General features: G+C 39.2%; 48 protein-coding genes (2 of these 48 cut by a window edge). 40 read left to right on the top strand and 8 right to left on the bottom strand.

Annotated elements, in window-relative coordinates; translation table 11 throughout:
• From ACIQZI_RS19005 to spoIID, 14 genes are all read left to right on the top strand, one after another.
• On the top strand, nucleotides 1-208 hold the final stretch of the coding sequence (locus ACIQZI_RS19005) for a S8 family serine peptidase (RefSeq protein ID WP_403075990.1). It extends 2012 nt beyond the left edge of the window; the window shows 208 of its 2220 coding nt (coding positions 2013-2220); its start codon lies beyond the left edge, outside the window; its stop codon occupies nucleotides 206-208.
• A gap of 468 nt (nucleotides 209-676) precedes the next feature.
• On the top strand, nucleotides 677-1045 hold the full coding sequence (locus ACIQZI_RS19000) for an ATP synthase subunit I (RefSeq protein WP_062185410.1): 369 nt from the start codon (nucleotides 677-679) through the stop codon (nucleotides 1043-1045).
• Between the two features lie 21 nt (nucleotides 1046-1066).
• Complete coding sequence (gene atpB / locus ACIQZI_RS18995; RefSeq protein ID WP_062185412.1) at nucleotides 1067-1762, top strand: F0F1 ATP synthase subunit A; 696 nt, start codon at nucleotides 1067-1069, stop codon at nucleotides 1760-1762.
• Between the two features lie 57 nt (nucleotides 1763-1819).
• On the top strand, nucleotides 1820-2044 hold the full coding sequence (gene atpE, locus ACIQZI_RS18990) for a F0F1 ATP synthase subunit C (protein WP_028393442.1): 225 nt from the start codon (nucleotides 1820-1822) through the stop codon (nucleotides 2042-2044).
• Nucleotides 2045-2243: 199 nt separating this feature from the next.
• Nucleotides 2244-2765: a F0F1 ATP synthase subunit B gene (gene atpF / locus ACIQZI_RS18985; RefSeq protein ID WP_062185414.1), complete on the top strand. Its 522-nt coding sequence runs from the start codon at nucleotides 2244-2246 to the stop codon at nucleotides 2763-2765.
• Entirely contained in the window at nucleotides 2762-3298 is a 537-nt protein-coding gene (locus ACIQZI_RS18980; protein WP_062185416.1) for a F0F1 ATP synthase subunit delta, read from the top strand. Before atpF ends, ACIQZI_RS18980 begins: the two co-directional genes overlap by 4 nt.
• A 24-nt stretch (nucleotides 3299-3322) precedes the next feature.
• A complete protein-coding gene (gene atpA / locus ACIQZI_RS18975) occupies nucleotides 3323-4831 on the top strand; it encodes a F0F1 ATP synthase subunit alpha (protein WP_062185418.1) in 1509 nt (502 codons plus the stop codon).
• A 37-nt stretch (nucleotides 4832-4868) separates the two neighbouring features.
• Nucleotides 4869-5726: a F0F1 ATP synthase subunit gamma gene (locus ACIQZI_RS18970; RefSeq protein ID WP_062185420.1), complete on the top strand. Its 858-nt coding sequence runs from the start codon at nucleotides 4869-4871 to the stop codon at nucleotides 5724-5726.
• Between the two features lie 102 nt (nucleotides 5727-5828).
• Nucleotides 5829-7226, top strand: coding sequence for a F0F1 ATP synthase subunit beta (gene atpD, locus ACIQZI_RS18965; protein WP_403075984.1), 1398 nt, complete (start codon nucleotides 5829-5831; stop codon nucleotides 7224-7226).
• Nucleotides 7227-7250: 24 nt separating this feature from the next.
• Nucleotides 7251-7652 (top strand): F0F1 ATP synthase subunit epsilon, encoded by a 402-nt coding sequence (locus tag ACIQZI_RS18960; RefSeq protein ID WP_403075981.1) that lies wholly within the window; start codon nucleotides 7251-7253, stop codon nucleotides 7650-7652.
• A 404-nt stretch (nucleotides 7653-8056) separates the two neighbouring features.
• Nucleotides 8057-8296 (top strand): DUF1146 family protein, encoded by a 240-nt coding sequence (locus ACIQZI_RS18955; RefSeq protein WP_062185426.1) that lies wholly within the window; start codon nucleotides 8057-8059, stop codon nucleotides 8294-8296.
• A 97-nt stretch (nucleotides 8297-8393) separates the two neighbouring features.
• A complete protein-coding gene (locus ACIQZI_RS18950) occupies nucleotides 8394-9131 on the top strand; it encodes a YwmB family TATA-box binding protein (RefSeq protein WP_403075978.1) in 738 nt (245 codons plus the stop codon).
• A gap of 32 nt (nucleotides 9132-9163) precedes the next feature.
• Nucleotides 9164-10468: a UDP-N-acetylglucosamine 1-carboxyvinyltransferase gene (murA, locus tag ACIQZI_RS18945; protein ID WP_062185430.1), complete on the top strand. Its 1305-nt coding sequence runs from the start codon at nucleotides 9164-9166 to the stop codon at nucleotides 10466-10468.
• A gap of 549 nt (nucleotides 10469-11017) precedes the next feature.
• Nucleotides 11018-12040: a stage II sporulation protein D gene (gene spoIID, locus ACIQZI_RS18940; RefSeq protein ID WP_403075974.1), complete on the top strand. Its 1023-nt coding sequence runs from the start codon at nucleotides 11018-11020 to the stop codon at nucleotides 12038-12040.
• A 249-nt stretch (nucleotides 12041-12289) separates the two neighbouring features.
• On the opposite strand, the gene ACIQZI_RS18935 is transcribed toward spoIID, so the two are convergent.
• Nucleotides 12290-12721 (bottom strand): VanZ family protein, encoded by a 432-nt coding sequence (locus tag ACIQZI_RS18935; RefSeq protein WP_403075971.1) that lies wholly within the window; start codon nucleotides 12719-12721, stop codon nucleotides 12290-12292.
• A gap of 419 nt (nucleotides 12722-13140) precedes the next feature.
• Between ACIQZI_RS18935 and spoIIQ the strand changes: the two genes are divergently transcribed.
• From spoIIQ to ACIQZI_RS18890, 9 genes are all read left to right on the top strand, one after another.
• On the top strand, nucleotides 13141-13998 hold the full coding sequence (gene spoIIQ / locus ACIQZI_RS18930; RefSeq protein ID WP_403075968.1) for a stage II sporulation protein SpoIIQ: 858 nt from the start codon (nucleotides 13141-13143) through the stop codon (nucleotides 13996-13998).
• A 525-nt stretch (nucleotides 13999-14523) separates the two neighbouring features.
• Nucleotides 14524-14799: a sporulation transcriptional regulator SpoIIID gene (spoIIID, locus tag ACIQZI_RS18925; protein ID WP_028393454.1), complete on the top strand. Its 276-nt coding sequence runs from the start codon at nucleotides 14524-14526 to the stop codon at nucleotides 14797-14799.
• A gap of 320 nt (nucleotides 14800-15119) precedes the next feature.
• On the top strand, nucleotides 15120-16121 hold the full coding sequence (mreB, locus tag ACIQZI_RS18920) for a rod shape-determining protein (RefSeq protein ID WP_403075966.1): 1002 nt from the start codon (nucleotides 15120-15122) through the stop codon (nucleotides 16119-16121).
• Between the two features lie 488 nt (nucleotides 16122-16609).
• The gene (locus ACIQZI_RS18915; RefSeq protein WP_403076226.1) at nucleotides 16610-17443 is read left to right on the top strand and encodes a flagellar hook-basal body protein; all 834 of its coding nucleotides are present in this window, start codon (nucleotides 16610-16612) and stop codon (nucleotides 17441-17443) included.
• A 28-nt stretch (nucleotides 17444-17471) separates the two neighbouring features.
• Nucleotides 17472-18311, top strand: coding sequence for a flagellar hook-basal body protein (locus tag ACIQZI_RS18910; RefSeq protein WP_403076223.1), 840 nt, complete (start codon nucleotides 17472-17474; stop codon nucleotides 18309-18311).
• A gap of 94 nt (nucleotides 18312-18405) precedes the next feature.
• Complete coding sequence (locus ACIQZI_RS18905; protein WP_062185445.1) at nucleotides 18406-18657, top strand: DNA-directed RNA polymerase subunit beta; 252 nt, start codon at nucleotides 18406-18408, stop codon at nucleotides 18655-18657.
• A gap of 53 nt (nucleotides 18658-18710) precedes the next feature.
• Complete coding sequence (gene fabZ / locus ACIQZI_RS18900; RefSeq protein WP_062185447.1) at nucleotides 18711-19142, top strand: 3-hydroxyacyl-ACP dehydratase FabZ; 432 nt, start codon at nucleotides 18711-18713, stop codon at nucleotides 19140-19142.
• A gap of 168 nt (nucleotides 19143-19310) precedes the next feature.
• Nucleotides 19311-19586: a hypothetical protein gene (locus ACIQZI_RS18895; RefSeq protein WP_403075963.1), complete on the top strand. Its 276-nt coding sequence runs from the start codon at nucleotides 19311-19313 to the stop codon at nucleotides 19584-19586.
• A 109-nt stretch (nucleotides 19587-19695) separates the two neighbouring features.
• Nucleotides 19696-20139, top strand: a complete 444-nt coding sequence (locus ACIQZI_RS18890; RefSeq protein ID WP_403075960.1) for a hypothetical protein — start codon at nucleotides 19696-19698, stop codon at nucleotides 20137-20139.
• Between the two features lie 264 nt (nucleotides 20140-20403).
• Here ACIQZI_RS18890 and ACIQZI_RS18885 read toward each other — a convergent pair whose 3' ends face one another.
• Entirely contained in the window at nucleotides 20404-20844 is a 441-nt protein-coding gene (locus tag ACIQZI_RS18885) for a YwpF family protein (RefSeq protein ID WP_062185451.1), read from the bottom strand.
• Between the two features lie 288 nt (nucleotides 20845-21132).
• Here ACIQZI_RS18885 and ACIQZI_RS18880 point away from each other — a divergent pair, with 288 nt between their 5' ends.
• The 7 genes from ACIQZI_RS18880 to nikC all read left to right on the top strand — a co-directional run bounded on the left by ACIQZI_RS18880 (nucleotide 21133) and on the right by nikC (nucleotide 27890).
• The gene (locus ACIQZI_RS18880) at nucleotides 21133-21495 is read left to right on the top strand and encodes a single-stranded DNA-binding protein (protein ID WP_062185453.1); all 363 of its coding nucleotides are present in this window, start codon (nucleotides 21133-21135) and stop codon (nucleotides 21493-21495) included.
• 18 nt (nucleotides 21496-21513) lie between these two features.
• Nucleotides 21514-21804 (top strand): hypothetical protein, encoded by a 291-nt coding sequence (locus ACIQZI_RS18875; protein WP_403075955.1) that lies wholly within the window; start codon nucleotides 21514-21516, stop codon nucleotides 21802-21804.
• A gap of 309 nt (nucleotides 21805-22113) precedes the next feature.
• The gene (locus tag ACIQZI_RS18870; protein ID WP_403075950.1) at nucleotides 22114-23124 is read left to right on the top strand and encodes an ABC transporter ATP-binding protein; all 1011 of its coding nucleotides are present in this window, start codon (nucleotides 22114-22116) and stop codon (nucleotides 23122-23124) included.
• Entirely contained in the window at nucleotides 23099-24067 is a 969-nt protein-coding gene (locus tag ACIQZI_RS18865) for an ABC transporter ATP-binding protein (protein WP_403075947.1), read from the top strand. Before ACIQZI_RS18870 ends, ACIQZI_RS18865 begins: the two co-directional genes overlap by 26 nt.
• Nucleotides 24068-24116: 49 nt before the next feature.
• A complete protein-coding gene (locus ACIQZI_RS18860; protein WP_403075944.1) occupies nucleotides 24117-25724 on the top strand; it encodes an ABC transporter substrate-binding protein in 1608 nt (535 codons plus the stop codon).
• A gap of 249 nt (nucleotides 25725-25973) precedes the next feature.
• Nucleotides 25974-26978 (top strand): ABC transporter permease, encoded by a 1005-nt coding sequence (locus ACIQZI_RS18855; RefSeq protein WP_403076220.1) that lies wholly within the window; start codon nucleotides 25974-25976, stop codon nucleotides 26976-26978.
• A 12-nt stretch (nucleotides 26979-26990) separates the two neighbouring features.
• A complete protein-coding gene (gene nikC, locus ACIQZI_RS18850) occupies nucleotides 26991-27890 on the top strand; it encodes a nickel transporter permease (protein ID WP_062185465.1) in 900 nt (299 codons plus the stop codon).
• Between the two features lie 704 nt (nucleotides 27891-28594).
• On the opposite strand, the gene ACIQZI_RS18845 is transcribed toward nikC, so the two are convergent.
• Nucleotides 28595-29653 carry a HupE/UreJ family protein gene (locus tag ACIQZI_RS18845; RefSeq protein WP_253722722.1) on the bottom strand — a complete coding sequence of 353 codons (1059 nt, stop codon included), beginning with the start codon at nucleotides 29651-29653 and terminating at the stop codon, nucleotides 28595-28597.
• Between the two features lie 384 nt (nucleotides 29654-30037).
• Here ACIQZI_RS18845 and ACIQZI_RS18840 point away from each other — a divergent pair, with 384 nt between their 5' ends.
• Nucleotides 30038-36490 carry an S-layer homology domain-containing protein gene (locus ACIQZI_RS18840; protein ID WP_403075941.1) on the top strand — a complete coding sequence of 2151 codons (6453 nt, stop codon included), beginning with the start codon at nucleotides 30038-30040 and terminating at the stop codon, nucleotides 36488-36490.
• Nucleotides 36491-36575: 85 nt separating this feature from the next.
• Here the strand turns inward: ACIQZI_RS18840 and ACIQZI_RS18835 are convergent, their stop codons facing one another.
• Both ACIQZI_RS18835 and ACIQZI_RS18830 read right to left on the bottom strand, forming a co-directional pair.
• Nucleotides 36576-39560, bottom strand: coding sequence for a DEAD/DEAH box helicase (locus ACIQZI_RS18835; RefSeq protein ID WP_403075938.1), 2985 nt, complete (start codon nucleotides 39558-39560; stop codon nucleotides 36576-36578).
• On the bottom strand, nucleotides 39553-41163 hold the full coding sequence (locus tag ACIQZI_RS18830; RefSeq protein ID WP_403075936.1) for a hypothetical protein: 1611 nt from the start codon (nucleotides 41161-41163) through the stop codon (nucleotides 39553-39555). Before ACIQZI_RS18830 ends, ACIQZI_RS18835 begins: the two co-directional genes overlap by 8 nt.
• Nucleotides 41164-41329: 166 nt before the next feature.
• On the opposite strand from ACIQZI_RS18830, the gene ACIQZI_RS18825 reads away from it, so the two are divergent.
• A complete protein-coding gene (locus ACIQZI_RS18825; RefSeq protein ID WP_403075933.1) occupies nucleotides 41330-41890 on the top strand; it encodes a transposase in 561 nt (186 codons plus the stop codon).
• 188 nt (nucleotides 41891-42078) lie between these two features.
• On the opposite strand, the gene ACIQZI_RS18820 is transcribed toward ACIQZI_RS18825, so the two are convergent.
• Entirely contained in the window at nucleotides 42079-42960 is an 882-nt protein-coding gene (locus ACIQZI_RS18820; RefSeq protein ID WP_403075929.1) for a helix-turn-helix domain-containing protein, read from the bottom strand.
• Between the two features lie 198 nt (nucleotides 42961-43158).
• On the opposite strand from ACIQZI_RS18820, the gene ACIQZI_RS18815 reads away from it, so the two are divergent.
• On the top strand, nucleotides 43159-43284 hold the full coding sequence (locus ACIQZI_RS18815) for a hypothetical protein (RefSeq protein WP_403075926.1): 126 nt from the start codon (nucleotides 43159-43161) through the stop codon (nucleotides 43282-43284).
• Nucleotides 43285-43634: 350 nt separating this feature from the next.
• Here ACIQZI_RS18815 and ACIQZI_RS18810 read toward each other — a convergent pair whose 3' ends face one another.
• Entirely contained in the window at nucleotides 43635-43832 is a 198-nt protein-coding gene (locus ACIQZI_RS18810; RefSeq protein ID WP_403075924.1) for a hypothetical protein, read from the bottom strand.
• Nucleotides 43833-43931: 99 nt separating this feature from the next.
• Between ACIQZI_RS18810 and ACIQZI_RS18805 the strand changes: the two genes are divergently transcribed.
• The 7 genes from ACIQZI_RS18805 (at nucleotide 43932) to ACIQZI_RS18775 (ending at nucleotide 56327) form a co-directional block, all read left to right on the top strand.
• Nucleotides 43932-45374 (top strand): hypothetical protein, encoded by a 1443-nt coding sequence (locus tag ACIQZI_RS18805; RefSeq protein ID WP_403075921.1) that lies wholly within the window; start codon nucleotides 43932-43934, stop codon nucleotides 45372-45374.
• Nucleotides 45375-45506: 132 nt separating this feature from the next.
• On the top strand, nucleotides 45507-47516 hold the full coding sequence (locus ACIQZI_RS18800) for a penicillin-binding transpeptidase domain-containing protein (protein ID WP_403075918.1): 2010 nt from the start codon (nucleotides 45507-45509) through the stop codon (nucleotides 47514-47516).
• A gap of 217 nt (nucleotides 47517-47733) precedes the next feature.
• A complete protein-coding gene (locus ACIQZI_RS18795) occupies nucleotides 47734-48996 on the top strand; it encodes a C40 family peptidase (protein WP_403075915.1) in 1263 nt (420 codons plus the stop codon).
• A gap of 355 nt (nucleotides 48997-49351) precedes the next feature.
• On the top strand, nucleotides 49352-50776 hold the full coding sequence (locus ACIQZI_RS18790) for an N-acetylmuramoyl-L-alanine amidase (RefSeq protein ID WP_403075912.1): 1425 nt from the start codon (nucleotides 49352-49354) through the stop codon (nucleotides 50774-50776).
• A gap of 55 nt (nucleotides 50777-50831) precedes the next feature.
• Nucleotides 50832-52763, top strand: coding sequence for a S8 family serine peptidase (locus ACIQZI_RS18785; protein ID WP_403075909.1), 1932 nt, complete (start codon nucleotides 50832-50834; stop codon nucleotides 52761-52763).
• 205 nt (nucleotides 52764-52968) lie between these two features.
• Nucleotides 52969-53967, top strand: a complete 999-nt coding sequence (locus ACIQZI_RS18780; protein WP_403075906.1) for a C40 family peptidase — start codon at nucleotides 52969-52971, stop codon at nucleotides 53965-53967.
• 299 nt (nucleotides 53968-54266) lie between these two features.
• The gene (locus tag ACIQZI_RS18775) at nucleotides 54267-56327 is read left to right on the top strand and encodes an S-layer homology domain-containing protein (protein ID WP_403075900.1); all 2061 of its coding nucleotides are present in this window, start codon (nucleotides 54267-54269) and stop codon (nucleotides 56325-56327) included.
• Between the two features lie 279 nt (nucleotides 56328-56606).
• Here the strand turns inward: ACIQZI_RS18775 and murJ are convergent, their stop codons facing one another.
• Nucleotides 56607-57671, bottom strand: partial view of a murein biosynthesis integral membrane protein MurJ gene (gene murJ / locus ACIQZI_RS18770; RefSeq protein ID WP_403075893.1) — the 3' portion only. Its footprint extends 459 nt past the window's final position; only the last 1065 of its 1524 coding nucleotides appear in the window; its start codon lies beyond the right edge, outside the window — the gene reads right to left on this strand; it ends in the stop codon at nucleotides 56607-56609.

The following is a 57671-nucleotide window of genomic DNA, read 5'->3' as shown; positions in this document are numbered from 1 at the left end:
CGCTGATGAAGTGGGGATTGCACTTTATGATCCAGATAATTTTCGTTTTGTAGGCTATTTGGATTGGGCGAAAGACGCACCGCAAGGTTTATTTAAGAAGGAATTAGCTAAAGACAAGCTTCCGGTGGCGGGATTGTATACAGCAATAATTTTTGCAAGGAAATTTGGGAAGGAAGATCAGATTGAAACGACCATCATAATTGAATGAAAAAGGTGTTTTTGAAAAAGTCAACAAAAAGGCAAAATACAAATGTGAACAATTGGTTAACTATTACCGTTCTGTGACAAAATTCACGAACCACACATTGACATAACCTATTAGGCTATTGTATGCTAACTAAGGGTGTAAATGGTAGGGGTTTCAGAGTCTCAAGACGGTTTTTTTGTCTTTTTCTTTCGGAATATTATTCACATCCTCCACAAATTTCGACCGCAAGGATGCACAATATGCGTCAAATATCGCAGCCTGTATACGGCAATGGCATAAATGTCAGCGATTCTTTCACAATTTGTCGGTTCATTGTATATGAGCATTTTTAATAAGAAGATGCCAAACCGAACGCCTGACACCAAGCCGTAATTTATCACAATCGGTTCTTCTCACTGGACATGCAATACATACTTTTGCGATGCTCCAAAACAGCAAGGAAAATTTTCTCGGGAGATTAACAAAAAGATGCCAGAAATAAACATCGTTTTTAAAAGGCAGAGTAAATACATGGTCTATCTTTTGGCGGCTTTTGTATTAGGCTGGGGATTTACAAATTACCAAACTGTGTTTGGGGGGCTTTTGCTAGGAACTAGCCTAAGTTTGTACAATTTATGGCTAGTCAATCAAAAGATGAAAAAGTTTGATCAAGCAATAACCGAAGGGAGAAAGGTTAAATCTCTCGGAACAATGACCAGATTTGCTTCAGCTGGTTTGGCTGTTATTATTGCACTTGAATACCCAGAACATTTTCATTTAATTAGTGTAGTATTGGGATTGATGACAGCTTATCTTGTCATTATTATAGATTTTTTTATCCACTTAAAACGTCGGTAGTGGGAAGAGAGGTGAATATAGTTGAATCATGGGGCACCAACGCAAGATTTTTTAGGTTTAACCTTTAACTTAAGTAATGTTTTAATGATAACTGTAGCAAGCGTTATTGTTTTCATTATTGCTACACTTGGCTCTCGTAAACTTGCAATGAAACCAACTGGTATGCAAAATTTTATGGAGTGGGTCATGGACTTTATTAAGAACATGATTAATAGTTCAATGGACTGGAAAACGGGTGGCCGTTTCCAACTACTTGGAATGACGTTGATAATGTATTTATTCGTATCGAATATGCTTGGTCTTCCATTTGCGATCACGTATGATCACGTACTTTGGTGGAAATCACCGACAGCAGATCCTGTTGTAACTCTGACTTTAGCAGTCTTAGTTCTAAGTTTAGCACACTATTATGGAATACAAATGAAAGGCTTCAAAGGATACTTGAAAGCATACAAAAACCCAATGACATTAATCGAAGAGTTTTCAAATACTCTGACACTCGGTTTACGTTTGTATGGTAATATCTTTGCTGGTGAAGTATTGCTTGGCTTATTAGCAGGAACACTTGCTATGAGTGGTATTTGGGGCGCCCTTGGAGCCGTCATTCCTACATTGGTATGGCAAGGATATAGTATTTTCGTAGGTGCAATTCAATCGTTTATTTTCGTTACGTTAACAATGGTTTATCTGTCTCATAAAGTCAGTTCAGACCATTAATTATAAGTTCATAAGAACTAATTTGCAAAATTATATATCTCGAGGAGGAAATTAATAATGGTAGGTTCAGTAGGTCTTCTTGCAGCAGCAATCGCAATCGGTTTAGCAGCACTAGGTGCAGGTATTGGTAATGGTTTAATCGTTTCAAGAACAGTAGAAGGTATCGCTCGTCAACCAGAAGCTCGTGGAATGCTACAAACTACAATGTTTATCGGTGTAGGTCTAGTAGAGGCAATGCCAATTATCGCTGTAGTTATCGCGTTCATGGTATTAGGTCAATAATAGAACCATTAAAAAGTTCAAAAATGGCGAAGTTCGTTTCATGTGAACCTTCGCCTTTCCTTTATGTCCATATTCAGTATTCATCATATTGCTGAAGAAAATACTATAAAAAAAATAAACGAGGCTGTCTCAAGTTAAAGTCAGACTCTTTTGAGACAACCTCATTATAAGTGAAACTCGTGAAGGGAGTGAACCAAGCGTGTTAACAAGCGGTTTAGTATTGGGATTATCTATAAGCAAGTTTAACGGTGGAGATGCCTTGTTCCAACTGGCAATGTTTATCATCTTGTTATTCTTGCTTAAAAAATATGCATTTGGTCCTCTAATGGGCATCATGACTCAACGTGAAGAACATGTTGCATCTGAAATCAATGCTGCAGAAGCAAGCAGACTAGAAGCAAGCAAATATTTAGAAGAGCAACGTGAACTATTGAAACAATCTCGCGTAGAAGCTACTCAGCTTATTGAAAACGCGAAACAACAAGGTGAGACTCAGCGTGAAGATATTATCATTCAAGCACGTACAGAAGCTGAACGCCTGAAAGAATCAGCAAAACGCGAAATCGTACAAGAAAAGGAAAAGGCTGTCGTTGCATTGCGCGAACAAGTCGCATCCTTGTCTGTTTTAATTGCTTCTAAAGTTATTGAAAAAGAACTATCTGAAGCAGATCAAGAGAAACTAATTAATCATTATATTCAAGAGGCAGGAGAAGAGAGATGAGCGATGTTGCAGTAGCAAAGCGTTATTCGAGAGCTCTTTTCCAAATTGCACAAGAGCAAAACCTTCTTGATCAATTAGAAGAAGAGCTCCGAGCAGTCAAAGAGGTTTTCAGCTCTGATAAGGAACTTTTAGCCTTCCTTACGCAGCCTAAAATCTCAATTAAAGCAAAGAAAAATGTAATTACACAAGCTTTTTCAAGCGTCTCTCCCAGTATTCAAAATACGCTTCTCATTATGATTGAACGTCATCGTACGGATTCAATCGCAGAAATGGCGCGTGAATTTATTGAACTGGCTAATGAAGCAAAATCAGTAGCAGAAGCGACAGTATATACAGTTCGTCCACTGACTGATAGCGAGAGTGAGGCTGTGTCTTCCGTATTCGCAGCCAAAGTGGGAAAACGTACATTGAAAATTACTAATATTGCTGACAGCAGCATTCTTGGCGGGATCAAACTTCGTATCGGCAACCGTATTTTTGACGGAAGTGTTAACGGAAAGCTTGAACGCCTTAGCAGACAACTATTAAGCTAATATTCACAGTTAGGGGTGAAATTCATGAGCATTAAAGCTGAAGAAATCAGTGCGCTGATAAAGGCGCAAATTGAAAACTACCAGTCTGAAATTAAAGTAAGCGACGTTGGGACTGTCATCTCTGTTGGGGACGGAATTGCACGCGTTCACGGTTTAGATAATGTAATGGCAGGAGAGCTCGTAGAATTCGCAAATGGTTCAATGGGGCTATCTCAAAACCTTGAAGAGAACAATGTTGGTATCGTTATTCTTGGACCTTTTAGAGATATTCAAGAAGGCAGTGAAGTTCGTCGTACAGGACGGATTATGGAAGTACCAGTAGGTGAAGAATTAATCGGCCGTGTCGTGAATCCATTAGGACAACCAGTTGATGGACTAGGTCCGATCAATACGACTCACACCCGTCCAATCGAAAGCCCAGCTACAGGTGTTATGGACCGTAAATCTGTTCATGAACCATTACAAACAGGTATTAAAGCGATTGACGCTCTAGTTCCGATTGGTCGAGGACAACGTGAGTTAATTATCGGGGATCGCCAAACAGGTAAAACATCTGTTGCGATTGATACGATTTTGAACCAATCTGACCAAGATATGATTTGTATCTACGTAGCAATCGGACAAAAAGAATCGACTGTACGTAATACAGTTGAAACATTCCGTAAGCATGGCGCGTTGGATTACACAATCGTTGTAACGGCGTCTGCTTCTCAACCGGCTCCACTATTATACTTGGCTCCTTATGCGGGTGTATCAATGGGTGAGCATTTCATGTTCCAAGGCAAGCATGTGTTAATTGTCTATGATGATCTTTCAAAACAAGCATCTGCATACCGTGAACTGTCCTTGCTACTTCGTCGTCCACCAGGTCGTGAAGCATTCCCAGGAGACGTATTCTACTTGCACTCACGTTTACTCGAGCGTGCGGCTAAATTAAACGATACATTAGGTGCTGGTTCAATTACTGCACTTCCATTTGTTGAAACTCAAGCAGGCGATATTTCTGCTTATATCCCAACAAACGTAATCTCTATTACGGATGGACAAATTTTCTTGCAGTCTGATTTATTCTTCTCTGGTGTACGCCCGGCGATTAACGCAGGACTTTCTGTATCCCGTGTTGGTGGATCAGCTCAAATTAAAGCGATGAAGAAGGTTGCTGGAACACTACGTCTTGACCTTGCCTCTTACCGTGAGTTGGAAGCATTCTCTCAATTCGGTTCTGACCTTGATAAATCAACGCAAGCGAAACTAAATCGTGGTGCACGTACAGTTGAGGTGCTTAAACAAGATCTTAACAAGCCAATCAAAGTTGAAAAGCAAGTTATGATTCTGTTTGCTCTAACTCGTGGACATTTAGACGATATTCCTGTAAAGGACATTCTTCGTTTTGAAGAAGGATACTATTCATTCCTAGATCGTTCTCACTCTGATTTATTAGACCACATCCGTACGACAGGTAACCTTCCTGAAGAGGATGCAATTGTAGCTGCTATCAACGAATTCAAAAAGAACTTTGTAGCATCTGAATAATCGGCCTAATTAAATTTTACAAGGGTGGTGAGAATGAATGGCCTCTTTACGCGATATAAAGTCTCGTATTAACTCGACTAAAAAGACTAGTCAAATTACCAAAGCGATGCAAATGGTTTCTGCTTCAAAATGGAACCGTGCTGAATCCAATGCGAAAAGGTATGCTCCTTATATGGAGAAGATTCAGGAAGTCGTAACGAGTATTGCTAGCGGAAGTACCGACGCATCACATCCGATGCTTAAGACTCGACCAGTTAAGAAAACTGGTTATGTTGTCATTACAGCGGATAAAGGTTTGGCCGGTGCTTACAACAGCAGTGTGCTTCGTCACGTCTTTAAAACGATTCAACAACGCCACAAATCAGCCGATGAATATGTCATTATTGCCATCGGAAGAGTTGGCCGTGATTTCTTTGTCAGTCGGAAAATGCATGTGGAGCTTGAAGTAATTGGAGTGCCTGACCAACCATCGTTTTCAGACATTAGTGATATAGCAAAATCGACAGTGAATTTATTTCAAAATGAATTGTGTGACGAGTTATATATGTACTACAATCACTATGTCAGTGCCATCTCTCAAGAGGTAACGGAAAAGAAAATTCTGCCGCTGACAGATATCGAACTTTCAGGGTCGTTAACTTCTTATGAATATGAACCGGATGCTGAAGCAATTCTTGAGGTTTTGTTACCTCAGTATGCAGAGAGCTTAATTTACGGAGCCTTACTAGATGGAAAAGCGAGTGAGCACTCGGCACGTATGACTGCGATGAAAAGCGCGACAGATAATGCGAAAGAGATTATCGACTCCTTATCATTGCAATATAACCGTGCGCGTCAAGCAGCAATCACGCAAGAAATTACTGAAATTGTCGGCGGTGCCGCAGCATTAGAATAAACTAAAGTGTCTTAAAAATATATGGACCAGGTAAGCCTAGACGATTGCTTCCTGTTCTACAATCATAGATAGTCGTCAAACATAATGACAGGAGGGAAAACGATGAATATTGGACGCGTTACTCAAGTTATGGGTCCGGTAGTTGACGTGAAGTTTGATAACGGACAGCTACCTAAGATCTATAATGCGTTAAGAATTGAAAATACATCATCTGGTACTGGCTTAACTCTTGAAGTTGCCTTGCATTTAGGTGATGATTCAGTTCGTACAATTGCGATGTCTTCCACAGATGGATTGACACGTGGAGCAGAAGCTGTTGATACAGGGGCTCCGATTTCCGTACCTGTAGGAGATGTGACATTGGGACGTGTTTTCAACGTATTAGGAGAAAACATTGATCTTGATGCACCTATTCCTGTAGAAGTACGTAGAGATCCAATCCATAGACAAGCACCTACATTTGACCAACTTTCTACTGAGGTAGAAATTTTGGAGACAGGTATTAAAGTAGTAGATCTTCTTGCACCTTATGTTAAGGGTGGGAAAATTGGTCTATTCGGTGGTGCCGGTGTAGGTAAAACGGTATTAATTCAAGAACTTATTAACAACATTGCCCAAGAACATGGTGGTATTTCTGTATTCGCAGGCGTTGGTGAGCGTACTCGTGAAGGAAATGACCTTTACTTCGAAATGAGTGACTCTGGTGTTATTAAGAAAACAGCTATGGTATTCGGACAAATGAATGAGCCACCTGGTGCACGTATGCGTGTTGCCTTAACTGGTTTGACAATGGCTGAATACTTCCGTGATGAGCAAGGACAAAACGTATTGTTATTCATCGATAACATTTTCCGTTTCACACAAGCAGGTTCTGAGGTTTCTGCCCTTCTTGGCCGTATGCCTTCAGCGGTTGGTTATCAACCAACACTTGCAACTGAAATGGGGCAATTACAAGAACGAATTACTTCAACAAACGTAGGATCTGTTACATCGATTCAAGCAATCTATGTACCGGCAGATGACTATACGGATCCAGCTCCAGCAACAACTTTTGCTCACTTAGATTCAACAACGAATCTTGAGCGTAAATTGTCTGAAATGGGGATTTATCCAGCAGTTGATCCATTGGCTTCTTCTTCTCGTGCACTTAGCCCTGAAATCGTAGGTGCTGAGCATTATGCAATAGCACGTCAAGTTCAAACCACACTGCAAAAATATAAAGAACTACAAGATATCATTGCCATCTTGGGTATGGATGAGTTAAACGACGATGAGAAGTTAGTTGTTGCCCGTGCTCGTAGAATTCAAAACTTCTTGTCACAAAACTTCCATGTGGCAGAGCAATTCACTGGACAAAAAGGTTCTTACGTACCGGTTAAAGAAACGGTCAAAGGCTTCAAGGAAATCCTTGAAGGTAAGTATGATGATCTTCCAGAAGATGCGTTCCGTTTAGTAGGAAGAATTGAAGAAGTTATTGAAAAAGCAAAGCAAATGGCGTAATAAAGGGACCGAGGAGGGTATGAAATGAAGACGATAAAAGTCAGTGTTGTTACTCCCGATGGCCCAGTATATGATGCAGAAGTAGAAATGGTAAGCGCAAAGGCAAAGAGCGGGGAACTAGGAATCATGGCCGGCCATGTTCCTATGGTAGCTCCTCTTGATATAGCTGCTGTCCGTCTTAAAAAAGAAGGCCGTACAGACTATATTGCCATTAATGGAGGCTTCTTGGAAGTTCGTCCAGATGTGGTTACGATTCTTGCTCAATCTGCAGAAAGAGCTGAAACTATCGACCTTGTCCGGGCACAATCGGCTAAAGAGCGTGCAGAGAAGAGATTGCAGGGAAACCCTGATTCAATCGATATAAAGCGAGCTGAAATAGCGTTAAAACGTGCAGTCAACCGGATTAGTATTGCAGAAAATAAATAATACTTAATAAGTGGTTATCCCAAGAGGGTTTGACCTCACACTCTAAATTCCGTTTATAGTTTCATTTTCCGTCTCATAAACGATATTTAGTAGATGTGGGGTCTGATTCTTTCGCTATGGGATAGCCCTTATTTTTTGAACATCATCATATGTTTGTTTGGTGCTTTATCCTACTCTTAACGGGCAGTAAGACCCCCGCCTCAAGACTTAGAGGAATCGAAGGAGCGTAGGATAAAGAAACCTCTCACTAATTGAAGTTTTACTTTAGTTACAAAAGATCGCAAAATTTCTCTTTTTCTATGAATTTTTTAAAAAATTTTTGGTCATATTTCCTTTTAAATTCCAAGTTCCAAACAGTTATGTGCTATAATAGGGACTGGGTGTTTTTTTAAGGAGGATTATGTATGTTTTCAGCATTTAGCCAACAGGCGCTGATTGGAATTGTTTCACACCTGTTTTTTATTGCCGTAACGTGGTGGGCTCTCCAAGCTTTAAATTTCGAGAAGCTGTTAAAAGCAAACTCCGTATTGAAGGCAAGAGTTCTTTACACACTTTTGACAGTTGCAATTGGATCAGCTGTAAGCAATTTCTTCTTAGATTACCTCTTTTATTCGCAGCAACTTCCATATATGTTTAATCAGTAACACTGATGTTTTAAGATTTTGTCAATTACTGACGATACATTTTAAGTATGTCTTACCTCCCTACCGGAAAAGATGGTACCAAAGGGAGGGATTCAAAGTGAAAAAAACGTTAACATACATCGTGTTTCTTGGTTTTATACTGATTTTCCTTGGGAATAGTACAAGTGTAGCTAAGAATAAGTCAGATATAGAAAAAATAATCGAACAGCTAGAAGCGAACATAAATATAGAAATAGGCGATTGGTCTGTATATGCACGTGAAAAAACTTTGATGATTGAAACAAGGAAAGACTTCAATAAAGAAGTGAAGAAACTTCAAAGAATATTTCCCGACTTCACCTGGACAATTACAGCTGAAGAGGAGAAATGGACAGCCACTGCGACATATGTGGATCCACAAACAAATTTAACAGAATCGCTTCATTTAATGTCTACTCAAGAAAAATCTGATATTGTAAGCTATATGATTTATGAGGCTAAAGGTCATAGCTGGAATGCAGATTATTCCTCCTTTATTGAAGGGGATTTCCAAGACAGGAAAAAAGTCATATTTCGAGGGAAACCGGCAACTTTCACTTGTGTTAAAGGGACATTCAATGATAATATTGATACGGTTTTAACCTCGGAATCTATAAAGCTATTAGGTTTATTTCAGGCAGAGGAAATGGAAAGCATAAAGGAGCCTCATTTTATCTCGGTGTCTGCAAAATCTAACATGTTTACCGAAACATTGACACATGAATCTATGAACTTGCAACTTGCGTTAAGAACAGATGGATTGGGCGAAAAAACAACCTTTGTAGTTGGCACACCCATCATTACGTTTGAATATTAATATAGAGAAATTGGACGCGGAGGGGAATACTCTTGGAAAAAATCATCGTCCGCGGCGGTAGAAGGCTTAGCGGAATTGTTAAAGTAGAGGGAGCAAAAAATGCCGTTTTGCCGGTTATCGCCGCAACACTATTGGCTAGTGATGGAAAAAGCATTATTAAGGACGTTCCAACGCTCTCCGATGTATATACAATTAATGAAGTATTGCGCAACTTGAATGCTGAGGTTGCCTTTGATAATAATGAAGTTACTGTAGATGCATCTAGAGGGCTATTAGATGAAGCGCCGTTCGAATATGTTCGAAAAATGCGTGCTTCTGTATTGGTTATGGGTTCTTTACTAGCAAGAAATGGGCGTGCTCGTGTAGCATTACCTGGTGGATGCGCAATCGGTTCGCGTCCTATTGACCAGCACTTAAAAGGCTTTGAAGCAATGGGTGCGAAAGTGAAAGTTGGAAATGGCTTTATTGAAGCTGAAGTGAATGGCCGACTCAAGGGGGCAAGAGTATATCTTGATTTCCCAAGTGTAGGGGCAACAGAAAATATTATGATGGCTGCAACACTTGCAAAGGGTATAACTGTGCTCGAAAACGTTGCCAAGGAACCAGAAATTGTGGATCTTGCTAACTTCCTGAATAAAATGGGAGCAAAGGTTAAAGGTGCAGGAACAGGTACATTGAAAATTGAAGGTGTAGAAAAGTTATACGGTGCTGAACATTCAATCATTCCAGACCGCGTTGAAGCTGGTACATTCATGGTAGCTGCTGCAATTACGGGTGGTAATGTCCTTGTCAAAGGAGCAGTTCCAGAACATCTCACTTCTTTAATTGCAAAAATGGAAGAAATGGGTGTCGAAATTCACGAAGAATATGAAGGGTTACGTGTAATTGGTCCAGACTCTTTAAAGGCTATCGATATTAAAACGATGCCTCACCCAGGATTTCCAACTGACATGCAGTCACAAATGATGGCATTGTTGTTGCAAGCTAAGGGAACAAGCATGATTACAGAAACAGTATTCGAAAACCGCTTCATGCATGTTGAAGAATTCCGTCGTATGAATGCAAATGTTAAAATTGAAGGCAGATCGGTCATCATAAATGGACCATCCAATCTTCAAGGAGCAGAAGTAGCAGCTACCGATCTACGTGCTGCAGCGGCTCTTGTTTTAACAGGCTTAGTAGCTGAAGGGGTAACACGTGTAACGGAATTAAAGCATCTTGACCGCGGCTATGTGGACTTCCATGGTAAATTAGCAGCTCTAGGGGCAGATGTTGAACGTGTAAACGACGAACATACAATTGAAATTAAAAATATTGCAGCAGATTTGAATGCATAATTGATAATAGTGGCTGGACTTTGAATGTGAAGTCCAGCTTCTTTTTTTTGTTGTCCAATGCTTGCAAATGAGTTTGGCTTAATCTATCCACGGCTGTAACACTCCACAGATGAAAGTTCCTCTTCCACTAACTTTATGACATCCCTGCTAAGCTAAGCGATGATTCCCTAGGTTTACTTTACTCCCCAACTTGATCAAAATACCCACCAGAATGGAACAAAACGAAAGCCTTATGAAAGGAAAACATTTTTTCGTATTGGTATAAGTAAACTTCTAGAAAAATAGTGCATAGTTACGGCTAATAAGCTATGAACATACTAAGGTAGTTTCAAAATAAAGGTCATAATTGCTTGTCCCAACCCATATATTTGTCATGAGAGAAGGGGAGGTGTGGGAACGTAGGACTCTCCCATTCGAAAGATAAAGTGAAACTTCTATCAGCGGGATGCAAGTCCCCACTGATAGTTAGTTGAACCGGGATAAAATGATAGAGGACTCGTTTCTGCCACAATTCCACCTTCAATGCATACAAAGGGAGGCCCAGGAATATTGAGAGCATTTAAGCCGATCATCACACTATTTTTAACTGTAGCATTTGTTACACTTATGATCCCCGCATTACTTGTGCTTCCATTTTCAAAAGATAAAGAGGGTGGTAAATTATCCGAAGCTGTGGAGCAACCCATAGAAAATGTTGACACAACAGAGGTGTCAGGTGTAGATGTCGCTGTGTATCGATCTGCCGAAGAAGAGATTCAAACGATTCCGTTAGAATCATACGTTGTCGGTGTGGTGGCAACAGAAATGTATGCAGATTTTGAATTAGAAGCATTAAAAGCTCAGTCTCTGGCAGCGAGGACGTATATTGTGGATTTGTTGCTGACAGATAATGTTGTTGGAGTACCAAAAGGAGCCGATGTGACAGATACGGAATTGCACCAGGTGTATCGAAATGATGCGGAGCTGAAGAAATCGTGGGGTTCCGATTATACATGGAAAATCAAGAAGATTAAAGATGCGGTAAATGCGACAAAAGGGCAAATTTTAACGTATGATGGCAAACCGATCACAGCGTCCTTCTTCTCAACTAGCAATGGGTATACCGAGAATTCAGAAGATATTTGGACAAGTGCTTATCCTTATCTAAAAAGTGTGGCAAGTCCTTGGGATAAATCATCACCGAAGTTTTATAATAATGAAACGATATCCGTAGCTGATTTTCAAAAAAGATTAGGTGTTAAACTGCCAGCAGGAAATGAAATCGGTACTGTAAAGGCTCGTACAAAAGGAAATCGAGTAAGTAAGGTGGTTATAGCAGGCAAAGAACTAACTGGAGTGGAAGTTCGTGATAGCTTGGGCCTGAAATCAACAGACTTTACTTGGGAGCGAAAAGGCAAGAACATTATCATTACGACAAGGGGTTTCGGTCATGGAGTTGGAATGAGCCAGTACGGTGCAAATGGAATGGCTATAGAAGGGAAAAAATCTGATGAAATTGTAAAATATTATTATCAAGGTGTTACGATTCAGCCTTCGAACGCAATATTGAATACCATCACAGCAAAAAAGTAAGGCTAGGCTAAACAATATGATTGGTAATTAGATCTTTGGCCGCACAAGCTTTTCAGTCAGAGCTAAAGGGGCCAAAGATCAACATCGTCAGAGAAAGTGAGATCTCCCTCACTGACGGTTAGTTGAACCAACCAATCGGATCTTTACGTGCAGTTGTTCCCCCACTTATCTCCTTTGTTCCTCATAAGCGTGAGATAAAATAGCAATGAAATAAAAAAAAGGCTGTCTCAAAAGCCAAGGATCAAATCCTTATGAGACAGCCTTTTTCGTCATTTTTTCAATGATTGTAAGAAAACCACGATGATGCTTGAAATAGTGATAGCGTACATGGAAATAAGTAGCTAACACGCCAATTACATCTTTGACAACATCAATAAGGCTTGCTGAGCGGGCAGGTATGAAGGATTGGTGTATTTCATCACAAACGCCATACAAACACGCTAAAATGGCAGCTAGGATACTCCAGGAGCTGGTTAATTTACTATGAGCAGCAAGAGCAGCAGCGAACAGCATATAAAGAATCGCAAATTCAACCAAATGAAGAGCTTCCTTGATGAAATGATCGACAGAAGAGGATGGAAGATCGAGAATTAAATCATCAGGCTGACTAGACATATACCAAATAGCTCCCATATAAACAAACGGCAGAACCGTCAAGAATAGCTTCAAGAATTTTCTCATGAATGAATACTTCCTTTAGTAAGTGATTGTTGCCATTGTATCAAGAATTTTCTTATAGGGAAAGAACAAAGCGTAAGCGACTTGAAAAAGGCGGAATGGCGAAATTCCATAAAAAAACATATTTTTCATCTTACGAAACGGGACCATTACCACACGTATCACACTAAACTCGCCTAATCACAATGGCAGCGGTGCGAAGCTGAATTTAGAAGTACTTTCTATAATAAAATCAGTTAGTTGCTAATTAGACTAGAGATATTTAGAAAGTAGCGAAGCCCGACTCCCATACCCTTAAAGGAATGAAATAATTACCATGCATAAAAAATTCAAGTTAAACAAAAAATAAATCTAAAAAAATTTTATGGCAGATGTATATAATTGCAGCAATCTGTTCAGAATGATTGCTGAGGTGATTAATTATGAGAGAGGAAGAAAACAAACCAACTTCCAAAAAGTCCATTCTCCGACGTATTCAGAATAAACGTTGGGCATTACCAGCAATTTATATCGCAAGTGCCGCATTGATTTTGGCCGGTGCCATTTGGGCACAGAACAGTTTTAACGATTCAGCTGACAACTCAACAGATAAAGAAGAGGCAACTGGATTAGGCAATAACATGGAAGAGCCTGCGATTGAAGTAAACAGCCATCTTGAAAAAATTAACATGCCGATAGCGGATTCCCAACTCGCGGTCATTAAGAAAGAGTTTTATGATAAAGAGGCTGACAAAGAAAAACGTGCTGCTGCATTAGTCTTTTATAATAATCGTGTTATGCAAAACAAAGGACTGGATATCGCAGCTAAAGACGGTGGTGCATTCGATGTTGTAGCTTCTTTAAGCGGGAAAGTAAATAAAGTTAAAGAAGATTCTTTGCTTGGAAATGAAGTAGAAATTGAACATGAAAATGGTGTGACTACTCGTTATCAATCTATTACAGACATTAAAGTAGCGGTTGGCGACAAAGTGAAACAAGGTGCTGTGATTGCCAAAGCAGGTAGGAGTCTCTTGAATGAAGAGGCTGGAACACATGTCCACTTTGAAATTCGCCAAGATGATGTTGCTTTAAATCCAAATGCTATTTTCGGAAGTCAGTTGGCATCCCTTGAAACAAAGGACGAAGCTGCTGATAAAAACCCAAGTGGTGTAAGTGAAGAAGAAGATCCAGCGAATTCGGATTCTGAAGCAATTGAAGACCCATCTGACGCAAAATCTAGTGACGATCATAAAAAAGAAGATCCTTCTGATTCTGAAATGGGTAACACTGAAGAAGGCTGATAAAGTGAAACTTCTATCAGTAGGGTTGTTCTGCATCTCCCACTGGTAGTTAGTTAAAATTTCCATCAATGGAGTTTGTTCACTCCATACATGAGTTCGTTAAACTAAACTAAATGAATCAAAACAAAATGGTACGACCGTAAACAACAACTGAAAATTTGGTGAGATCCCTATCATAAAGATGGGGATTTTTTATATGGCTATCTTAACCCTTTCTTCTTTTACAAAATCCCTTTATTTCTGACAAATTTCTCGGGAAATAATTTGAAAGCACGCATTAACTTTTGGAAAATTACGATAAATATTTCCGGAAGTTGTTCTAAAGTGTGCATATATCTTCATCCGTACTAATAAACTGATACAAACCATACAAAGAGAGTGTTTGAGGTGAGTAGTCGTTTAAATCTAATGATAAATCCAGTTGAAGATATATGAATCGATAATTTCCGGGGCAACGGTCGTTTTTAAGCCAAAAGCGAATCTCATTTCACACTTCTCACATCCAATTTAGGGAGGTCGAGTGGTGTGCACGATTACATCAAAGAAAGAACTATCAAGATAGGAAAGTATATCGTGGAAACAAGAAAAACTGTTCGTGTGATTGCGAAGGAGTTTGGTGTATCCAAAAGTACAGTCCATAAAGATTTAACCGAGCGATTACCTGAAATTAATCCTGAATTGGCCAATGAGGTGAAGGATATTTTGGATTATCATAAATCTATCCGGCATCTTCGAGGTGGAGAAGCAACAAAGTTGAAATATAAGCGGTCAGAGCGCGAAGAGGAAATATTGAAAAGATAGCTTTTCCCTCATTAACGGGACTAACAATCAGTGGGGATGAAGAACCCCCCCACTGATTGAAGTTTCACTTTATGTAAAAATAAAACCGGTATTTGCTACCCTGATTCAGTTTCGGTGGTTTAAAAGGGAAATACTTAGTAAAAAGTGTTACCTTTTAAGAACCACGGGAAGCGGGGTATGACAACAAAAACCGGTTTTTGTGATGCGTAAAAAAAATTCCCATTTCAAGGATATAGACCTACCTTCCACCTTTTCAATATGTTAAAATAAACAATTAGGAGTAAGTAGGCTTTTATGAGGATTCAAGGAGGATTTAAATCATGTTTGCTAGGGATATTGGAATAGATCTCGGAACAGCTAATGTGCTGATCCATGTCAAAGGTAAAGGAATTGTGTTAAATGAGCCATCCGTATTAGCCATCGATAAAAATACGAACCGTGTATTAGCGGTCGGTGAAGAAGCTAGAAAGATGGTTGGTCGTACACCAGGAAACATCGTTGCGATTCGCCCGTTAAAGGATGGAGTCATTGCTGATTTTGATGTAACTGAATCGATGCTTAAGCATTTTATAAATAAGTTAAATGTTAAAGGATTTTTATCGAAACCAAGAATTCTAATTTGCTGTCCAACTAATATCACGAGTGTTGAGCAGAAGGCCATTAAAGAGGCAGCTGAAAAAAGCGGAGGTAAGAAAATTTACCTAGAAGAAGAGCCGAAAGTGGCGGCAATAGGAGCGGGGATGGATATTTTCCAGCCAAGCGGAAATATGGTCGTTGACATTGGCGGAGGTACAACAGACATCGCAGTCCTATCTATGGGGGACATTGTAACCTCATCGTCCATAAACATGGCGGGCGATAAATTTGATAATGAAATTTTGAATTACATCAAACGTAAATATAAACTGCTCATTGGTGAAAGAACGTCAGAAGATATCAAGATAAAGATCGCAACTGTTTTTCCTGGATCGCGGAAGGAAGAAATTGATATTCGTGGACGTGATATGGTTTCTGGATTGCCTAGGACAATTACCGTTCATTCTGAGGAAATTGAAGAGGCACTGCGTGAACAAGTTTCTATTATTGTCCAAGGTGCTAAGAGCGTTCTAGAACGCACACCACCTGAATTATCAGCAGATATTATTGACCGCGGCGTTATTCTTACAGGTGGCGGAGCCCTTCTGCACGGAATTGACTTATTGCTAGCAGAAGAATTGAAAGTCCCAGTACTAGTCGCAGAGAATCCTATGGACTGTGTAGCGATTGGAACGGGAATTATGCTGGATAATATGGATAAATTACCACGCCATAAATTTGGTTGATTCAATAGAAGCGCACACTTTTTGTACCTTCATTTTGACGGGACTGAGGATTCTCGGTTCCTGTTTCTTATTCGAAATCGAGTTATAAAACCTACGAAGTTTTTTAACCAATTCCTTTACAATTGACGATTTTAATGCCTCAAGCAGTCCTACTATAATTAGTATTAAGTTACCCTAGAAACCTTCCGATATAGTAAATAGACGTATGGAACAACAACCATAAGACTGTTTAGAAAAAAATATTCCAGATAGCTGAAGATTACAGCTTTTTGTATGAAGGACATGGGGATGGGTCTTCGTGACTTATACATATAGCTAACCTGCTTAGCAGGTATACTTATAGTATCGAGAAAGCATCCGAAATTCAGGCTTCGCACCGCTATCATTGTGATAAGGTGAGTGTAGCGTGTTTCATGGTCTATCCTTCATAGTAACTAGTGGCGTTTGAACGCCATTTTAGATTTTGTATATATCAGAGGTGATCAATGATGTTCAGAGGATTTTACACAGCGGCTTCCGGAATGCTTACTCAACAAAGGCATGCGGAAATGTTGACGAATAATTTATCAAATGCGAACACGCCTGGATTTAAAACAGACCAAGCAAGCGTGAGGTCGTTCCCTGAAATGCTTATGCAACGAATAGGTCAAAAAGCGACAACACCAAACGGGAAAATCAGTTTACCAATTTATTCACAGGTGGGCTCTCTCAGTACAGGTGTCTATATGCAAGAGGCGACGCCCTTGTATACGCAAGGTGACATCCGAGAAACCCAATTAGCGACCGATTTGGCGATTGTTAATGGGAACCTTCCATTGAATCAGGAAAATGGCAAACCAGGCACGCTTCTCTTTGTTGTTGAAAATAGTGTGGGTGAAGCGCGTTACACGAGAAATGGGAACTTTACATTGGATGGCGCTGGATACTTGACCACAGCTAGTGGAAATTATGTGCAGGATGTCAATAATAACCGAATTCGCGTGAATAGCGAGAACTTCTCCGTCAGTGAAGAAGGCATGATTATAGAAAATAACCAACCAGTAGCCCGCATTGGAGTTGCATTCGCAAGGGATCCTTACCAACTCATTAAAGAGGGAGACGGATTATTCCGTGCAGAAGGAGCAAGGCTTGCTAACGCCTATAATACTGCAGGTGTATCGTTTAATTTAAAGCAGGGCTATTTGGAAGGGTCTAACGTCGATCAGGCGCAAACAATGACTGACATGCTTACTACTTATCGTACGTTTGAAGCGAATCAGAAAATATTACAAGCATACGATAAAAGTATGGACAAGGCTGTCAATGAAATTGGTAGGCTCTAAAGAATAAGGGGGAAATATAGTGAATCGCATGATGATTACATCAACTAATACACTCTCTCAGCTTCAGCTAAAATTGGATACGATTAGCAATAATATAGCAAACGTGGATACAACAGGCTATAAACGGAAAGAAGCAAATTTTACGGATTTGCTTGTACAGCAATTCAATAATCAAACAACTGCGTCTCAGGAAATCGGCCGTTTGACGCCAAATGGAATACGCCAAGGAACAGGGGCCAAACTTGGTCAATCACAACTTATCCTGACACAAGGTTCATTAAAAACGACGAATCGTAGCCTAGATGCCGCCTTTACAAAGCCCGATTTGTTTTTTAGTGTACGTGTTTCAGATGAGAGTGGAGAAAACATACGCTATACACGTGATGGAGCCTTTTTTATGACACCTGTAGATGGAAATGATCATCAGGTTATGCTTGTTACGGGTGATGGGAATTCTGTTCTTGATGAATTCAACCGCCCAATTGTTGTAAACGGGAATGTAACAGATATTAGCATGTCCGAAAATGGACAGATTAAGATAGAGACGAGTGATCGAGGAACACAAACCTTTGAGTTAGGCATTGTGTCTGTTAAGAAGCCGCAATTTATGGAGCAGCTAGGCGGTAATGTATTAGCACTCCCCTCAAATTTTAACCAATTGAATATGAATGCAGAAGATATTTTGACATCATTAACAGGCGGCTTGCGCGGCGAGATTTCTATGACACAAGGAGCGTTGGAAGGCTCCAATGTAGACTTGTCGAAGGAAATGTCTAATCTGATTATGGTTCAGCGACAATATCAATTCCAATCAAGAGCGATTACAATGGCTGATCAAATGCAAGGAATAGTGAACAGTATCAGATAAGTGAAACATCCATCAATAAAGATCAAGCCGCTGATTATTATGGGGGCATAACGGCCTGTTAAACCGGGATAAAAAGGAGCTATTGTACACAAGCATGGAAGAAAAAACTTTAACCAGAGATGATTTTAAACAGAAAAAGGAAAATAAGGAACAGACGAAACGAAAAATTCGAATCAGACTGTTACCGCTTTGGTTCAGGGTGTTACTTGTTACAGTATTGATTGTTGTATCAGTAGTCTCCGGATCAATTGTCGGCTATAGTATGATGGGTGGCGGAGCAATGGTTGATGTATTTAAAAAGTCAACCTGGACTCACATTTTTGATTTAGTATACAGTGAGAAATAGAGGGCCAATCCAGGTCAACTGGTGATGGCTTTTCTTATAAGGAGGAAAAAGGAATGCTTGATATTAATCAAATTAAAGAAATTATTGCGCATCGCTATCCTTTTTTATTAGTGGATCGCATAATTGAAGTGGAAGATGGAAAACGTGCAGTAGGCTTGAAAAACGTTTCAGCAAATGAATCTTTCTTTAATGGTCATTTCCCTGAGTATCCAGTCATGCCTGGTGTGCTTATTGTGGAAGCACTTGCTCAAGTAGGGGCAGTAGCGATGCTTAAGCAGGAGGAATATAGAGGGAGACTAGCCTTTTTTGCTGGAATTGATAACTGTCGTTTTAAGAGACAAGTCGTTCCAGGAGACCAATTAAAACTTGAAGTTGAAATCACGAGAATGCGTGGTTCCATTGGCAAAGGAAGAGCAGTGGCCACTGTAGATGGCGAAATTGCTTGTGAAACAGATATTATGTTTGCCTTTGGAGATAAATCATAATAGTAGAATAACAAAGGGTACGGATAAAGATTCCGTGCTCTCTTTTTTTGTCCGCGAGAGGAAAATTTGGAAAATGTTACTTTTATAGAAACGAGAGAAATTCCCTTTTTCGGGTATTCTAAATAAGGACCATTAGAATATGGCTCACAACATAAGGAGGAATACAACATGGTGAAAAAAAGAATATTAGCTTTGCTTGGGTACTCATTTTTATCAATAATGATGTTAGCGGGATGTGCGACGAACGATAACAATAATCCTGCTCCTGAACAGACCCCGACAGATAATAATGTAAATGAACCTGTGAATCCAGACAACAATGTGAACCCAGACAACAATGTAAATGAACCTGTGAATCCAGACAACAATGTAAATCCGGACAATAATGTAAATGGACCAGATACAAATTTAAATGAAACACCAAAACCTAAGGATAACAAGTAATTCTTATTCATAAACAAAACAGGTGGAAATTTCCGCCTTTTTTGTTTCGATTCTATAACGAAAATAATTTAATTGTTATAAATGATTCCTTTTACTGGCGATATTTGATATGATTTTAGCAAGAGCAGAGGAGCTAAATGTAGGAGGTCCATTTTATAAAATGTTAAAAGATCTTTCACCAGGAGTAAAAATAAGTATAACTCGCTCTATTTCAATTACTTTTGAGCAATATATGAACAAAATCAACTGGAATGAAAAACAGTTTGATTATGAAGCGTACATGGGCGAATGGAAAGAATACTTAAATAAATCAGCTACTTGGTATGATAAGGTAAGCAATGATATAAAAGCGAATTCGGAGTTTCATGAGGAATTAGCGGTGAAAATTAATGAAACGATTAATAAGATTCTTTCAGAAAAACCGAAGAAAGAGCAAATGGAAGAGATAGAACGACTGCAAAAACTTACGAAAACAGAATATGATTATACTTGTCGCGCGGAAGCTCGTTTTGTCATAGAGAAGCTCACAAGGGAATTGACAAACTCCAAATAAAAAAGTCATATTGAAGCACTTATATCCTTTCGTAAATTCCCTCTGCAAATTTGAACGAATGAGACATGTCAACAATATGTAAATGAAAAAAGCAAAAGCAAAGAGTTCTTTGCTTTTGCTTTTTTCATTGGCTTTTGCCAGTGAGGAGTTACACGCTTTATGAGGTTGTTCAAAAAGCCCGGTAAAAAAGCTTGCGAATTGCACCAAAGCTCTGTCTTTTCTCGAACTTCTCGGCTCTTTTTATCCTCTTTTTGAACACGCACTTTATGATTTTTTTGTAGTGATAAATGGAGGCTGAGAAATGATTTTTTCTTTGAATTGCGTAAGTAAGTCCTCGCCGGAAATGCCTTTGTCGATTAAATCCTCAAGAAGTAACTCTGCATACTTACTACGGGCTCTTTGCAAATGACCTTCAAATACGATGCTAACATGGCCATCAACTTCTTTGATTGAACGGAGGACAGTGTCAAACGCAGCAGGGCCATTCTCTTTTTTTGTGATGACAGCCTGAACAGTCACTTCGCCATTCAATAAAGGAAGTACATGCTGAATTTTATCGAAATATGGTTTAGGTAAAAAGGCTTCGAGAATCCACGTATTTAAATCATCTTCTTTGTTAATAATCAATCCATCTGTAAGCCCCACATTAAATAGTTCATTTCGCTCAGTTACAATTTGTAGTGAAATTAATTTGAATGATTTCATGCCATTCCTCCATTCTTCTTATGCATAGAAACTTTCCTTATTTTTGCTTATTATAACATATCTGAAAATGAGGAACGAATCATAATCTAAATGAGATTCGACTTTAAAAAAGTGAGGAAATGTTGAAAATCTAGTTTTTGCTGTAGAAGTGCGTTGAAAATAGGATTTTTAAGCGAGATATCAATAATAATCAACAAAAAAGGCGTATCAAAATGCAGATTTCGCGGTTTTTCTTTTACAATAAATTTATGTATGATGGGTACAAATAGATTGGAAGGAGATGAGAATGTGATTAATCAAGTAACTTTAGTCGGCCGGTTAACGCGAGATCCTGATCTGCGCTATACAGCCGAAGGTAAGGCAGTCTCTACCATTGTATTAGCGGTAAACCGAAATTATCGTAATCAAGCAGGAGATTTTGATGCAGATTTTGTTCAATGTACGCTTTGGCAAAAAACGGCCGAGAATACAGCGAATTATTGTCAAAAGGGCTCAGTTATCGGGGTTACAGGAAGAATTCAAACGAGAAAATATGATAACCAAGAAGGAAAGAAAGTCTATGTAACAGAGGTAGTCGCAGAAGCAGTAAGATTCCTTGGTCCGAAACCAGCAAATAAGCAGCAACCAGAATTTGAACATATTAAAGGATAACGGTTATTGAGGTGAAATATGACAAGAAATAGCTTTCAATTTGGTAATTTTTTAAAAGAAGACAATCAGACGATTTATCCATTTACAGCTGCACCCCTACACTACAATCACCAGCAAATAGAACGCATCGAACAAATTATGGGCGATTTAATTCGCTATATAGCCAAGACCCAAGCCAAAACTTCAAAAAATGAAAGTCACCTCGCAGAAATGGAATCGCGCTTAAATCGTTTTAACACGCAATATATCTATTTATCGGAACAATATGCAGTACTTCAACAACGACTTATTATACTTGAGAATAAATGATCTATACATGTTTAATTATATAGAAAAACCTTTATCACATGTATGCTAAGGGACTACTGGTTTAGTAATCCTCGTAAGACAAACCCCGATTAACTTCGAAAAATATGATTGATTCCTCTAATGAGCCTCAAATATGGACTGCATTTTGCAGTCTTTTTTTCGTTTTTAACCAGATTATCTAATTTTTTATTATAGATATGCAAATAATTAAAATATTCTGAAATATAGATTGTTATTTTTTCGTATTAATGCAATAATTCAATTAATTAACTGGAAGAAATGTAATTTATTTATAAAGGAGGGAAATTCGTGGAATCTCCAATGATTGAAGTGAAAGATTTGCAGACAAGTTTTCGAACGGATACTGGAGAAATTCCAGTGGTGAATTCCGTAAGTTTCCATCTTGAACCTGGCGAAGTATTGGGAATTGTCGGAGAGTCAGGCTGTGGAAAAAGCGTGACTTCTTTATCAATCATGGGACTTGTTCCCACGAATACTGGAAAAGTACAGGGGAAGATTCAGTTTAAAGGAGAAAATTTAGCTACTGCATCTGAAGCGAGAATGAGGAAGATTCGTGGGAACGAAATTGCCATGATTTTTCAAGAACCAATGACCAGTTTAAATCCATTATTTACGATAGGAGAACAATTAACAGAGTCGTTAAGAATACATAGGAAATGGAATAAAAAACAAGCAAGAGCAAGAGCTATAGAAATGATGAAACTGGTCGGACTGGGGAGGGCAGAAGCGTTGATGGATGAATATCCGCATCAACTTTCTGGCGGAATGAGACAACGGGTCATGATTGCGATGGCGATGATTTGTGAACCGGAATTGTTGATTGCGGATGAACCAACTACCGCACTTGATGTTACGATTCAAGCACAAATTTTAGAATTAATGAAAAAATTGAATCGAGAAACGAACACGGCAATTATGATGATTACCCATGATCTAGGAGTCGTTGCAGAGATGTGTCAGCGGATGGTTGTCATGTATGCTGGGAAAATAGTTGAAGAAGGAGATGTTTCTACTGTTTTCCAGAGTCCGAAGCATCCGTATACGGTCGGATTGATACAATCTGTACCTGACATGCGTGAAAAAAAGGAAAGATTGTATTCAATACCGGGGCAGGTGCCAAAACCAGGTAGTCAAAAGCTAGGCTGTCAATTTGCTCCGCGTTGTACGCATGCAATGGATCGTTGTCTAAGCGAAGCCCCTCCGCTACAGCCATTCAATAATGGTCAAAAAGTGCGTTGTTGGCTATATGGAGACGGGAAAGGGGCAGACATTTATGACTCAGCCATTAGTTCAAGTTGAAAACCTGAAAATGCATTTTCCTATTAAAGGTGGGATTTTAGGAAAAACAGTAGGTTCTGTAAAAGCGGTTGACGGCATTTCTTTTTCGATAAAAAAAGGAGAGACACTTGGACTTGTTGGTGAAAGCGGTTGCGGGAAATCGACGACTGGTCGGATGATTCTCAGACTCCTTGAACCCAGTGATGGAACTATTTATTTTGAAGGGAGAGACATTACGAAGCTCTCCACCAATGAAATGAGGAAAACGCGTAGTGAAATGCAAATGGTCTTTCAAGATCCATTTGCCTCGTTAAATCCCAGACATACCATTGGAAAAATTCTAGAGGAGCCACTAATTGTTCATGGTGTGAAGGATAGGCAGGGAAGAAAGCAACGTGTGCAAGAGTTATTAGAGGTTGTTGGACTTAGTAGTTATCATGCGTCACGCTATCCTCACCAGTTTAGCGGTGGGCAGCGGCAGCGGATTGGAATAGCTAGAGCACTTGCCATTAATCCAAAGCTAATTATCGCAGATGAGCCGGTATCTGCTTTAGATGTATCCATTCAGTCACAAGTGTTGAATCTACTTCAAGATTTACAAAAAGAATATGGATTAACGTATCTATTCATCGCGCATGACCTCGGCGTTGTTCGTCATATTAGTGATCGTGTAGGTGTGATGTATCTTGGGCAGTTAGTGGAAATTTCGGAAAGTGAAGACTTATACCGAAATCCGCTTCACCCTTATACACAGGCGCTATTATCCGCGGTACCTATTCCGGATGTAACTTACAAGCAAGAACGAGTTATTCTCCAAGGCGATGTTCCGAGTCCGGTAAATCCGCCGAAAGGCTGCCCGTTCCATACAAGATGTCCAAAAGCAATGGAGCTGTGTTCGAATATAAGACCTGAATTAAAAGAGCTTGAACAAGGTCATCACGTAGCTTGTCATTTATATGACTAAGTATACGTAGACATAGATTAGTAAAATAAAAAATCAATGGGGGAAAATCATGAAAAAGACAAGCTGGATCGTATTAATTTGTATTCTTGCACTTTCGGCTGCGCTCGCTGGCTGCGGAAAAGCTAAAGAAAGCAGCACAAGCTCAGGAGATTCAAAGGCAACCGGAGGGACGCTTATTTATGGCCGAGGAGCGGACTCTACGGCACTTGATCCTGCGATAACGACAGAAGGGGAATCGTTTATCGTCACAGAACAAATTTTTGAAACACTTGTAAACTATAAAAAGGATAATACAGAAATTGAAGCGGGACTTGCCGATACATGGGACGTTTCTGAAGATGGATTGACTTATACATTCCACCTACGCGAAGGAATCAAGTTCCACGATGATACTGATTTTAACGCTGAAGCAGTTGTAAAGAACTTTCAACGCTGGGCACAGAGTAAAAATGAAGCAAAGTTTGCTTATTATGCATCCATGTTTGGCGGTTTTGAAGGTGACGAAGGTCATGTAATTAAAGAAGTGAAAGCACAAGATGCGCATACGGTTGTATTTACACTAAACCGTCCGCAAGCGCCTTTCTTGAAAAACTTAGCCATGAGCATGTTTGCGATTGCAAGTCCTACAGCATTAGAGAAATCTGGTGATGCATTCACGAAACATCCTGTAGGGACAGGCCCGTTCGTCTTTAAATCTTGGAAACCAGGCGATATGATTGAAGTTGTGAAAAATGAAAATTACTGGCAAGATAGTCTTCCGAAATTGGATGGCGTTAAATTTAAAGTAATTAAAGATAACTCTGCTCGACTCAATTCATTAATTAAAGGTGAAATTGATTTAATGGATGGGCTTAACCCTAGTGATCTTGGTCAGGTAGAGGGAGACAGCAAGTTGCAGGTGTTCGAAAGACCGTCTATGAACGTCGGCTATCTTGGTTTTAACACAGAGAAAGCTCCATTTGATAAAAAAGAAGTTCGTCAGGCCATCGGTCATTTAATCAATAAAGAAGAATTAATTAAGAGCTTCTATGAAGGTACTGCAGAACCTGCCAAAAATCCAATGCCGCCATCTATTAGTGGCTATAACGATGACATTGTAGATTATGACTTTAATGTGGACAAAGCAAAAGAATTATTAAAAGCTGCAGGACTTGAAAATGGCTTCGAGATGGATCTATGGGCAATGCCGGTTGCAAGACCATATATGCCTGAAGGACAAAAAGTAGCAGTAGCGATTCAAGCTGCTTTGAAAGAGGTTAATATTACAGCAAATATCGTTACATTTGACTGGGGTACGTATATTGAAAAAGTGCAAGCCGGCGAGGCGCCTGTCTATATGCTCGGATGGACTGGGGATAATGGTGATGCAGATAACTTTATTTATACACTTTTAGATAAAGATAACATTGGTTCAAACAACTATTCACGTTATAGCAATGATGAATTGCATGATATCTTAATCGCAGCACAATCTAATCCTAATGAAGAAGAGCGTATTGAGCTTTACAAAAAAGCTCAAGAAATTATTCACGAAGAAGCTCCTTGGGTTCCAATTGCACACTCTAAGCCGCTTCTCGCAGGCATAAAAGAAATTAAAGAATTCACACCGCATCCAACGGGAACACAATCTTTTATCGATGTAACTGTAGGGGAATAATATGAAAATGGCTATTGATCTAGGAATTTAGAGATTGATTTAGGCCGACATATCAGAGTGAAGCGCATTCTAATTTTTATAGTACGATATCTATCAAGAGGAACAAGGAGTATGGTTGCAACATGCTCCTTGTTTTTCGAAAAAAATGTGAAGAATAAATTTCAACGAGACTAATATTCAGATAAGGCTTGGGTCAACTAAATACTCTATCTAGAAAATATTTAGATGCCCAAAGAAGAGGTGGTCATTTTGTTTTCTTTTACAGTTCGGCGTCTTGGTGCGTTAATTCCAGTCCTACTGGGAATGGCGTTTATCGTTTTTATGATGGTCCGTGCAATTCCGGGTAATCCAGCCCAGCTTATTTTAGGTCAACAGGCATCGAAGGAAGCAGTTGCTGCTTTGACAAAGGAGCTCGGTCTGGATCAACCTTGGTACATGCAATTTTTGGGTTATTTAGGTGGCCTATTTTCCGGGGATTTAGGTGTTTCTTTAAAGACAAGCACCCCAATTGCTGAGGAAGTCTGGCCATATTTAGCAGCAACAATAGAACTTGCCATTATCGCTATGATCATAGCGGTCGTAATTGGAGTGAATGCTGGAATCATATCTGCATGGTTTCAAAATTCCTGGTTTGATTATATCGCGATGATTATCGCGCTTATCGGCGTCTCTATGCCAATCTTTTGGCTTGGATTAATGGAACAATATATCGTTGCGATTCAATGGGATCTGTTACCTACAACGGGTCGAGATAATATCCGAGATCCAGTTGAAGCGATTACGAACTTATATTTACTTGATACACTCCTTCAAGGAAGGTTTGATCAATTCTTTGAAGTGATCCGCCACTTAATTCTTCCAAGCATCGCTTTAGCAACGATTCCGATGGCCATTATTGCGCGGATGACACGTTCATCCATGCTGGAAGTAATGCGCTCAGACTTTATTCGAACAGCTCGTGCAAAAGGGATGAGAATGTTCTGGGTGGTTTATAAGCATTCTTTTAAAAATGCCTTAATTCCAGTCGTGACTGTCATTGGTTTGCAGACAGGATTGCTTCTTGGCGGAGCCATTTTGACGGAAACCATATTCGGATGGCCTGGGATTGGCACCTATATTTACGACGCCATTAACTACCGGGATTATCCTGTCGTTCAATCTGGGATTTTAGTGATTGCCTTTATCTTTGTCATCATAAATTTATGTGTCGATTTATTATATGCTGCAATCGATCCAAGAATTAAGTATAAGTAGGAGGGACGTGACATGGCAGAACTTGTAAACAACAAATCCCCGCTCGCAAGGCAGCCTGTAGAAGATACAGCCATATCTCCATGGAAAGAAGGGTGGAGAAGTTTTAAAAAGAATAAAGTAGCTGTTATCGGGTTATTAATCGTTGTGTTTTTCATCTTAATGGCTCTGTTTGCAGATTTACTTGCACCATATTCATATGAGTCTCAGAAACTAGCAGATAAACATTTATCCCCTTCAGCTGAGCATTGGTTTGGTACAGATGAATATGGTCGAGACATTCTAAGTCGGATCATTTTTGGTGCTCGTTTATCGCTTTGGGTTGGCTTTGTCTCTGTAGCTGGCTCCGTGATTGTAGGTTTAGTACTGGGCCTTCTCGCTGGCTATTATGGAAAATGGGTAGATATGATTATCTCGCGAATTTTTGATATATTACTAGCATTTCCTAGTATCTTGCTTGCAATTGCGATTGTTGCTGTACTTGGGCCATCTCTTAGGAATGCTCTACTTGCCATTGCTATCATAAATGTACCGACATTCGGCAGGCTGATTCGTTCAAGGGTACTTTCGGTAAAAGAAGAAGAATATATTTCAGCAGCGAAGGCAGTCGGAATGAGAGATGGCCGGATTATCTTTCAACACGTTCTCCCTAATTGCCTTGCTCCAATTATTGTACAAAGTACGTTGGCAATCGCGTCAGCAATCATTGAATGTGCGGCACTCGGATTTTTAGGTTTAGGTGCACAGCCCCCAACTCCAGAATGGGGCCAAATGCTGGCAGAATCTCGCGCATATATTCTTCAAGCACCTTGGACCGTCTTATTTCCAGGGGTGGCTATCATGCTAACTGTACTTGGCTTCAATTTAATGGGAGATGGATTACGAGATGCACTCGATCCAAGAATGAAGAACTAATTAGAAAAGTCAGCCGGATATGGCTGACTTTTTTAATTTTTTATATAGGTTGAATGGAATTCGGACTGAAACTTGTTTGGCACGTCCATTTTCCTCTGGCGCGAAAATCTCGAATCCGGCTCGAAAGGAGCACAGGTTAGCTTGGATATCTCAGTTTTTAGCTTGTGATCGTGGATTGCGGCACCGAACGTGCTGATTTTTTGCTGGAGAGATGGCCCAGAATCGATTTTCTACTCTTTATTTATTAGTAATCACTACTAGTTGGAAACATTACGTGATAAAAGCAGTAATTCAATTTGTAAAAGCAGCCTCAATGTGAAAAGAGGCTGCTTTAAAAAAATTTGGCTCAGTATCAGCCAATCAATTTAGGTGCATGGACTACGATAGACTGGGACGTATTGCGAGTTCAGCCCCGTCCGACTCATTAATGCAATGACACAAGTTCCTGAATTTCGTCGGTTGATCATTCTGTAATCCGATTGTCATTGTTAGTGATTTCGTCATGTAATGTTTGTTTTTATCAATTATCGAATCCTTCTGTGCATTACTGGCACTGCTGTTTAGGAAGGGTATCTAGAAGTTTTACAGTCTCTCAAGTAATTTCCACTTCATATTCCCATTCCGATATATTGTATGATGATGAGGTAATTCTCCTGATTGTTCTGAGCGTTTGCTTTTGTTTTCGTATTTAAACGAATCGATAATTAGAAGAAAAGTTGATTTATCAAGAAGTACATACCTGCTGCTACGATAATCCAAGATAAGTATTGAATTATTTTTAATGAGTCTTTCCACTTATGCAAATAGAAAAGGATAGGCAAGCACAGTAGGACTATCCCAATTTGAATGACTTCAATGCCAATGTTGAAACTAAATAAAGCCACTGCAAGTTGACTTTTTGGTAACGCCATTTCTTTTAATAAATCTGCGAAACCTAATCCGTGAATCAGACCAAATGCGAAGGTGATCCCCCAACGAAATTGAATTTTCTTACGGAGAATATTTTCCAATGCCACGTAAATAATGCTTAAAGCAATGACAGACTCTACAAATAGAGATGGAAGGTTCACGATATCTAAAACAGATAAACTTAATGTAATACTATGAGCAATTGTGAATGCAGTAACAATCCCAATATATTGTTTCAATGTTTGTTTCCTTAGAAGTAGCGCGATTAAAAATAATAAATGGTCATACCCTGATAGAATATGATGCATTCCAAGTGTTAAAAAAGAAAACCATGAAGATGAAGTAGTTGTTTTAACGGGGTGTGCTAGTTCGGTTTGTTTTTGTTCAGGCTCTAATTGTCCAGCTTGCTCATCACCTGACTGTTGCTCTTGTTGCACCTCAGTTAACAGCATTGTCCAAGTTCGATTTTTCCCCTCCAATGCAGCCTCACTTGTTTGATCTAGGTAAGATGCAGAAATGAAATTTACATAATTGGTTCCAGTATCATTAAAATAAAAGCCATCATTAAAAACAATCGTATCGCCGGGAGAAAAAGCTGGAAAACTCATATAAATTGTAAGAAATTCTTTATTTTCTTTTTTTACAATCTCCATTTTCTCAATTTGTGGTGTTTGTTCTTTATTTCCTTTATCAAGAGTCAGACCCTCTGTAACTAGTTCTTCTAAATGGTGTTTTTCCTTCTTAATTTCTGAATGATCAAGAATCCAGTCCTTATTTTTATCTATTTTGGGTATTAACTCTAATATCGATAAAGTATCAATTGAAAATATAACCTCTGTTTTTTTAGTATCCATTTTTATATTTGTATAACTAGCACTATAGGCATGTGCAGATGTTTTCGAAGGGAAAGAAATATAAAAAAGAAGTAGAAAAGTTAATACAATTAAGGTTAGAGGTCTGACCTTTAAGAGTTGTTGAAACTTGTTGGCGTGTGACAATATAGTAATCCTCCTAAAACTATCATAAGAAATATTTTTCAGTAGCATCAAATTAAATAGTAGACTATTATCCCCTAATATAATCACATTTTTCTTATATTTGTCTGTAAATAATAAAAGTTATTACAATTTCTTAGCAATAATTCACAATAACTTTACAATAAAATTACATTCTTTATTCTGAAATTTTTGTAGAATAATAGAGCATTTTATAAATTTAATAAAAGGGATGGTAAATGAATGAGAGCAAGAAATCAGAAGTTTAAGCGTTGGACAAGCATGTTCATGACAGCACTTCTATTAATCAGTACCTTTTTGCCAAGTAGTTTAATTGGCAAGGCTGCTGCGGAACAAGCTAATCATGTTGTAATCTCACAAGTATTTGGGGGAGGAGGTAATTCGGGGGCTCCTTACAATAAGGATTTTATCGAGTTATACAATCCTACAGATCAACCCATTGATCTTACAAATTGGTCAGTACAGTATGCATCGGCTGCTGGAACATCATGGACAGTGACCCCGTTAGATGGCACAATTACGGCTCATGGTTATTATCTGATTTCAGAAGCAGGTGGTGCAAACGGTAGCGATATTCCAACTCCAGATGCTTCGGGCGCAATCGCTATGGCTGCGGGAGCAGGGAAAGTGGCTTTATTTAACGATCAAGCTGCTAAAAGTGGAGCAATACCAGCTGGTGCAATTGATTTCGTTGGATATGGAGCGGCAAATGCATATGAAGGTGCACCAACCAAAACACTAGATGCTAAAACTAGTGCACAACGTAGACCGTATGCAAACACAGACCCTGCTCCTGGCAAAGGTAATGCATGGGATACGGATGATAACGCAACAGACTTCTATGTAGGTGCAGTTGTTGCTCCAAGAAACACTGCAAGCCCAACTGAAGCACCAATGGTTCCAGTTACAAGCTTGCAACCCAAAGGAGATAATATCCAATTTTTAAAACAAGATACAGCTGTAACAGTAAAAGGTGCAGCAGAAGCAGCTGAACCAGGTTCGACTGTTAATGTATATGAAAATGCATCCAAAGGAGAAGTTCTTGGAACAGCTACAGCGGCAGTAGGTGGTTCCTTTACTATCGATTTTACATCTGCTAAAGCCCTAACATCTGTATTTGTATCTTCAAAACAGGATAATTTGGATGAAAGTGCAGCAATTCAAATTAACTTAGCTGTTGCTAGTGCGAAAGTCGATCAAGCGAAATTAGGCTATTCAGTTAGTAACGGGGTTGGTACATTAATTGGCGGCGCAAGTACTGCTGCAGCAAATGCAATCATGAATTTCTATCCTAATGAGACTGCTAATGCGAGTGAAAGATTAGTCACTAACGAAGTAAAAGCAAGTACTTCAGGAGATTTTACTATTACTATCAACAATGCTCCTGACACGGTATATGTAACTCAAATGACAACTAGCGATAAAGGAATCATGTTAGAAAGTATTCCTGTATCCGTTACAAAAGCAGATACATCTGTAATTTCAACAATTAAAGACGTCCGAGAGTCTGATGCAAAGGGGCAGCCTGTGAACTTAAATAAAACCTTCACGGTTGAAGGTGTTGCCACTGTTGACAACCAAATTCTTGGAACTCAAAAACAAAACTTCTATATTCAAGATGGTACAGCAGGCATCAACATTTTTGGTTCATTGGAAACTCCATTTAAGACACTTAAAGGTGATAAAGTTCGCGTTACTGGTAAAATTTTAGTTTACAATGGTTTAACAGAACTAGAGGCTACTTCTATTGTAAAAGTTAGTGAAGGTAATCCAATACCAGATGCGAAAACGCTAACAATAAATGATTTATTATCTAACTATGCAGTGGCAGAGCCGCTTGAAGGTAGTCTTGTAACAGTGACAGGTAAAGTTTCTGCCGTGGCAGTAACTGGTGTAAATTATAATGTCACTTTTGTAGATGAAAATCTGAAAGCAACTACATTAAGGGTTATGGGAGCGACAGGTATTAAACCTGATACTGACCTTGTGTTAGGTAAAAGTTATACTGTTACAGGTGTACTAGGCCAATATACTACAAATGTGTCTGCCACTAACGGGTACCAACTTTACCCTCGTGATGTGAAGGATATTGCTCCAATTCTAGGTATTACACATTCAGCGTTAAAAGAAGTTTACAAAGGCACAGATGTTGAATTTGAGGCAAATGCAGATGGTGCAGAAACTGTTATTGCATATTACCGAGCTGCTGGAGTTACTGAATATACCCCGGTACCAATGAATGGCAGTGAAGGTCGCTACACAGTAACATTAGAAGCAGTCAATGTGCCTCAAGATGGTTTCGACTATTATATTGAAGCCAAAGCAGGTGAGCAAGCACAAACAGCTGGAACAAGTGCAGCACCAAATGCAGTAACGGTAATTGAGGACAAAGTTGGTCCAGAAATTAGCGGCGAGACACCACAAAATGATACGAAAGTAGAAAGTCCACAGCCTGAGATTTCCGCTTTGATTAACGACCCAAGCGGTGTTGATGACAAGACAGTACAAATGTGGCTGGATGATCAAGAGCTAACAGCACCAGCTGCATCCATTAGCAAAACACAGGTAAAATACAAACCTGAGAAAGAACTTTCACTTGGAAAGCACACCGTGAAGGTTTCAGCAAAAGATATAAAAGGTAACGCAAGTGAAAAACAATGGACGTTTGAAGTCGTTTCACGTTTTACAGGTGGAAATCACTATCGTGGTACAACACACAACCACACAAACATCTCACATGATGGTGCAGGTACACCTGAGGATGCTGTAAAAGCAGGTAAAGCCCACCATTATGATTGGTTTGCATTCTCTGACCATTCACATGATATTGACCCTGAAAAACTTGGTACAGATACTGAAGTCCGTGATGGTATGCAGGAACGTACTGGTGGTGATCAGTGGCAATTAACAAAAGACCTTGCCAAAAAATACACAAACAGTGATTATGTCGTATTCCCGGCATTTGAAATGACCTCTACTACATGGGGACATTCAAATATCTTCGGTTCAGATAATTTTATCGATCGAAACATTAATGGGAAGCAGTACCAAGACTTAAGCCAATATTATGCATGGGTAATGACATATGATGACATCGTTGGCCAATTTAATCACCCAGATATGTCTGCAAATGCATTTAACAACTTTAAACCATACAATAAAGACGTAGATAAATTATTTACGATGTTAGAAGTTGGGAATGGTTCTGGACATTATGGATATGCAAATGCTGAAGGTAAATTCTACTCGGCATTAGATTTAGGCTGGCATGTAGCGCCAACTTATGGCGAAGACAACCATGAAGGAACATGGGGCCAAGTCAATGCCCGTACTGTTATCGTTGCAGATGATCTGACTCAAGAATCTCTTCTTCATTCGATGCGTAATATGCGCGTATACATGGAAGAAGATCCAAATTTCACTTTGGAAGTATTAGCGAATGGATACTTTATGGGTTCCACAGTTGATAGCAAAACATTAAAGTTTGACATTAAAGGAAGCGATTTGGTAGCCGAAGCACATAATGAAAGTGACTATAAATACCTTCCGACTTCTTACAAATCAGATGATAGAATTGCAAAGGTTGAATTGATTACGAATGGTGGAAAAGTAGTGGAGTCTATTTCTCCAATGGAAAAAGATTTTACATGGAACCCGTCTTATAAGGTAAGCGGAGGCCAACAGTGGTTTGTTGTTAAAGTTACACAAATGGATGGCGAACGAATTTATTCTTCACCAATCTGGTCAAAAGAAGAATCTGTTGATGTAAAAGTAAATGATATTAATATTGATGGTGGCGTTATTATTGGTGGGAACCCTTCTACATTGACGGCAACAGTTGCTAATAATGGTACGGAAGTTGTTAAAAATCTTAAAGTAGACTTCTATTACGATGAAGTAAAATCTGATAATTTTATCGGAACGAATAACATCTCATCTATTCTAACTAAGAGTTCAGCAACGGCAACAGCTACATGGGTAAGCCCAATAAAAGGCGACCATCAGCTGATTGTAGTTGTGACCTCAAATGAAGGTCTCGATCTTGGTGATGTGAAATATACGTTACCGGTAAAAATTAAAGAACCACTTGGAATTAAAGTATTAATCGATGCGAACCACGGCAACGAAAATACAAGTGCTGACAGTGGATCGTATAAGGATAACTTAAAAGCTTATACACTCCTTCTTCAAAAAGAGGGATACACTGTAAATGAAAATAAAGTAGCTCTTACCGATGAAGTATTAAGTACTGTGACAGTATTAGTTCTTACACATGCAAGAACAGCCCTTACAAATGCTGAAAATACTGCAGTTGCAAAGTTTGTGAAAAATGGCGGTTCCTTATTAATGGCTGGAAAGAGCAACAATGGCTCCACAGATCCTACTGTAAATAATAACTTGCTGAGTGAAATGGGCTCGGCTATCCGAATGGGTAATGATGGAGTATTTGATGATAGCAAGACCGGCAACTTCTGGAGCGATCCAAAGGTAAGTCCTTATGCTGTTAGAGTATACCCTGGATTAGTTTCTAATTATATTACGGATCGCGTATCTTTCGTCGATTACTATAGTGGAACAAGCTTGTCAGGGGCTAATAATCAGCCACTAACAGCAAGCGGTACGGTTACGATCCTTGCGAAAGGAAATGAAACGACCTACCAAGGAAATATTAAAGGTGGAAATACGTATGATAATGTTTCAGATGAGACTGGTGGATCAGCCATTCCTTTAATTGCCTCAGAGGAAATTGAAAAAGGACGTATTGTTGTTTCAGGTATGAACATCTTTAATGACAAACAAATGGATGAATCGTATGAACCAAAAGGAAACGACGAATTATCACTAAATGCGATAAATTGGTTAGCGCATCGTGAAACAAAGGTTTCAAAAATTGCTGACGTTAGAAAATTAGCAGATGAAACAGATGTTGTTGTGGAAGGTACAGTTACGACTGGAGCAGGAGTATTCTTTGATGCTTTCAACCTACAGGATGAAACTGGCGGCATCATGGCATTCCAAGAAGTCCCAGATGGTTCTTTAAAACCAGGCGATAAAGTACGTGTTTATGGCCATACGAAGACTTTTGATAATAACAAAGAATTAGAGTTTATCAATTTCTCTAATGACGTTATTAAAATCGGTACTGGTGAACCTCTTCAACCGAAAGATGTGACTACTGGTTCAGCGACAGCTGATGAAAATATAGGACTGTTAGTGAAAGCAACAGGCAAAGTCATTTCCATTGCTGACGAAAGCTCCTACATTATCAATGACGGTTCCGGTGATTTGCTTGTCTTCGTAGACGGATACATCGCAAATCAATCGGGTAAAGTACCAAATATGAAAGTCGGCGATACACTTGAAGCTGTCGGCATATCTGGTGATTTCGCAAGCGGTAAACGAATTCGAGTACGTGATACAAAAGAATTAAAAGTGAATTCAGGAGATCCAATAGAACCAGGAAATCCGGTAGATCCAGGAGATTCAGTAGATCCATCAAATCCAGGAAATCCAGTTGGTCCAGGGGAGTCAAAAGATCCATCACAACCTCCGACGACTGAACCAGGAAATGGTGTAATTAATCAAGAGGCTGTCTTGAATCAAATAAACGATTCGAAAGCAAAAGAAGTAAAGGTAGTTATTTCAGCCCCAACCTTGGCAGTACCAACAGTTAAGGCGGAAGTTCCTCTTTCTGTCTTGAAAAGTCTAGTAACATCAAACAAACCGTTTACGATACATGCAGGTAAGACGGAAATTTCTATTCCACACAATATATTGAAAGATATGGAGGCAGCGACATCAAGCAAAGCATCCATTATTGTGACACTTGCGAAAGACGCAGTAAATGTTGTACAAGGAAAAGTACTTTCTGATGTATATGATTTCACGATTACGGTTGAAAAAGATGGGAAATCATCAAACGTTTCATTGTTCTCCAAACCAATTGAATTAAAAATCGCGGTCGACTCGGCTTCTGTAAAGGACAAGCGTAAAGTGGCTGCCTACTTCATGAATGAGAAAACAGGCGCGTTTGAATATGTTGGCGGGAAATATGTAAATGACAAATTAGTTTTTCAGACACATCACTTCTCAAAATTTGTAATTTTAGAGACAGCTAAGACGTTTAACGATATTCGAAATTATTGGGCACAGGATGAAATTGAAGTATTGGCATCTCGCTCTATTATAGCTGGGAAAACAAGTACGATGTTCAATCCGGCTGGCGATATTACACGAGCTGAATTTACGGTGTTAATTACTCGTGCACTAAATCTGCCGCTTAGTACTTACGAAGGGACATTCAAAGATGTCGCGAAGAGTAAAGAGTGGGCATACCCAGGCATCGAAGCGGCATATCGTGCAGGAATTGTTAAAGGTAAAACGAAGGATCGTTTCGACCCAGAGGGATTGATTACACGTGAAGAAATCGCAGCGATGACTATTCGTGCCATCCAATATCAGGATGATTCTCTCCTACTCAATCTTGACACTACTAAGACTTTTGTAGATGATTCGAAAATCGGTTCTTTTGCAAAAGACGCTGTTAAAAAATCAGCAGCATTAGGTATTGTAAAAGGTCGAACAAACAAAACTTTTGATCCGAAAGCGAATGTAACTCGTGCAGAAGCGGCGGTCATTCTTTACCGATCATTAGAACAACTAAAAGCTTTCTAATTTATGAATACAAAAACGGAACCTCACAATTGCGAGGTTCCGTTTTTGATTACTTGTAGCAGAGTTTACGAAAAGTGCCTCCGTATTAATGCAAGGACACAAGATCCCGAATTTCGTCTGTTGATAATTCGGTAATCCAATTGTCACCGTTAATGATTTCGTCGTTCAAAGCTTGTTTTTTATCAATCATCATGTCAATTTTTTCTTCAAGAGTTCCGGTGCAAATGAGCTTATGGACATGGACAAAACGTTTTTGACCAATCCGATAGGCTCGATCGGTTGCCTGGTTCTCAACAGCAGGATTCCACCAGCGGTCATAGTGAATAACATGATTGGCTGTGGTTAGGTTCAATCCAGTTCCACCCGCTTTAAGCGATAGGATGAAGATCGGAAATTCGCCTGCCTGGAATCTGGCAATCATCGTATCTCGCTGTGCTTTACTAGCACTGCCGTTTAGGAAGGGTACCTCGATGTTATACCGCTTCTCTAACAATTCCTTCATCATATTCCCCATCCCGATATATTGCGTGAAGATGAGGCAGCTTTCCTGGCTCTCCTGAACAGCATCAACCAGCTCGGTTAGCTTTTCGAGTTTACCCGAGCGTTTGCTTTTTGCCATAATATCTGATGTAGCATCTTCTTTTAAGTATAAAGCAGGATGGTTGCACAATTGCTTCAATTTGTTTAGCATCTTCAGAATAATTCCCTTTTTCTCAAACGCTGACAGCTTTTCAATGTCTGTAAAGGTATCTTTAATAAGCTGCTCATAGAGTGAAGCCTGTTCCGTTGTTAAAGGAACATATTCCTTTTGTTCCTGCTTATCCGGGAGATTAAGGGCAACATCTTTATCCTTTTTCGTTCTTCTTAACAGAAATGGTGTAATCAGGCGTTGCAACTCTTTAATTTTGTCCTTTTGATCTTCACGTTCAATCGTAGCGACATATTTATCCGAGAATTGCTTAAGTGATCCAAGATAGCCTTTGTTGATAAAATCAAAAATCGCCCATAATTCGCTTAATCGATTTTCCATCGGTGTACCGGTAAGAGCGACATGATGGCGGCCTTTAAACTTCCGAACGGAACGAGATTGCTTTGTTTGGGCATTTTTAATATTTTGCGCTTCATCAAGAATAATCGTATTCCAATAAACGGATGAGAGGGCATCAAAATCATGATGAGTGATCCCATATGAAGTCAACACGATATCATATTTTGCGATTGTTTGAACAAAGGCTTCACCTTTCACACGAGTTGTTCCATAATGCAGGTAAACCTTTAAATTTGGTGAGAATCGTTCTAGTTCCCGCTGCCAATTACCAAGGACAGATGTTGGACAGATAATAAGGGAGGCTTGAACCGGAATCGCTTCTTTTTGAATATCCAAAACGTCTTCGGTTGTGCTCCCTTCAGCATCTTCTTCATTTTCTTGGGTTTCCACAATCGCCTGAGGAATAACAGCTTCTTCTTGATCTTCCGCATCAATCACAGAGGGGTTCTCCTTATGTTGCAGTTCTTTTACGTGCTGTAAGTAGGTAATCATTTGTACAGTTTTTCCAAGACCCATATCATCTGCGAGGCAGGCGCCAAAGCCATGCTCCCGTAGAAATAAAAGCCAGCTCATACCAAGTGATTGATAAGGTCTGAGCTCACCATGAAAGGTCTTTGGTGCAGGTAGAATCGGAATGTTCTTCGTTTCACGTAAACGGCTGACCATTTTACGAAGCTCTTGATTTAATTCGAATTGAATGTGCAACATTTGATTCGTATCATCATCTTCTACTTCATCTTGTTCATTCATGAATTCCTGTTGCAGTAAATCGGTTAACTGTAAGCCTTTGTCGTTGGCTGTTTCCATGAGTTCTTGAATTTGTTTGATGAATTGTGGATCCAGCTTGACCCATTGCCCACGGATATAGACAAGGCGTCGTTTTTCATTTACGAGATTTTGGAACTCGGCTTCTGAAAGGTCTTCTCCATTCAAGGAAAATCGCCAGTCAAAGTCCATTAAGGCTTGCATTCCAACATACGAAGGACCACGATTTGAAGAGCTTTTTACTCTCGCTTTGACTTTCAGGGAAGACTCTTTTAGAGCCATCCACCAAGAAGGAAGCAGGATTTCAGCTCCTAAAAACAACAGCTTTTCACTAGCATCCGTTAGAAAATCCCAAGCTTCCGGCTCACTTAGTTCCTCTTTGAAGCCATTCGCTGCAGACCTGAGCCATGGAATGACGGAAACCCAGCGCTCGACGGTTCGTTTGATTTCACTGGCATATTTATTCCAGCCGCGTGGTAATCGTTTAGCTGGATAATCAATCACAACGTCTTCTTCTTTTTTTGAACGTAAAAAAGTAGTCAAATTCCACGGACCTACTCCGTCAATTGGCTCCGTTAATTTCAACCCGATGACGAAAGGTTTAGTATCTTCTTCAATCCCTAACCAAGCACTCCAGCTTTCTTCATCAAAAAAGGTTTGCAATTCTTCAGCTGTAAGTCGAGTGTCTTTTAAAGCAGTAAGTGCTTCATCCCATTTATTTTTAAGGCTTGAATAGCTGGAAAGATAAGCGTTCGCTGCATCGTTATACCATGCTTCAATAAACGCCTGTTTCGTTTCTTCATTTTCAGCATGAATATCTGTGTAGACTTTTTCCTCCCAAAAGGCAGGTACGAATTCCTCAAGTACTTCCTCTGGCAATGTCCAACCGACCTGTTCATGTTGCAGGCTAGTAAAGTCAGGTACGGGCACGCCCTTTTCAATCGATTCATGAAGGACAGGTGCCGCTGAGAGACATAGAGAAGAGAGCTCTGACCATTCCCAGTCAATAAATGAGTTAAATCCTTCTTTAGAAAATAAATTCAGAAGGACCCAGGCATTGACGATAAATACTGGAATGGTATCGATCGTATCAACAGTCAGTCTAGTGCCGTAGAAGCTTGCTTCATCCCAAGAGAATAACAGCCTACGAACAGATTCGGGATTTACATATGTATTTTCAGGGGTGACGATGGCAATGGAGTATTTCCCGCTTCCGATTGCTGCAATTTTTACTTTTAATGTTTTTCGGTTATCCATCGATTAGCTTACTCCTTTGCAGTTCTTCTTGAAAAGCCCGCAATCGTTTTGTGGAAAGAGAGATATAGTCCAAGTAATTCTCGAATACATTCTCCTGTTTCATCTTTTTATAGATCGTTCGCATTTTTTTCAAATACCGAACGGCTTGTTTGTAGGCAGCCCGGTTTTTTAAAGAAACGGTTTGCTGTACCGCATGGTGGTAAAGCGGCAGGATAATCTTAGGGTCGCTCGCTACAACCGTTTTAATCATGTCTTGGCCGATTGCATCAAGCGTTACGCCAGAATAAATGATTAAATCCGTCCACTTTTTATAATTTTGCTGCTCAAAAAGAAACATCGAGTATTCCCAATAACTATATGGAAGCGCTTCTCGGTAAAATTTTTCAAGTAAATCAAAGCGTTTCAATTTCGTACAAGAAGCATAGATCGGTTTCGCTAAGATACGAACATGGTCATTACAAGCATAATAATCATTTATATCCGTTAAATAATCATTCAGATTTCGGATAATAAATTCAATATAAGGCAAATTGCGTTGATGTGTGTCCTGGTCCGCAAATTGTTTCATCCAATAATATAGATAAGGACAATCGTTAAATGTGAGATTTTGCAACAATGGTATCGCCTTGTCATATTGGTTATCCAGTACGTAGAGGTGAATAGCAGCAATGGAGTGAGTCGAGCGCTCTATCTCACTTAAAGTTGACGTCGAAAGCTTCTTTTCGATTCGTTCTGACTCTACTTTTCGAGGTGCTTTCTTCGAGAATAAATGGGTCCATAGTTCACGATATAAATCGACTTTTTCATATTCCAAGCCTTCATTGCCCCGTAATAGATCGATTGTATCTTCGGATAGATTGCTTATAAAGGAATCAAAGGCGAATGGACGTGATCGGTTTGCTAAGCGGTAAATCATCGAATGCAAAGAATCGAATAAATCGTCGACTAGCTGGTAAAAGGCCCGTATGGTATAGGGTTGGTTTCGATGTTCATCCATCAGCTTGAATGTGTTCAGTAAAGTGAACGTGGACGTGATGAATTGATAAAGTAATTTCCAATTCGATTCCCTAGGAGCTTTAGACATAAGCGTTGATTTATAGTGCTGGATATGATTTTCCATGACAAAAGAGTTCTCTGTAAATCGATCTTCGATTAGTTCTGTGAAAGACTCTCTCGTGAAATTCTTCCAGCTATCATAGCTTTGTTCGAACGGTTCTGATTCTGTCAGTAGGGTACTAGCAGGTTTAACCGGAAGCGTTGCTTGAGTTTTTGTATTCTTGTCGCTTTGAGACCAGTTAAGGACCCAATCCGCTGGACTAGAAATGCTCGCGTACAAGTGAAAAAACACCGCAATCTTGTGCGTACAGATCGATTGATGATCACATGTGCATTCAGATGCAACCCAAAATAGCATATCGAATTCAACCTCTTTTGGCGTTCCGTCCTGAACAACAGCATAAACCGAGCTCTCTTCTTCAGAAGTCACCTTCACTAACCCCTGACGGTAAAGAGAAAGCCCCTCACGAATCGTCAACTGATCCTCATCCACCGAAGGACGAAGCAACCGGCTAAGCTCCTCCGCCAAAAACAACAAATCGTCCATACAGCACCTCCAAGGGGTCAGACCCCATTTCCCAAAATAATAATTGAATAAAAAACGTTGATATAATAGTATTTAATCAAGGGTACTTTAGGGGTCAGACCCTATTTCCCAAACTTGAAAGGATTGATCATCAATATGCCAAGAAAGAACAGAGTGTGGTTTCCTGGTGCAATGTATCATATTACGTGCCGGAGGCCCGCAGGATGCGGGTCAGGACGGCGTTGCCACAGGACGTGGCGAACTTAGCCGTTCTTCCTCTTTTTATGATGATATTGATCGTTTGAATTATCTTCATTATCTGGAAGATACTAGAGTGAAGTATTTTTTTCACTTACATGCGTATTGTTTAATGACGAACCATCTCCATTTATTACTGGAAACCAAGGATAACCCTCCTGGAAGTATTATGAGAAAGTTAAACTCACGCTATGCCATTTCCTTTAACAAACGCCACAACCTTGACGGCCACGTATTCCAAGGACGTTATCATGCCGTGATGATTGATTCCCCCGAACACTTCACAAGCACAAGCCGCTACATTCATCTTAATCCCGTTAAGGCCAATATCGTCCAAAAACCAGAACAATATAAGTGGAGCAGCTATTCTGCATACGCCAAAGGCACTCCAAACCGACACATCATCACAAATGAAATCCTCCGTTACTTTCAAACCCCAGCCAACTACACCAGCTACGTGCAGGGGTCAGACCCTATTTCCCAGAATTAATCTACATCAATAACCCTAGTTGTAGCAAGGGTTTGTTCATCATACATGAGGGGTCAGACCCCATTTCCCGAGTTCATCTTATCATTATACTTCATTTTAGGGTGAATTTTTAGGGGAGAGTTTGTGTTTTGGTGTAATTGAATTGATATGAAAACCAGACCGCTATGTTCTCGGTCTGGTTGGAGAGATTAAAGAGTTTTCCAGTTATCTAATTTCTGTGAGATAAAAGAGGTGAAGCGTGTGTCATTCTGGAGGTTGAAGATTAACTTTGCCTTTTCCATATACTTTTCAGCAAGAGTAAGGTCACCTAAGAGCTCGTAATTATAACCTGTATGATAGTGTAGTTCTCCTAATAAATAAAGATTACTTTTCTGAATGCACCATTCAATACCATCGAGGCAGAAATTATTGGACTTTTCATATTCCTGTAGCCGTGTCAACGTTCGAGCAGTATTATAGTATATCCGTATTTTCACCGTATTATCAACTAGATAAGGAATGGTGTTAACGAATTGATAAGCATCCTTATAAGTAGAGAGTGCTTTCTTCAATTGCTTTTCTTCGAATAAAATAACGCCAATGCTCAACAAGATTTCAATTTCTCGCTCGGAATGCACTTTATTCGAAGTTTGGGTCAACAGAATCGCATCTTTTAAAATATTGATAGATTTGACAGAATCGCGATATAACTCGTAATGATAGATTCCCTTATGCCACAACAACAGTTGATAATTGCGTTTATGTTGCTTGAATAACGGATTGTTCTCCTCTGCTACCACGATGTCCCTAATCTCTTGGTAATTCATCGTCCTTCTTGCATTTCTTAATTGATTTATTACCTCGTTAACATAATCGAGGCGAGGCGTCATCCCCATATCGAAAAAATAATTTACATCAACACCGAGTTTTTGGGAAATTAAGTATAGCGTTGAAGCATAGGGGAAAACGTCCCCTTTTTCAAGTTTACTAATCTGTGCTTGTGTACAAATTCCTTCAGCAAGCTCTTCCTGTGAAAGTTTCATTTGTTTTCTAAGTTCTTTAATTTTATGTCCGATTGCTAAAAAATCCATGCTAACCCCCTATGTAAATATTCCTAGAGTTATATTTCTATACAAATACGGAAGAAATCATGCTAGTTTTACATGGTTTCTCTAAATTAAAGCGGCGACAAGGCTAAATCCTGATTTTTATGTCTGTGGTTAAATATAAATATAGAATTTATTTCTATTAAAATCCAATAATAATTAAGGAAAAGGGAGGAAGTACCTATGAAAAAGAAGCTAGTTGGGATGATATTTGCATTATTTGTAGTAGCGGGCTTAAGCTTTATCGGTGTTTCAACTGGAACTTCAGGTGGATCAGTAGGAACTTTCGAATTACCGTCAGAATATTAATCATAAAAGATAGAATGAAAGTTTTACTGGCACTTTCCCTGTGGAGAGTGTCTTTTGTTTCTAAATCACTACTCTTATACTAATTTTTTCAGCTGGTCGAATTACCTATTTTGGAATTTTTATCTCAATCCTAAGCCATTTTTCACAAAAAATATTCCTATGGTTATATTTATATACGAAAATCAATTATAAAACTACTTAAATCGATGAAAAACGCCCTAAATGGCAAAATACGCTGGAAATTGCAGTTTTATCTCTAATGAGAAAAGTGCTTAAATGAATGTGAGTATTCGTTATTTAGCAAAACAAGTTTGTTTTGCATTAATAATAATGAACAATTGTTCAAATTTTTAATGTAATTTGGAAATTGTAATAGTCCGATTCTTGAATTTCTGGAAACCCTCAGTTTCTAGTACCAAAGTGTGAAGCATCTTTCGGAAAAAGGGTGTTTCAGTTGCCTGCAAACGGTTGCCTGTTTGCAGGATTTTTTTATTTGTGGGGGCAATCCGTCCGAAGGAACCCAACTCTATTTCTTTGTTGCTAATCATCCAAATTACCCCCTATGAATTGCAGATATAGTAACCGGTTTTGACCATACTGCCTCTGGGTATAGTAGATTATATAAGATGAATACTGGAGGGGAAATCATGGTTCTAAACAAAGAAACAGATTTTCCTAATGTGAAAAAAGCAAAGTTTCAATTTATTTTCCCTTTTATGTTGGAGGAACATAGAATTGAGGAATTTGTAAATAGATTGATAGAAAAGGACTTCGATTTCTTCGATTTAAATAATGCTGAACAGCAGCAAGCCTATTATGGAGAAAGCCATGTTTCGCATCGTTCACTTGAAAGTTTTTTTCTGCCGAATATAGAACCCATTTTATTTCCACAAACGGATCAAAGAAGAGAAAGCTTCCGCCGGTTTTCGAAACGAACCAATCTTACATGTGAATTTTCATCCAACCACCTCGAAACAGATTTCATCATGGATTCCATAGATATTTTCATTTGTCCATTTCATATTGGGCTAATCAATATACGGGTCTCCTTGCCAGAAGGTCTTTCCTATTCAGATGTACTGTTCTTCGGTGACAGATTTCGAGTGCTTGAGCAAATCTCGAATAATGAAGAAAATGCGAAAATAGGGTGTGAGGAAGAAACGTATCAACAGGTGAAGGATTTCATATTTAATAAATTGCTTCAAGATATGAGTTGCTATATCGACGAAAGTAAAATCAAAGATACATACTTTGGAAGCCTGCCTTTTTTTGTCGACGAGCGGATGTATGTTTTTGGGCATCTTTCCATAACAGAAGATAGTGAGCTTTCTAAATCCAATCTATTTAGGGCAGGGGAACTGAACGGCTATGATTCTAGTGGAAATCCTTATCTCGGTGCCTTGAATTCGGACTATATCGACCGGTATTACACGAGTCATGTGTATGACCGTTGGGGGGGAGAAACCTATTATGTTACAAGTGAGAATCATTTCGTTTGTTTAACAAAGACAGCTGGTGACATGGAGGAAGAGCTGATTAGCCAAATGCACGGTCAACTTTATTATTCGTTGCTTTTCTTTTTTTACTATAAAATTGTTTTGCTAAAGCTCTCTCATCAGCATTCCTTGATTGATATTGAGAAAGACAAATCCAGAACGGAAGAACTAATTGTCATGATTACGAACTTTTCTGCAAAATTCTATTTTCCCGAGGTGAACAGTACAACAACAGGAAGGGAAATCTCCCAGATGACGAAAGATATATTCCAAATTGAACGACTCTATCAAGATGTAAAGGAGACCCTGTATGATTTGTACCAAAGCCAGGATAAACTTTCTGGAAAACGTCAAAATGCCTTGTTGCAAATCCTTACCATTTATACAGTGATATCAGGGATTTTTGGAATGAATTTGGTCATTGAGGACGGTAAAGAAAATTTTTCACTGAGTAAGTTTATGTCCTATACTCCATCTGAGCTTTTTGTCTTTTTTGTGACAATGAGCGGCGTGATTATCTCGTTAATAATAGGCGTCTATTTCCTAAAAGAATGGATCCGGGAACATAAAAGCCGGAATAATAAAATCTTCTAATAAATAGCTCAGCTCTCTGTACATAAGGGAGCTGTTTTTTTACGTTAACCATCTTTCTAGCAGTCTCAGAAAAAATATTTTATAATAAAAATAGAAATAATTCAGCTATACGATAAATTCAAGGAGGAAAGAATGAAAAAATTTCTTTTTATTTCCATTTTATTTGTAATTTTAGCAGGGTGTTCTGATAAAGGTCCTACGCCAGAAGATCGGTTCGCTGCATATGTGAAGCTTTGGAATGAACAAAAATATGATGAAATGTATAAGTATTTGTCCGCAGAAGCGAAGAAAACCATAAATGTAAAGGATTTCACAAAGCGCTACGAAAAAATCTATGGGGATATTGAAGCAGCTAATTTAACTGTCACGTACAAAAAAACGAAAGAATCCATAGAGGATAAAGAGCTGAAAAAGACCGAACTACCTTTTTCCGTCAGCATGGATACAATGGCTGGTCCAGTAGATTTCGACCATAAAGCAATACTCGTCAAAGAAGGGAAAGACGATAAAGAGAATTGGTATATGAATTGGGATGCTACTTATATCTTTCCTGAGCTTGAAGAAGGGGGGAAAGTGTCCATCGCAACCTATCCTGCCATTCGTGGAGAAATTGTCGATCGCAATGAACAATACTTGGCGATGAATGGTTCAGTTGTGGAGGTAGGCATCGTTCCAGAAGAAATGACGGATCAATCAGCAATCATCACACAAACTTCCCAACTTCTAAATATGTCGAAAGAAGAAGTAGAAAAAAAGCTAAATCAATCCTGGGTAAAACCGAACTACTTTGTACCGCTTAAAAAAGTGTCCATTGAGGATATCGCATTAAAGGAAGCCCTTGCAAACATTCCATCGATTCATTTGAATGAAGTGGCAGGCCGTGTGTATCCGTACAAAGAAGTAACGGCTCATCTTATTGGCTATATCGGTGAAATTACTGCTGAAGAGCTGAAAACATGGGAAAAGAAAGGCTATAGAGCAACCGATGTAATCGGAAAAAGAGGAATTGAGCAAATCCTTGAGGAACGTTTAAAAGGAAAACCTGGCGCCAAAATATCCGTCAAGACGGATAGAGGTCAGGAAAAGATCATTGCTGAAAAGAAAGCTGAAGAAGGCGAAACGATCGTCCTAACGATCGATGTCGAGCTACAACAGCAGATTTTCACCCAATACAAGGGGGAGGTAGGCTCGGCAACAGCACTAAATCCGATAACAGGGGAAACGCTCGCACTTGTTAGCAGCCCATCGTTTGATCCGAACCAATACGTGCTCGGAATGACAGCGGCGAAACAGCAAGCGTTGGAAAGTGATCCGAATAAGCCGCTCATCAACCGCTTTAGTGCAACCTTTTCTCCAGGTTCGACAATTAAAGCGCTCACTGCTTCGATTGCCATGAAAAACGGTGTCGATCCAAATGAAGCAATTGAAATCAAAGGGAAGACATGGAAGAAAGCGAATTGGAAAGATCACAGCATAACGAGGGTATCCACACCAGGTATACCGATCAATATGACCGCCGCATTAGTATACTCTGACAACATATACTTTGCTCAAAAAGCATTGCAACTTGGAACAGATAAATTTTCAAAAGGCTTGAAGGATTTTGGCTTTGAAGAAACCATCCCATTTGAATATGCCATCAAAGCGTCGCAAATTGGAAAAATCGATTCAGAAGGCAGACTTGCCGACAGCGGCTACGGTCAAGGGCAGGTATTGATGAGTCCTTTACATGTAGCGTTAGCGCATACGACGTTTGTGAACGAAGGAAACATGATTGCGCCAAAGCTGTTTCTCGATGGCAATGATAAGCCGGTTTATTGGAAAGAAAATATTATCTCTAAAGATCAAGCTACACAAATGACAAAAATGCTCACTCAAGTTATCTCAAACCGTGCCGGATCTGCCCATTCACTTAGTGAGACAGGCATTCCACTTGCTGGAAAAACAGGAACGGCCGAAATCAAGCAAAGCAAAGAATCAACAGGTACTGAAAATGGCTGGTTCGTAGGCTACAACACAGATAATCCGAGGCTTCTGATGACTTGGATGATGGAAAACGTCAAAGGCAGAGGAGGCAGCCATCTTGTGGTGGATAAGATGAAACCGGTTTGGGTGGACTATCTGAATGGGGCCCATGAATAAAATGGAAGAACCTTTATTCGACTTTTTATGCGAATGAAGGTTTTTTTTATTAGCGAAGAAAACAATATTCAGTCGTAGAAGTATAGCAAAAAATGTAATGTGAATTGTTTGTTCTACAATATTAACCATCATTCACCCATTTGTAACATAAATGTAATAAGGCTTCCGACATGAAATTTGTTAAAATTAAGGTTAATTACATATTAAAGGATGGGGAATGATGAAGAAAGCCCTTTACACGATGTCGACAGTCGCAGTGATATCCTCTATGATCGCACCATCTGCTTTTGCTGATTCATATACAGTGAAGCAAGGAGATACTTTACATAAAATTGCCCAAGCCAATAAAACAACTGTGGCAAAAGTAAAAGAACTAAATAAGCTGAAATCTGATGCTATATATGTGAACCAGGTTCTGGTAGTGGATAATAAATCTACACCGACAGAGGTTAAGGCCGCATCACAAATAGCCTTTCATAAAACGAATACAACTGTACACACCGTCGTTTCTGGCGACAATTTAACGAGGATTGCGAATGAATATGACATTACCCTCGGTGAATTGAAGAATTTAAACAATCTTACTTCTACCGTGATCTATCCAGGAGATAAGCTGATCGTCTCAGAAACAAAAGGGACGACTGTAGTTGAATTACCAAAAACAGAGACGAACCAAACTTCAAAAGGCCAATCTTATACAGTGAAAACAGGAGACAGCCTTTGGAAAATTGCCAACAGCACGAACACTACAGTATCTAACTTGAAAACAATCAATAATCTTAACACGGATACGGTCTTTCCTGGACAAGTCCTTCAACTTGAAAATTCTAACAAAACGAATAGTGTGACTACGCCGAGTGTAAGCGGGTCCGACCAAAGCGTTGTAAAGCCAACTCAGCCACAAAACGAAAGTGAAAAATATACGGTAAAAGCTGGTGACACTTTATCTAAAATCGCTTCAAAGTACAGCATGACGATTCACCAATTGAAAACGATCAATCATTTAACGACGGATACAATTTATCTGGGACAATCTTTAGTTATTGATAGTAGTTTACAATCTACTGAAACTTCTATTCCAACCAAGCCTGATTATGTTGCTAATAGTACACAATCAGCATCGGAATTAATTAAGATCGCAAAAGAATTAACTGGTACCCCTTACTCATGGGCAGGCTCATCACCTAGTGGTTTTGACTGCAGTGGGTTCATCTATTATGTATTAAAAAAAGCTGGGCATCAGGTTTCTCGTGTTTCATCTGCTACTTATTTTGATATGGGCAAGAGTGTAAAGACACCACAACCAGGAGACCTTATCTTCTTTGACACGACAACAAATAGCAAAGCGGTTATTTCGCATATGGGAATCTATTTAGGGAATAATGAATTTATCCATGCCAGTTCAAGTCAGGGTGTTACCGTAACATCTATTAATAATTCATACTTTAAAAATAGAATTATGGGCTATAAGAGTTTATAGTATTTTATTCTTATCTGATCTTATGGCGAAAGACCGATCTAGGTATTTAGTAAATAGCAGCCAAACAGCGGTGCAGAGATGCTCTGCTGTTTTTGTTTGCTCATCCATTTATTTTCCTTAATTATATGAAAAAAGATGGGGAATAGCCGATATAAAAAAGTAGGTAAAAGAACTCATTTTCAGTCCTATTAAAATAATTATCTTGTGATATACTAAAAATTGGCCTTTTGTTCCAATTAAATGACAAAAAAATGTTACTTTCGTATTATTTTGATAAGTTTCCATTTTTTTGACTAGGAATGTCGAGATATATGTTAAAATGACTGGGAATATAAAAGGAGGAACGCACAGTAGGATGAAGAAAATTAAATGGCTTCTCAGTATTGTTTTGTTACTTGGTCTTTGGATGCCTTTGGGAAGTGCTAAAGTACAAGCTTCCACTACATTTAAGGATATATCTGCTAATCATCGGGCCTATGAAGAGATTATGTATCTAGCTACAGGGGAGATTGTTAGTGGATCATTAGATGGAAGATTTCTTCCAAGTAATGTCGTGACGAGAGATCAAGCGGCAGCGATGATTGGAAGAGCATTGGATCTAAACGGCCAACAGCGAAAAACAGAATTTAAAGATGTCGGATCTGGTAATTTTGCCTCTGGATATATACAATCTGCGGTGGACAAGAAGATTCTTTCAGGTTATGGTGGAGGAATTTTCAGACCGGAAACCGTTGTTACCCGTGGAGAAATGGCGGTTATGATTAGTAAAGCTTTTGACTATGATTTCGGTGGCTCCCTATCAGGTGCAGCCAACGCCTTAATGAGCAGAGGAATTGCTCAAGGAATGACAAATGGGACATTTGGAGCGGATTATCAATTAACTCGAATGGATTTCTCAATATTTTTAGCTAGGGCAATTAATTACAAATTGCGTGTTAAACCTACTGTTGCCTTTCAAAACGAATTATTTGTAACATCAGATTCATTAAACGTGCGTTCAGGCCCGTCTACGAAATACTCTAATCTTGCTACATTGAAAAAAGGTACAAGCGTTCAAACAGCGTATAAAGTTGGTAATTGGATATACATACAATCAGGAGCAACAGAGGGCTTTGTTCATAATTCATACATAAGTTCTTCAGTAAATACTCCTCCTCCAACACAACCGCCGACAAATTCACCTTTGGCAAGTAAAACGATTGTTATCGACCCAGGTCACGGTGGGTCAGATTCTGGAGCGGTTGGGTTTGGTCTTTATGAAAAAACGGCTGTCCTTGATACTGCACTAAAGGTCAAGGAATTATTAAAACAAACACCATTTGATGTTCAACTTACTAGAGAGAAGGACGTATTCATCTCTTTAAATAATCGATCTGCTTTTGCTAATAATTTAAAAGCGGATATTTTCGTCAGTATCCACGCGAATTCTTCCACCAGCAGTAGTGCGAGTGGAACAGAAACCTACTATTATAGTGCTGCTGCGACTAATACGAGAATTGAAGAAAGCAAGAAATTAGCTAGTGCTATCCAAACAAGACTTATTAAAGCCTGGAATCTTAAGGATCGCGGAGAAAAGGGTGCCAATTTTTCAGTAATAAGGCAGACGAATATGCCTGCAGTACTTGCAGAATTAGGCTTTATCAGTAATGCCTCTGATAATGCGAAGTTAAAATCACCAGAATGGCGTCAAAAAGCTGCTGATGCCATTTACTTAGGAATATTGGATTATTATAAAGAGAATGGCTATGATGTTACGAAACTTTATAATATAGTAAATTAATAATCGAGGAGTCTTCTAGGCTCCTTTTTTCTATTCAAAAAGGAGAGTAGATGCGATGAAGAAGAATGTATGGTCAAATTTCTTATTCTTTTTACTGCTTTTTTTACTCCCTGTTACTACTTTTGCGGAGCAAGAGTCAACAGGATTTAGTAGGGAAAATATAATGTTCGAAAACGAAATTGATTATGACCTTTTACATGAATTAGACTCATCTATTATTTATGAGTATAAGTCGATTAATGCGGTTACAATCGATCTCTCAAAGGAAAAGGTCAATCAATTAAAGAATTCTCCATCTGTAAAATCTGTATACGAAGATCAGGCTGTTCAAGTCAGTTCTCAGAAAACACCGTGGTCACATAAAAATCTGAATCTCGTAAGTATTTCGCCAAGCAAGTTAACGGGAAATGGCATTAGGATTGCTATTATCGATTCTGGAGTAGACACTACACATCCTGACTTGAACATAACAGGTGGGGTATGTGTTCTCGATATTTCAGTAAAACCAGACGCATGTAAAAACTCTTATCAAGATGAATTTGGACATGGAACTCATGTTGCCGGAATTATCGGAGCGCAGGATAACCAGATAGGATATGTCGGCATTGCACCAAAAGCAAAAATATACGGAGTAAAAGCTTTAGATGAAAAAGGAATTGGGAATACTTCTTCTATTCTGGCTGGAATTGAGTGGTCCATCCAGCATAATATAGACATTATCAACCTAAGCCTAACCACTCCAGAGGAAGACCCAACAATGAAAGCTTTGCTAGACAAAGCTTACGAGAAGGGGATTCTTATCGTTGCTGCAGCTGGAAATGAGGGACATAAAACAGGAAAAGAACAAAATGTGTTATATCCTGCAAAGTTTTCAAGTGTAATCGCTGTTTCAGCAACTAACAAGAATAATAGAATTATTCCGTCCTCATCAGTTGGAAAGGAAGTCGAATTATCTGCACCTGGTGATGCAATTGTAAGTACCTATCCTCTTAGTATCAATGGAACGGGGTACGAAACACTTACGGGGACCTCAATGGCAGCCCCTCATGTTACAGGACTTGCTGCACTCTACATGGAAAAGTATCCGAAATATACAAACAAACAAATACGCCAGAAACTTCAAGACAACGCGAAGGACCTGGGAGCTATTGGACGTGATTCGTTGTATGGAATCGGTCTAGCGCAGGTAGATCAATCGTCTTTAAATGAATTGGCAACGAAAGTCATAACAAACCAAAGCGTTAATGGTAGAGTTACAATCACTATAACTTCTCTACCAGCGGATGCAAAGAGCTATAATCTATACCGTTTTGGCAGTTTGATCTTGGAAAATGAAACATCTGATACGATTGAGGATTATGGAAAACAAGGAAAGATTGACTATCAGTTAGTTCCGATAACTGAAGGGGTAGAGAGACTTGACCAAGCAGCTACTTTTACAGTGGATCTTCAAACTCCAGTTATCCCCGACTTAAATAATGAAGTATGGTACACGCGCAATTTGATGTACTTGCACGAAAATAAAATCATGCAAGGGTATTCGAATGGTCAAGTTAAACCAACCCAGCTGGTGACAAGAGCCGAGGCAATCAGTATGCTTGGTCGGGCCCTGGGCCATTCTGGAGCCAAGAAAGCGACTGTGTTCAAAGATGTATCTGCACAAAACTTTGCCTCTGGCTATATTCAACAGGCTTATGACAAAGGGATTTTACAAGGATTCCCGGATGGGACCTTCCGTCCGGATCAACAGGTGACTAGAGCAGAAATGGCCATTCTTTTGTCGAAAGCATATAAGTTATCAACGGACTCTGGATTAACATTCAAAGATGTTTCTTCAAATGTAACTGGCTATCAAGCTATTAATCTCGTAGCTTCTGCTGGCATTACACGAGGATATGAAGATGGAACCTTCCGCCCATATGCTAAAATGAGCCGCTCGAATTATGCTGTATTTTTATCAAAAGCGAATAACCCTCATTTAAAATAAAGAAAAATCCTGTTGAAACATCATGTTTTAACAGGATTTTTTATTTAATAGAGTATTTCATAATTTTCCCCCACTTTATACAAATATCCCAATAAATCTACTTTGTAACACAAATGTAAAATAAAAACGGCGCAAAAATTGCTAAGATACTACTATAAAGATTAAATTTCGATAAAATACATAAAAAGATAGAATAGGAGATATTATGAAACGAGTTATTAGTAGTTTATTAATTATCGGGTTATTATTCTCTTGGCTTCCAACTTTCAAAGCAGAGGCAGCTACGGAAAAAGACCTGATAAGTATTGCGAAGTCATATCTAGGTGTTCCATATTTGACGGGGGGATCGACACCTAGTGGCTTCGACTGTTCCGGATTTTTAATTTATGTTTTCAATAAGCTTGGAGTTTCGCTACCAAGAACCGCGGCTGAGCAAGCCACCGTCGGAAAAAGTGTAGACAAATCCTCCTTACAACCAGGGGACCTGGTATTTTTCAAAAATACAGTTTCAGGTAAAAGTGGCATAACGCACTCTGGAATATATGTAGGTGACAACTCATTTATCAGTGCAACGAGCAGTAAAGGAATTGCGATCGTATCGTTAAATAATACATATTGGGCTCCTAAATATACAGGAGCAAAGCGGATTTCTGATAAAGCAAGTAGTAGCGATACATTCAGTGATATTGCCTCAGATTTCTTTGCAAAAGAAGCGATTCAGCAATTAAACGTACAACAGGTAATCCAAGGCTTTGAAGACGGCACTTTCCGTCCAGATGAATCTGTTACAAGAGAGCAAGCGGCAGCGATCATTAACAGAGTTTTAAAGAAAAAAACTACTAGTCTGTATTCATATAAAGATGTTGCCACTTCATCAAGATTTGCAGCAGATATAGCGGCGATTAAAGAGCTCGGGGTTATTAACGGCTTTGAAGACGGCACCTTCCGTCCTAAGGAAACAATGACTCGGGCGCAGATGGCCATCATTGTCCAAAATGCTTTCCAACTTGATAAAAAAATAACATATTCAGCTTCTAGCACAGTCTACAGTGATGTCCCACCTGGATATAGGGCATATAGTGCTATCATGATTATGCGAAAAATCGATACAACATCAGGTTTCCAAACCCCAGTATATCGCACAGGAGATAACGCTACTCGCGCGTTCTTCTCGGCGGCAATTTATAATGCGATCAATTTATAATAATGATGTGAATCAAAGAGGATGACTTATAAAGGTCTGACCTTGTACTCCATATACAGGATGAATGCGCGTTATCTTAAACTGTATTTGATGGTTACGGGTCTGCCTTTTTTTTAGATTAGTAGATTTACAGAAGTTACCTGCTAGAAAACGTAATTAATATGAAAATATCATTATACTATCAACTGATTTTTGGTAGAATTATTATATTAATGTAAAAATAATTAATTTAGGTATTTTTTACAAATTTCTATTCAATCAGGTGCAGACAAAATGATGGAAACGAAAGGGAGTTTACCATGAAGAAAATAATGACGATCCTCTTAAGTCTTTTGCTAGTAGTTTCATTATTACCTATTAAACAAGCAAAAGCTGCAGATGATCTGACAAATCATTCATTGGAATTTGAAATGCGAGAAATGATAAAAAAAGGTGTTCTTTTTGGTTATTCAAACGGAAAATATGCACCCAATCAAGATGTTTCGAGAGCACAGTTTGCAGCATTTATCTCGCGTGCACTTGGGTTAACTGGAGGTACTACTAAGTTTTCGGATGTTCCTGCAACGGCTCCATTGGCAAGTGAAATCAATGCCGCAGTTGAAGCTGGCATTATCACAGGCTACCAAAATGGTAAATTTGGTCCGAATGACACAATCACGAGGGAACAAACTGCGAATATGATTGATAAATCTCTTTCTTTCCTAAAGGTCCCACGTGAAAAGGGCTCATTGAATTTTACCGATGCAAATCTAATTACAAGCTCTATTTCAAGAGCATCCATTGCAAATATGGTTTCACTAAACATAATTGCGGGTATTCCGAATTATACAAATGGAAAGCAAGATGGCAGTTTACGCTTTGATCCGAAAGGCGAAACGACACGTGCCCAAGCAGCTGCATTTATTTACAGAATGCTTAAGGCGGTTGAAGTATATGAGGAGAATACAGATCCAGGGGCTACTCCGGAACCAGAGCCAACACCGGAACCAGAACCAACACCGGAGCCTAGCGCTTTCAAAGTTGCTACTATTGCGGCTGATGGATCAATTACAGAAGGCACTAAAAAATATACCACTCTAGATGAAGCAGATCGTGCTATTACGAATAAAGCTACACAGATTGTCATGTATAATGGCAAAATTGTAAAAATGGCAAATGGAATCGTAGTTGCAAATCCTTCGGTTGAACAAAACACGACAGTCATTTATCAGTCCGACTTAAAAACAATCATAATGCCTGTTGATGCCGGAGCGGGTGGTACGCCCCCGACCGAGATGGAATATGTGACTTCAGATGAAAACAAGATTACAGTCAAAGTAGCTGGAAAAACAGGATATGTAAAGCATAATAATGCTTACCTCCTTCCAAGTCAAAAGATGGGGGATAACAGATCCTATTATTCTGTAAACGCAGACCGTGAACTAGTACACTACTTATATGATAATAATAAAAAATCATATTTATCATACACAACTGGTATTGCGCCATCATTCTTAAAACAAGGCGTAAGATATTACAGCTGGGATGGTAACACATTCAAAACAACATCTGGTACAACGGTTGGAACAGCTTACCAATATTTCAATATGCTTTCAGTAAGAGCAAAGACCAATTATACGGCGGCTGAGCTTGATGCATATATCATGCAAAGATTAGCAGAGATTGAAGCTCTATATGTTAGTAATCCAAAAAGTTATGCCAACTTCAAAGATGCAACGAAAATTAGCAAGCTTATTGGAATAGGTACGCAGTTGAAGGAAATTGAAAGCAAGTATAATATCAATGCATTGCTCATATTAGGCATGGCAATGCATGAAAGTAACTATGGTCAAAGTCCACATGCTCAAAATTCAAACAACCTATTTGGAATTAAAGTGTTTGACAGCAACCCGTTGGATGGAGAAAAATATGCAACTGTGTACGACAGCATGGTAAGTCTCGCAAACAACTATTTAAACAAAAACTATGTACCTATTCCTGAAAATGGAAAAATTACATATCATAACGGTGCAGCGCCAGGTAACAAATACCGTGGAATTAACGTCCGCTATGCATCTGATGCATACTGGGGCCAAAAAGTAGCTGGACACATGTACCGCGTAGATAAGGAACTTGGTGGAAAAGACTTCATCAACAACCCTAACCCATACAAAATCGGCCTAACAAATCAATGGGTAAACGTTCGTGAAGATGCAGGAACTTCGTTTGCAAAGCAATTCCAATATCCAAGTGATGGTTATCCAATGATTATCATGGGAACTGTAAACACAAACTGGTATAAAATCCTATCAGACAGCAACACAGCAGAATTTAGCTATATCCACTCAGATTATGTTACTAATGTGAATATCGCGAAATAATGGAAAGAGGCCGACACTGGTGAGTGTCGGCCTTTTGTTTGGGCATAGAAAGGGGAGTTTGGATTAATTATTTAATATATGGATTAATTCTGTGAAGTTCGGATTAATTACTGACAAGTTTGGATCAATTACACGAGGTTTCCGATTCATTATTTACAAATTGACTCATTAGCATCGAATTTATCTCCGTTATGTTTGCTTATTCCGACGTATCCAGGCGCAAAACTCACAAAAAAGCTCAACTCGCTATTTAATACGCGAGTTGAGCATGAATGTATATTAAGCGCTAGCTTTCTTTCGTTTCAACATATTTAGAAGTCTGTTAAAGCCTTGGCGGTAGAACACAAACAGTGAGCTGGCGTACAGCACGGCGCCAATCGGAACGAGTAATGCAAGCTGGAATAAGGAGTACCAGTCATGAATAGGTGTGTACGCTTTTAACAGCCAAATTGGAGCCGCCATGATGATTGTTGGCGGAATGACTCGTAAGAACAACCCAACAAGTCGCCGTAATTCTGATTTTGGAAAATCCTTATAGACGACGGCGGATGAAACAGCTAGATAATAAACGGAAACGATTGAGCTTGTGATAGCTAGTCCCACATAGCCATAACGATCCACGATTAATAAGTTTGAAACAAAGTTGATGACAATGGTTGTGACGCTAATTCGGAAGATAGTAGCTGTTTTCCCTTGAGCGTACATGGACTTTGATGTGATGAACTGAAGTCCTTGAGTGACGATCATTGGCAAGTAACAGACAAGAGCCAAATACGTCTTTTGCGTGTCAGCAGCCGTGAATTTTCCGCCTTCATAGATGAAGGAAATGGCCGCATCACCGACAACGAGTAAACCAGCTGCGATGGGCATCAGTGTGACAAGTGAAATCTCCATGCCCATAAACACTGTTTTTTGGAATTTTTTCATGTCGTCAACTTGTTCCGACAACAGTGTGAAAATGATGGCTGCAATGGTTGTCGCATAGATCGCATTCGGAATACTAACTAAGAGAGATGCGTAGTTTAGATAGGTTACAGAACCATCACCTGTGCCAAATGCAAAAGATCTATTGACTTGTAAGTTGATTTGACCAACAACAGAATTCAACAAAGATGGGATAATCAATACTAGGAATGCTTTTCGAAAGTCAACATCAACCTTTAAGGTGGGGGACCAGGAGAACCCACTTTTGACTAAATAATAAAATTGAACGAAGATCCCTAGGATAATTCCGACGATGAATCCATATGCCAAGCTGTAAATTCCCCATTGTTCGGAGAAAAGGATGGCGAAAACAGCACCTGTTAAAGTGGCTAGGATTTTTGAAATTTGTGCGGGAACAAA

It is taken from the genome of Peribacillus sp. NPDC096379 (genome assembly GCF_044762875.1).
Classification (GTDB): Bacteria; Bacillota; Bacilli; order Bacillales; family DSM-1321; genus Peribacillus.
Note: the sequence above shows the minus strand (reverse complement) of the source record. Positions and strands in the feature narration are given on the sequence as shown.

Bases quoted from the DNA above. Each gene is read 5' to 3' on its own strand.
- fabZ (WP_062185447.1), top strand. From the start codon at position 18,711: ATGCTTGATATTAATCAAATTAAAGAAATTATTGCGCATCGCTATCCT.
- mreB (WP_403075966.1), top strand. From the start codon at position 15,120: ATGTTTGCTAGGGATATTGGAATAGATCTCGGAACAGCTAATGTGCTG.
- ACIQZI_RS18815 (WP_403075926.1), top strand. From the start codon at position 43,159: ATGAAAAAGAAGCTAGTTGGGATGATATTTGCATTATTTGTAGTAGCG.
- ACIQZI_RS18895 (WP_403075963.1), top strand. From the start codon at position 19,311: ATGGTGAAAAAAAGAATATTAGCTTTGCTTGGGTACTCATTTTTATCA.
- ACIQZI_RS18795 (WP_403075915.1), top strand. From the start codon at position 47,734: ATGATGAAGAAAGCCCTTTACACGATGTCGACAGTCGCAGTGATATCC.
- ACIQZI_RS18820 (WP_403075929.1), bottom strand. From the start codon at position 42,960: ATGGATTTTTTAGCAATCGGACATAAAATTAAAGAACTTAGAAAACAA.
- ACIQZI_RS18830 (WP_403075936.1), bottom strand. From the start codon at position 41,163: ATGGACGATTTGTTGTTTTTGGCGGAGGAGCTTAGCCGGTTGCTTCGT.
- ACIQZI_RS18790 (WP_403075912.1), top strand. From the start codon at position 49,352: ATGAAGAAAATTAAATGGCTTCTCAGTATTGTTTTGTTACTTGGTCTT.
- atpD (WP_403075984.1), top strand. From the start codon at position 5,829: ATGAATATTGGACGCGTTACTCAAGTTATGGGTCCGGTAGTTGACGTG.
- ACIQZI_RS18905 (WP_062185445.1), top strand. From the start codon at position 18,406: ATGGAAGAAAAAACTTTAACCAGAGATGATTTTAAACAGAAAAAGGAA.
- ACIQZI_RS18800 (WP_403075918.1), top strand. From the start codon at position 45,507: ATGAAAAAATTTCTTTTTATTTCCATTTTATTTGTAATTTTAGCAGGG.
- ACIQZI_RS18845 (WP_253722722.1), bottom strand. From the start codon at position 29,653: ATGGATACTAAAAAAACAGAGGTTATATTTTCAATTGATACTTTATCG.
- ACIQZI_RS18780 (WP_403075906.1), top strand. From the start codon at position 52,969: ATGAAACGAGTTATTAGTAGTTTATTAATTATCGGGTTATTATTCTCT.
- ACIQZI_RS19000 (WP_062185410.1), top strand. From the start codon at position 677: ATGCCAGAAATAAACATCGTTTTTAAAAGGCAGAGTAAATACATGGTC.
- ACIQZI_RS18840 (WP_403075941.1), top strand. From the start codon at position 30,038: ATGAGAGCAAGAAATCAGAAGTTTAAGCGTTGGACAAGCATGTTCATG.
- ACIQZI_RS18960 (WP_403075981.1), top strand. From the start codon at position 7,251: ATGAAGACGATAAAAGTCAGTGTTGTTACTCCCGATGGCCCAGTATAT.
- ACIQZI_RS18865 (WP_403075947.1), top strand. From the start codon at position 23,099: ATGACTCAGCCATTAGTTCAAGTTGAAAACCTGAAAATGCATTTTCCT.
- ACIQZI_RS18890 (WP_403075960.1), top strand. From the start codon at position 19,696: ATGATTTTAGCAAGAGCAGAGGAGCTAAATGTAGGAGGTCCATTTTAT.
- atpE (WP_028393442.1), top strand. From the start codon at position 1,820: ATGGTAGGTTCAGTAGGTCTTCTTGCAGCAGCAATCGCAATCGGTTTA.
- ACIQZI_RS18835 (WP_403075938.1), bottom strand. From the start codon at position 39,560: ATGGATAACCGAAAAACATTAAAAGTAAAAATTGCAGCAATCGGAAGC.
- spoIIQ (WP_403075968.1), top strand. From the start codon at position 13,141: ATGAGAGAGGAAGAAAACAAACCAACTTCCAAAAAGTCCATTCTCCGA.
- ACIQZI_RS18810 (WP_403075924.1), bottom strand. From the start codon at position 43,832: ATGATTAGCAACAAAGAAATAGAGTTGGGTTCCTTCGGACGGATTGCC.
- ACIQZI_RS18885 (WP_062185451.1), bottom strand. From the start codon at position 20,844: ATGAAATCATTCAAATTAATTTCACTACAAATTGTAACTGAGCGAAAT.
- ACIQZI_RS18915 (WP_403076226.1), top strand. From the start codon at position 16,610: ATGTTCAGAGGATTTTACACAGCGGCTTCCGGAATGCTTACTCAACAA.
- ACIQZI_RS18775 (WP_403075900.1), top strand. From the start codon at position 54,267: ATGAAGAAAATAATGACGATCCTCTTAAGTCTTTTGCTAGTAGTTTCA.
- ACIQZI_RS18860 (WP_403075944.1), top strand. From the start codon at position 24,117: ATGAAAAAGACAAGCTGGATCGTATTAATTTGTATTCTTGCACTTTCG.
- ACIQZI_RS18955 (WP_062185426.1), top strand. From the start codon at position 8,057: ATGTTTTCAGCATTTAGCCAACAGGCGCTGATTGGAATTGTTTCACAC.
- nikC (WP_062185465.1), top strand. From the start codon at position 26,991: ATGGCAGAACTTGTAAACAACAAATCCCCGCTCGCAAGGCAGCCTGTA.
- ACIQZI_RS18910 (WP_403076223.1), top strand. From the start codon at position 17,472: ATGATGATTACATCAACTAATACACTCTCTCAGCTTCAGCTAAAATTG.
- ACIQZI_RS18805 (WP_403075921.1), top strand. From the start codon at position 43,932: ATGGTTCTAAACAAAGAAACAGATTTTCCTAATGTGAAAAAAGCAAAG.
- ACIQZI_RS18980 (WP_062185416.1), top strand. From the start codon at position 2,762: ATGAGCGATGTTGCAGTAGCAAAGCGTTATTCGAGAGCTCTTTTCCAA.
- ACIQZI_RS18785 (WP_403075909.1), top strand. From the start codon at position 50,832: ATGAAGAAGAATGTATGGTCAAATTTCTTATTCTTTTTACTGCTTTTT.
- ACIQZI_RS18970 (WP_062185420.1), top strand. From the start codon at position 4,869: ATGGCCTCTTTACGCGATATAAAGTCTCGTATTAACTCGACTAAAAAG.
- ACIQZI_RS18875 (WP_403075955.1), top strand. From the start codon at position 21,514: ATGACAAGAAATAGCTTTCAATTTGGTAATTTTTTAAAAGAAGACAAT.
- atpA (WP_062185418.1), top strand. From the start codon at position 3,323: ATGAGCATTAAAGCTGAAGAAATCAGTGCGCTGATAAAGGCGCAAATT.
- ACIQZI_RS18935 (WP_403075971.1), bottom strand. From the start codon at position 12,721: ATGAGAAAATTCTTGAAGCTATTCTTGACGGTTCTGCCGTTTGTTTAT.